Raw genomic sequence first — 48,005 nt, 5'->3', positions numbered from 1 at the left:
AGGCACGATCTACAAGCACTTCAAGTCCAAGGCCGAGATTTATCTGCGCCTGATGCTCGATTACGAGCGCGATTTGAACGAGCTGCTGCATTCGGCCGATGTCGACAAGGACAAAGAAGCGCTGTCCCGTGCCTACTTCGAATTCCGCATGCGCGACCCGCAGCGCTATCGTCTGTTCGATCGCCTCGAAGAGAAGGTGGTCAAGGGCAATCAGGTGCCGGAGATGGTCGAGGAACTGCACAAGATCCGGGCCTCGAACTTCGAGCGCCTGACCCTGCTGATCAAGGGCCGTATCAGCGAAGGCAAGCTCGAAGACGTGCCGCCGTACTTCCACTACTGCGCGTCCTGGGCGCTGGTGCATGGCGCAGTCGCGCTGTATCACTCGCCGTTCTGGAGCAATGTGCTGGAAGATCAGGAAGGTTTCTTCCAGTTCCTGATGGACATCGGCGTGCGCATGGGTAACAAGCGCAAGCGCGATCCGGAAATCCCTCCAGGCAATTGAGCCATTCAGTTGCCTTATTGCGTCATGTTTTCGCTACATGACGCAGTACCGCAGGAATATACTCAGGCATAGGGCTTGCTAAAACTTGATTTGTGAGTCAAGTTTTAGCGGCTCGATTTTCTATCGCCGGAGTGATCATGATCGTTGACCGTCAAGGCAGGCGTTTTCGCAATTTGCGGATCAGTCTGACTTCAGCCTGCAATTACGCTTGCACCTACTGCGTGCCTAACGGCAAGCGGTTAGTGGCTGCGCAGGATGAACTGTCGGCCGAAGCCATGGCCAAAGGCGTGGCGTATCTGATCGAAGCCGCGGGTATCGAGCGGCTGCGCATCACCGGTGGCGAACCGCTGGTCAGCCCCAAACTCGAATCGTTCATGACGGCTGTCGGCAAGATGGGCCTGGAAGACATCAGCCTGACGACCAACGGTCAACTCCTCGCGAAAAAACTTCCTTTGTTGGTGGATGCCGGTCTGCGGCGCATCAACGTGTCCCTTGATACCCTCGACGCCAGTGCGTTCCGTAGCATCGCTCGTGGCGGCGATCTCGCTACCGTGCTTGATGGGATGAATCAGGCTGCAGCGGCGGGAATGAAGATCAAGGTCAACATGGTGCCGTTGCGAGGGCAGAACCTCGATCAGGTGATGCCGTTGCTTGATTACTGCCTGGAACGCGGATTTGAGCTGCGTTTCATCGAGCTGATGCGAATGGGCCACCTGGCCAAAGATTCCAATGCCTTCCTGCAACAGTTTGTCAGTCTGCAGCAACTGCTGAACCTGATTGGCGAACGCTATGAATACGCGCAAACCGACGCGCCTGTGGACGCCACGGCTGTGCGTTATGCGATTCCCGGGGTGGGCAACTTCGGTGTGATCGCCAACGAAAGCGTGCCGTTCTGCCGCACCTGTTCGCGTCTGCGTTTGTCCTCCACCGGTTGGCTGCATGGCTGCCTGTCATCGAGCAACCGCCACTATGTCGGCGACCTGCTCGACAAGCCGCGACACCAGGCATTGCCGGCGTTGCAGCGCTTACTGGTCAAGGCGTTGGGCGACAAGCAGGAAGTCGCGTTTTCTGGCGGCGCGACTGTCATGAAGATTATCGGCGGCTGAAGTACCGCATTCGCGAGCAAGCCCGCTCCCGCATTTGGAATGCCTTCCACTTGTGGGAGCGGGCTTGCTCGCGAATGCGTTGTATAACTGGACAAAGATCGTGAGCTGGCGCAAAAGCTGCATCCAACGGCCATTCGCCGGTTTTCCGTCACCGGCTTCTGGAGGATTAGGATGCGTAGCCTGGTTTTGCTGCTGGCCGTTTTGGCGCTTGGCGGCTGTATGACTGTCAGCGATATGGCCGAGGGCACTCGCTATCAGATGAGTGACGCGGGGCTGCTGGATCACAGTGACAGTCGCCGTGTGAACAACTTCCGCATTCAGCCGGACTCGTTCATCTACATCGCTCAGGGCGCGTTTGCGCCGCCGGGCGGTTCTTATCCGCGGCCGAACGTGGTGGCTGAAGAAGCCTTCAAGGGCTTTGTCGAATACTTTCCGATGGTACGCCGCGCGCGTGCGCCTGAAGGCCTCGATCAGGCGATGGGCGAAGCCCGCGATGCCGGCGCTCACTACTTGCTGTACACACGTTTCGCCAAGTCTGATGACCGTATCGGCAACTCTGATGAGTGGCTCGATCAGGAGGCGGTGGATCGCCTTGGCATCGACGGTGGCGTGATTCAGATCATGTTGATCGAGACCAGCACCCAGTATTTGATTGATACTGCACGGATCAAGAGTCGTGGCGGTTTACTGACGTTCCACGACAACAAACCCGAAGACCTGATCGGCCCGCCACTGGCGCAATATGCGCGTAGCCTGCTGGGGATCAGCGACCAGTAAATTCGAGGAGTACGCCATGAGTGGCCCGCAAAAAGCCAATGACCTGTTGGGACAGATTCCCAAAACCAAAGGCCTGCCGCCCGTGCACTTGTGGGACCCGGACTTTTGCGGCGACATCGACATGCGCATCGCCCGGGACGGCACCTGGTACTACCTGGGCACGCCGATCGGGCGCAAGCCGATGGTCAAGTTGTTCTCCACGATCATCCGCCGCGATGGCGATGATTATTTCCTGATTACTCCGGTTGAGAAGGTCGGGATCAAGGTCGACGATGCACCGTTTGTGGCGATTGCCGTGGAGGTTGAAGGTGAGGGCGAGGCGCAGGTGCTTCGCTTTACCACCAATGTCGACGAGACCGCCGAGGCGGGGCCAGAGCATGCGATCCGCGTCGAGATCGACCCCCTCACGCAAGAACCTGCGCCGTATGTGCATGTGCGCACCAACCTTGAAGCGTTGATTCACCGCAACGTGTTTTATCAATTGGTAGAACTGGCGGTTAGCCGCGACATTGACGGCCAGCGCTGGCTTGGGGTTTGGAGCGGCGGCGAGTTCTTTCGCATTGGTCTTGAGCCTTAACAAAAATCCTGATGTGGGGCTTGCTCGCGAAGGCGGTGTGTCACTCGGCAACGTTGTTGGCTGACACACCGCTTCGCGAGCAAGCCCGCTCCCACACTGGTTTTCGTGTTAACTGACAAAATCTGATTTGACACCCAATCATATGATGATTAGCGTAGGCACCCATCGCGAACCGCTTTGAGGTGTCCATGTCCAGCAGCTTTCATGCGTCCACGGTTGACTGGTTGGGCAGTTGGATCGCCGCCGGCCAGGTGAAGCCGGGGCAGTCCATCAAGGTCGAGGCCGATCTCGGCGAGCAACTCGGCGTCAGTCGTACGGTCATCCGCGAAGCCATCAAAACCCTCGTCGCCAAAGGCATGCTCGAAGTCGGGCCAAAGGTCGGCACGCGGGTATTGCCGGTGCGGCGCTGGAACCTGTTCGATCCGCAAGTCGTTGGTTGGCTGTCGCGCAACGGGCTGCCGGAAAACTTCGTCGATGACTTGCTCGACCTGCGCCGCACCATTGAGCCCATGGCCGTGCGCTGGGCTTGCGAACGGGCGACCCTTGATCAGATCCAAGCCGTGCAAATGGCCTATAACGCACTCGAGCGCGCGGTCGACAGTGGCACGGATTACAACCGCGCCGACCAGTCCTTCCACGAATGCATTCTTGCCGCCAGCCATAACCAGTTCATCGAACAAATGGTGCCGGCCCTCGGCGCATTGCTGGCGGTATCGTTTGAAGTGTCCGCCGCCGACCCCGATGAACTGCGCCGCACCTTGCCGATCCACAAAGACATGGCCGACGCCATCGCCGCTCGCGATTCCGCGCGCGGTGTGTGGGCCTGCATGACCCTGATTGATAACGCGGATCTGGCGATCAAACGCTTTTATCCGCAAGTCATGGCCGACAAAAAAGCCAGCTGAAACCCACACATTCCCCTGTGGGGGCTAGCCCACCCCCACATTGAAAACAAGAATGACCAAAGGAATTGCCATGACGTGGACTGCCGTTACCCAACACCGCGCCCAACTCGGTGAAGGCCCATTCTGGGATGCCCCGACCCAGGCGCTGTACTGGGTTGATATTGGCGGCAAGCAAGCCCTGCGCCTGATCGGCCAGAATGTGCAGATCTGGCAGATGCCAGAACACATTTCCGCGTTCATCCCGTGCAACAGCGGCGATGCCCTGGTGACCCTTAGCAGTGGCGTCTATCGACTCGATCTCGACTCCCCCGGCCTTGAACCGCGCCTGACCTTGTTCTGCATTGCCGACCCGCAACCCGGCAATCGCCCCAACGAAGCGCGCTGCGATGCTCAGGGCCGCTTGTGGCTCGGCACGATGCAAAACAACATCGGCGAACAAGGCGAGGATCTGCCGATCATCCGCCGCTCCGGTGGCCTGTTTCGTATCGATCCGGATAAACGCGTCACGCCGCTGTTACGCGGATTGGGCATTCCCAACACGTTGCTGTGGAGCAACGACGGCACAACGCTGCTGTTTGGCGACAGCCTCGACAGCACCCTCTATCGCTATTTCATCCACACCGACGGCAACCTCGACACCGCTTACATCTGGTACGGCCCCGATGAACAGGGCGGCCCGGACGGTTCGGCAATGGACGCAGAGGGTTACGTATGGAATGCGCGTTGGGACGGCAGCTGCCTCTTGCGACTGACGCCTGAAGGCAAGGTTGATCGAAAAATCGATCTGCCGGTCAGCCGCCCGACCAGTTGTGTATTCGGTGGTGAAGACCTGAAAACGCTTTACATCACCAGCGCCAAGGGACCGCACAACCATCCGCTGGACGGTGCTGTGCTATCGATGCGGGTTGATGTTGCAGGAAAGCTCTGTACGCGATTTGCAGGCTAAATCCCAAAATATGGGATGAGAAATTATATATTGAGATTGTTTGGCGGTCGGGTTTATAGTCGGCTCCAGCAGTAACACGCACTCACACTTAAAAAGAACAAAACAGGTGAAGTGATGCAGCGAATGTCTATTGCACTCCCATGTGGAGTCCGCGTCTCGCAACGGCCCGATACCGTTGCCTGCGCCTGCCTGTTTTGTTCCAAACGCCTTCCAGACCGGACATCGTCAGATGCCCGGTTTTTTTGCGCTTGCGAACAGGAGTCCTGATCCATGGCTGAACCACTTACCCTGCCGCCGGTGCCCGCGCCGCCGAAGGGCGAGCGTCTGAAAAACAAAGTTGTGCTGCTGACCGGTGCCGCCCAAGGCATTGGCGAAGCCATCGTCGCGACCTTCGCTGCGCAGCAAGCGAAACTGCTGATCAGCGATATTCAGGGTGAGAAGGTCGAGCAGGTTGCAGCCCATTGGCGCGAACAGGGCTATGACGTACAGGCGATCAGGGCTGATGTGTCGCGCCAGCAGGACCTGCACGCCATGGCCAAACGCGCTGTCGAGTTGCACGGCCGCATCGACGTGCTGGTCAACTGCGCCGGGGTCAATGTGTTCCGGGATCCACTGGAAATGACCGAAGAGGACTGGCGCCGTTGCTTTGCCATCGACCTCGACGGCGCCTGGTATGGCTGCAAAGCAGTACTGGCGCAGATGATCGAGCAGGGCATCGGCAGCATCATCAACATCGCCTCGACCCATTCGAGCCACATCATTCCCGGCTGTTTCCCGTACCCGGTGGCCAAGCACGGCTTGCTCGGGCTGACGCGTGCGCTGGGCATCGAGTACGCGGCGAAGGGTATTCGCGTCAACGCCATTGCTCCGGGCTACATCGAGACTCAATTGAACGTCGATTACTGGAACGGTTTCGCCGATCCGCACGCCGAGCGTCAGCGTGCTTTCGATCTGCACCCGCCGAAACGCATCGGTCAGCCAATTGAAGTGGCAATGACGGCGGTGTTTCTGGCAAGCGATGAAGCACCCTTTATCAACGCTTCGTGCATCACCGTCGATGGTGGTCGCTCGGTGATGTACCACGACTGATTGATTGGGTTTTCGCGCGGATAAATCCGTCTGAAATCCAATCATCATACGATATGACTATTTTCTACAGGCTTTGCAGGAACCCGCTTCAACCGCTTTAACGCTTTTCAAATATTGCTCAAAAAAAATAACAAGGAGTCAGCTTATGAAACGTCGTTTCGGGATTCGTACCCTGTGCAGTGCCGCCCTGGCGGTCACCGCGTTCAGTCTGAGCAGTTCGCTGCTCGCTGCCGATACCGTGAAGATCGGTTTTCTGGTCAAACAGGCCGAAGAGCCGTGGTTCCAGACCGAATGGGCCTTCGCCGAGAAAGCCGCCAAGGACAAAGGGTTTGAACTGATCAAGATTGCCGTGCCGGATGGCGAAAAAACCCTGTCGGCCATCGACAGCCTCGCGGCCAACGGCGCCAAGGGCTTCGTGATCTGCCCGCCTGACGTGTCCCTGGGCCCGGCGATCATGGCCAAAGCCAAAAGGAATGACCTCAAAGTGATTGCCGTGGACGACCGCTTCGTCGACGCCAACGGCAAGTTCATGGAAGACGTGCCGTACCTGGGCATGGCCGCGTTCGAAGTCGGCCAGAAGCAAGGCGCCGCCATGGCCGCCGAAGCCAAGAAACGTAACTGGGACTGGAAAGATACGTACGCGGTGGTCAACACCTACAACGAACTCGACACCGGTAAGAAGCGCACCGACGGCTCGGTCAAATCCCTCGAAGAGGCGGGCATGCCCAAAGACCACATTCTGTTCGCGGCCCTGAAGACCCTCGACGTACCGGGCAGCATGGACGCCACCAACTCGGCGCTGGTGAAACTGCCGAGCGCGGCGAAGAACCTGATCATCGGCGGCATGAACGACAACACCGTGCTCGGCGGCGTACGCGCTACCGAAGCCGCCGGTTTTGCTGCGGCTAACGTGATCGGTATCGGCATCAACGGCACCGACGCGATCGGCGAGCTGAAAAAGCCCAACAGTGGCTTCTTCGGTTCGATGCTGCCGAGCCCGCACATCGAAGGCTACAAGACCGCCGAGATGATGTACGAGTGGGTCACCACCGGCAAAGAACCGCCGAAGTACACCGCCATGGACGACGTCACCCTGATCACCCGCGAGAACTTCAAGCAAGAGCTGGAAAAAATCGGCTTGTGGAACTGACGTAGTAACGGCCCGGGTAGCCGGGCCGTTTGATCGGTGTGATGAGGTGGCTTTATGCACGCGCAAGTACAGACACAAGAACACAGCATGAGCGCCAGCCTGCGCTTCAACGGGATCGGCAAAACCTTTCCCGGCGTCAAAGCGCTGGATGGCATCAGTTTCGTCGCGCATCCGGGGCAGGTTCATGCCTTGATGGGCGAGAACGGCGCCGGTAAATCGACCCTGCTGAAAATCCTCGGTGGCGCTTATATCCCGAGCAGCGGCGAGTTGCAGATCGGCGACCGGACGATGGCTTTCAAATCGACTGCCGACAGTATCGGCAGCGGTGTCGCGGTGATTCACCAGGAGCTGCATCTGGTGCCGGAAATGACCGTCGCCGAGAACCTGTTTCTCGGGCATCTGCCGGCCAGTTTCGGTTTGATCAATCGCGGCGCACTGCGTCAGCAAGCGTTGAATTGCCTCAAAGGTCTGGCTGACGAAATCGATCCGCAGACCAAGGTCGGCCGCTTGTCACTCGGCCAGCGGCAACTGGTGGAAATTGCCAAGGCGTTGTCGCGCGGCGCCCATGTGATCGCGTTCGACGAACCCACCAGCAGCCTCTCGGCCCGTGAGATCGACCGTTTGATGGCGATCATCGGCCGTCTGCGCGACGAGGGCAAAGTCGTGCTTTACGTTTCCCATCGCATGGAGGAGGTGTTCCGCCTATGCGACGCGGTGACGGTGTTCAAGGACGGCCGCTACGTGCGCACTTTTGACGACATGAGCCAGTTGACCCACGATCAACTGGTGACCTGCATGGTCGGGCGCGACATTCAGGACATCTACGATTACCGCAATCGTCCACGCGGTGCCGTGGCGCTGAAAGTCGACGGTTTGCTCGGCCCGGGCCTGCGTGAGCCGATCAGTTTCGAGGCGCACAAGGGCGAGATTCTTGGCTTGTTCGGGCTGGTCGGGGCAGGGCGCACCGAGCTGTTTCGCCTGCTCAGTGGACTTGAGCGCCACACTGCCGGACGCCTCGAACTGCGCGGCCATGAACTGAAATTGCGCTCACCGCGCGACGCGATTGCCGCCGGGATTCTGCTGTGTCCAGAGGACCGCAAAAAGGAGGGCATCATCCCGCTGGCCAGCGTCGCCGAGAACATCAACATCAGCGCGCGCGGCGCCCATTCGGGTCTCGGTTGCCTATTGCGCGGGATGTGGGAGAAGGGCAACGCCGACAAGCAGATCAAAGCGTTGAAAGTCAAAACGCCCCACGCCGGCCAGCAGATCAAATTCCTCTCCGGCGGCAATCAGCAGAAGGCCATCCTCGGCCGCTGGTTGTCGATGCCGATGAAGGTTTTGCTGCTCGATGAACCGACTCGCGGCATCGACATCGGTGCCAAAGCGGAGATCTACCAGATCATCCATAACCTTGCCGCCGACGGTATTTCGGTGATCGTGGTGTCCAGCGACCTGATGGAAGTGATGGGGATTTCCGACCGCATCCTGGTGCTGTGCGAAGGCGCCCTGCGCGGCGAAGTCAGCCGCGAACAGGCCAATGAATCCAACCTGCTGCAACTGGCTTTGCCGCGCCACCGCGCTGACGGCGTGGCGAACTGAGAGGTGACTATGATGACAACCCAAAACGAAACCCTGCCGACCGAGCGCAAACCTTTGGATATGCGGCGCTTCCTCGATGACTGGGTCATGTTGCTGGCGGCGGTGGCTATCTTCGTCGCCTGCGCCTTGCTGATCGACAACTTCCTTTCGCCGCTGAACATGCGGGGGCTGGGCCTGGCGATTTCCACTACCGGTATCGCCGCCTGCACCATGCTCTATTGCCTGGCGTCGGGGCATTTCGATTTGTCGGTGGGTTCGGTGATTGCCTGCGCCGGGGTGGTGGCGGCAGTGGTGATGCGTGACACCGACAGCGTGTTCCTCGGTGTCTGCGCGGCGTTGTTGATGGGCCTGATTGTCGGCCTGATCAACGGGATCGTGATTGCCAAGCTGCGGGTCAACGCGTTGATCACCACGCTGGCGACCATGCAGATCGTGCGGGGCCTGGCGTACATTTTTGCCAACGGCAAAGCAGTGGGCGTGTCGCAGGAATCGTTCTTTGTTTTCGGTAACGGCCAGTTGTTCGGCGTGCCTGTGCCGATTGTGATCACCGTCGTTTGTTTTGTGTTTTTCGGCTGGCTGCTCAACTACACCACCTACGGTCGCAACACCATGGCCATCGGTGGCAACCAGGAAGCGGCATTGCTGGCCGGGGTGAACGTTGATCGCACCAAGATCATCATCTTCGCCGTGCACGGTTTGATCGGTGCGTTGGCCGGGGTGATTCTGGCGTCGCGTATGACCTCCGGGCAACCGATGATTGGTCAGGGTTTCGAGCTGACAGTGATCTCGGCGTGTGTGCTGGGCGGGGTATCGCTGAGCGGCGGGATCGGCATGATTCGGCATGTGATTGCCGGGGTGTTGATTCTGGCGATTATCGAGAATGCGATGAACCTGAAGAACATCGATACGTTTTATCAGTACGTGATTCGTGGATCGATTCTGCTCTTGGCTGTGGTCATCGACCGCCTGAAGCAACGCTGACCCCCCTCATCCTTGTGGGCGAGAGCCTGCTCGCGAAAGCGTTGAACCAGTCGCCGGAAATGTTGACTGACCCGACGTCTTCGCGAGCAGGCTCGCTCCCACAATGGACCGTAACTGTCCCCGCCTTCTATCTAATCTCCTAAATTCTCCTTGCTTGTCCGAGCCCGTTTCGGTTATCACTTTGTACATGATTAGACAGGTACGATTTGACAAGAAACAACGGGTGGTCGACGAACTCGTCCGGCGCATCGAAAGCGGCCTCATGGAGGACGGCTTTCTGTTGCCCGGCGAACATCAGTTGGCTCAAGAATTCAAAGTCAGCCGTGGCACCTTGCGCGAAGCGCTCGCCGAACTGAAGCGGCGCAAGTACATCGCCACGCAAAGCGGTGTCGGCTCCATCGTCACGTTTGACGGCGTGGCGCTTGACCAGCGCAGCGGCTGGGCGCAGGCACTGGCCGACAGCGGTGCGCTGATCAACACTGAAGTGCTGCGTCTGGAAGCCGTGACCCGGCCCGACTTGCTGGCGCGTTTCGGTACCGACCAGTTCATCACCCTCGACCGCCGTCGTCGCTCCAACGATGGCACGCTGGTGTCCCTCGAACGCTCATTGATGCCGGCCACCGGCGGCCTGGAAAGCCTGCCGCGCGTCGGTCTGATCGACAACTCCCTGACCATCACTCTGGCTGCCTACGGCTATATCGGCGAGCGCGGCGATCAGTGGATCGGTGCCGAACCGTTGAATGCCGAAGATGCCGAGTTGCTTGGTCGCCCGGTGGGCACGGTATTCCTTAAGGCCCTGCGCACCACCTACGACCGGCAGAACCGTTTCATGGAATTGGTCGAAAGCCTGCTCGATCCGGTGCATTTTCGTCTGCACCTGCAGTTTGGAGAGTCGAAATGACCACGCTCAACCGTGCCCTCGGTGCTTTTTATGGCCTGGCCCTTGGTGATGCGCTGGGCATGCCGACGCAATCGCTGAACCGCGAAACGATCAAGGCCCGCTTCGGCCAGATCACTGATCTGCAGGATGCCGGCCCGCTGCAACCAATTGCCGCGAACATGCCCAAGGGGTCAATCACCGACGACACCGAACAGGCGATTCTGGTCGGCCAGTTGCTGGTCGAAGGCAACGGCCGGATCGAGCCTGCGCTACTGGCGCAACGGCTGATCGAGTGGGAAGCCGAGATGCAGGCCAAGGGCTCGCAGGACTTGCTCGGCCCATCGACCAAGCGCGCCATCGAAATGATCCTCGCCGGCCATTCGCCGGAAGAAGCCGGGCGTTACGGCACGACCAATGGCGCGGCGATGCGCATTACCCCGGTGGGGATCGCGGCGGATGTCGCCGACCCTGAACGCTTTATCGCGGCGGTGGTGCAGGCCTGTCAGGTCACCCACAACACCACGCTGGGCATCTCCAGTGCGGCGGCGGTGGCCGCGGTGGTGTCAGCCGGGATCAACGGCATGGATCTGGGCGCGGCGTTGAACCTCGGCCAGCAGATCGCTCAGCAAGCGCAATCTCACGGCCACTGGGTGGCCGGTGGGCGCATGGCTTCGCGTATCAGTTGGGCGCGCACCATCAGTGTTGACAGCGACAAGGTGCTGCTAGCCGATCTGCTCTACGACGTGATCGGCACTTCGGTGGCCTCGCAAGAATCAGTGGTGGTGTCGTTTGCGCTGGCGCAGCAAGTGGCTGTCGGTGAGATGAGCGCGTTTGATGCGCTGTGCATGGCGGCCAGTCTGGGCGGCGACACTGACACCATCGCCGCGATTCTTGGGGCAATGCTCGGGGCCTGCCTGGGCCTTGAGGTTTGGCCTGCACCGATGATCGAGACGGTGAAAACCGTCAATGATCTGGAGCTGGAACCGTTGGTGCAAGGTCTGTTGGCCTTGCGCTGATTGGGCTGGCGTCTTCGCGAGCAGGCTCGCTCCCACAAGGATCACGCTGTACCTGTGGGAGCGAGCTTGCTCGCGAATGGCGCACCGCATTCTTGAATTTTCAACCCGCAATGGATCGCACAGACAGGCCCAGGACGGCCGGGGATGTCTTGTTGTTCTGCGTCATTGCCACAACCACAAAAAAGGCAAACAGGAGCACTTTCATGAGTTCATCAAACGTCGGGCAAAGCGCCGGGCAACTGGAAACACGCGGCATCGAGCCGGTGCCGGAAGCCGAGTGCAACGGCCACCCGCTGCAATTGTTCTGGGTCTGGTTCGCGGCCAACATTTCCATTCTCGGCTTGCCGCTGGGCGCGACGCTGGTCGCGTTTCGCGGGTTGGCGATCTGGCAGGCGATCATCGTCGCGATCATCGGCGCCGCTGGCTCGTTTGCGGTGGTCGGGATCATCTCCATCGCCGGTCGTCGTGGCCGCGCGCCGAGCCTGACCTTGTCGCGGGCGATCTTCGGTGTGCGCGGCAACATCGGCCCGACCCTGGTCTCGCTGATGTCGCGTCTGGGTTGGGAAACCGTCAACACCACCACCGCCGCATTCGTGCTGCTGTCGCTGTGTTCGATCCTGTTCGGCTCGCCGGTCGAGGCAAAAAGTGCCCCGCTGCTGACGCTGATTTTTATCGCGATTTTCGTGCTGCTGACCCTGTCGGTCTCCGGCCTCGGCCATGCGACTTTGCTGGTCATCCAGAAGTGGGCGACTTACGTGTTCGGCGCGCTGAATATTCTGGTCGGCGGTTTCCTTTGCGCCACCATCGACTGGAGCGCGGTGTTCAACGCCACGCCAGCGCCGATGAGCGCCATGATGATCGGTATCGGTACCATGGCCGCCGGCACCGGGATCGGCTGGGCCAATGCCGGCGCCGACATGTCGCGTTATCAGCATCGCAGTGTCAAAGCCGTGCGTCTGGTGGCGTCGGCGGCGTTCGGTGCGGGGATTCCGCTGGTGTTGCTGATCACCCTCGGCGGGCTGTTGTCGGTGGGCAATAACGACCTGGCATCGGCGACTGACCCGATCGTGGCGATACGCGACATGCTGCCGACGTGGATGGCCGTGCCGTACCTGATCACCGCATTCGGTGGCCTGCTGCTGTCGAACAACCTGTCGGTGTACTCCGCCGGATTGACCACGCTGACCCTGGGCCTGAAGGTCAAACGCGTCTACGCAGTGGTGGTCGACATCGTCGCAATCTTCGCCGGTTCGATTTACTTCATGCTGATCGCCGACAGTTTCTACGGCCCGTTCATCACCTTCATTTCCCTGCTGGCGGTGCCGATCACCGCGTGGGTCGGGATCTTTGTGGTCGACCTGATTCATCGTCATTACTACAGCCCCAAAGACCTGCTCGACGTCAGCCCGAGCAGCGCCTACTGGTATCACGGTGGGATCGAGTGGCGCGCATTCGGGGCGTGGGCGATGGCCATCGTGCTGGGTTTCAGTTTCACCACCATTGGCACCACCGCCGAAAACGTCTGGTTCAAGGGCTTCCTGTCTGATTCGTGGCTGGGCCACAACGGTCTCGGCTGGATCGTGACGTTCGTGGTGGCCGGTGGCATTTACTTCCTACTCGGCGGGGCGAAAGATCGCCGCGCCGCGCAAGTCGAGAATGCTCATGCCTAAGATGTTGCACACCGGCCAGGTCATCATCGACCTAGTCATGGCCGTGGAAAAACTGCCGCAAGTCGGCGGTGACGTGCTGGCGCAGTCTGCCGGTTTCGAGGCGGGCGGTGGCTTCAATGTGATGGCGGCGGCCGTGCGTAATGGTCTGCCGGTTGTCTATCTCGGTCGTCACGGCACGGGGCGTTTCGGCGATCTGGCGCGCCAGGCGATGAACGCTGAAGGCATTCATATCGGCATCAACACACCCGCGCAACGCGACACCGGTTTGTGTGTGGCGCTGACCGATGCTTCGGCCGAGCGCAGTTTCATTTCCTACATCGGTGCCGAAGGTGAGGTGACCGAGGCCGATTTGAACAGCGTGGCGGCCGAGGCGGGCGATTATGTCTATCTCAGCGGCTACAGCCTGCTGCACGAAGGCAAGGCCCAAGCCTTGCTCGACTGGACGCTGGCATTGCCGGCGTCGATCAGTGTGGTGTTCGATCCGGGGCCGCTCGTCGAAGCGCCGGACTCGCCGCTGATGCAGGCGTTGTTGCCACGCATCGACGTGTGGACCAGCAACAACGTCGAAGCGCGGCGCTTTACCGGGGCTGAAGAGATTTCTGTTGCGCTTGATCGCCTCGCAGAATACCTGCCCAGTGATGTACTGATGGTGGTGCGCGACGGGCCGCAAGGGTGCTGGGTTCAGCAGGCTGACGAGCGTCGGCATGTCCCTGGGTTTGCCGTGAAAGCGGTGGACAGCAATGGTGCCGGTGATGCCCATGCGGGGGTATTTGTGGCCGGGTTGGCGCAGGGGCTTTCGGCATTTGACGCTGCACGGCGGGCGAATGCGGCCGCAGCATTGGCGGTGACTCGCTGGGGGCCGGCAACCGCGCCGCCGAGTACTGAGGTGGATGCGCTGATCAGCGCAGGCTGATTCGGCCGTCCGCCGCACGTGCAGCGAACGGCCCGGCGACTACTACAGATCCAGCTTGCGCGCCGCTTCAACCCCGGCTGCACTGAGCTTGATCGGCAGGTGCAACGAATGTTCGCCAGCCTCGTTGCACGTCACATGACCATGGTGAATCAGCCCGCGATCCTGCAAAGCGGCGAGGGCGCTGGCCACGACTTTCTCCCCGCGATAATTGTCCAGCACCTCTTTGCCCAAGCCACTTGGGTGGGCGTGCAACAGGCGAGTGAGGACTTCTTTTTCCAGGTTTTTATCGACGTTCATGGTTACCTCTTCATGGATGTGAATAGGACGCTCGCGTCGGCGAACTACTGACTGGAACCCTCGGAACCCGAACCACCGGTGGTGGTTTTCGAACTCGCGCCGGCACCTGAGTTCACAGGTGGCACCGGGTTGCCGGACGTGCCGCCCTGACGTCCAGGATCGTTACCCTGGGTGCGCGGGTCGGTGCCGGTGGCTGGCGGCGGAGCAACGTCGACACCCGACCCATCGGTGTTCATGCCGGGGGTGCTCTGGATGGCGGGGGCTTTGGGGTGTTCGACCGGATCGGTCGGGCCGGTTCCTGTAGCGGTGGCGGCGAATGCCGCGGGGCAGAGCAGTGCGGTGAATACGAGGGCGGTCAACCTTGACGGGATCATAGGGCTTCTCCAGTGATTGAAATCCTTACCTGTCGTTGGTCTGCCCTCGAATCGGATTGGTGCCTGATGAGCGACGAACGGTCGAGCGCGATTGCACTCAGGCGACCCCGATTTCTTCCTTCAATTGCTCCATGAAACCCTTAAGGCGTTGATGACGGATCAGCGCCAGGCGCTGACCGGCGGCGGTCTGGAAACCGTCGGCGAGGTGCAGCAGTTTGGTCTGGAAATGATCGAGGCAGAAACGTGTGTCGTCGTAGTCGCGTTCTTTCGCTTCGGGATCTTGCGGGTCGTAAAGCGCCGAGCCCATACGCCCGGCAACATAGAACGTGCGGGCGACGCCGAGCATGCCCAGTGAGTCGAGACGGTCGGCGTCCTGGACGATTTTTGCTTCGAGGGTAAGCGCGGCGATGTTGGCGGAAAAACTGTGCGCCTCAATGGCGTGGGCAACGGCGGCGATTTTTGCTGACGGCCAGTTCAGTTCTGCCAGCACCGTTGACGCTTTTTCCGCCGCCAGACGCGAGGCCTGCGAGCGCTGCGGCGAGTTCTTTTCGATGGCCACGCAATCGTGCAACAGCACCGCGGCTAGCATCATTTCAAGATCCCCGCCTTCCTCGGCCTGCAACGTACGCACGTTGTGCCAGACCCGCTGCAGGTGCGCGAGGTCGTGAGCACCGTCGTCTGAAGGCTCAAGGGCGTGGGGCAGTAGATCCGTTGCCAACGTCGCCAGTGGTACAAAAGCGTTAGGGTTCATTAGCATCCTTTGAGGTGAGCGCCATTGCTCTGGGCGCGGCGTTAAAACATCAGCTGTCCGGCCCTGCCAAGGTTAAGCGTTGAATTGCCATGTGACGAGCGCTCCGTCGCGCCTTAGTATGGCGCTTTCCATTTTCCAACAAGGCCCGTCCATGACGATCGAAATCCGCCCGGCGACCCCCAGCGATGCACCGCAGATCCTCGCCTTCATCACCGAACTGGCAGATTTCGAAAAGGCTCGCCACGAAGTCATCGCCAGCGTCGTCGACATCGAACGCAGCCTGTTCGGCGAAGGCGCCACCGCCCATGGCCTGATTTGCCTGCGCGACGGCCTGCCCATCGGTTTTGCAGTGTTCTTCTTCAGCTATTCGACCTGGCTGGGCAGCAATTGCCTGTACCTCGAAGACCTCTATATCACCCCGGAACAACGCGGTGGCGGCGCCGGCAAAACCCTGTTGCGCCATCTGGCAAAAATCGCCTGCGACAACGACTGCGGCCGCTTCGAATGGAGCGTGCTCGACTGGAACACCCCGGCCATCGACTTCTACAAATCCCTCGGCGCCCAACCACAGGAAGAATGGGTGAGGTATCGCATGGATGGCAAGGTGCTGCGCGAGTTCGCCGAAGGCTGAACACCGATGGGTGCGTGACAGGCGAATGGCCAATCGAAAGCAGGCGGGTGTGCTATCACCTAATGCTTATAGTGATGCCCTGACCACCAATGGACAATCAACTGGCTGGGCTCCCGATTCGTCGAGGGACTCGATCAGGTGCCGGGCAGCCTTGCGACCGATCTCGTAGTACGGCAGTTGCACTGTGGTCAGCGGCGGGATGAACAGCTCAGCAATACCGATCATGTTGTCGTAGCCGAGAACGGCGACATCGTCGGGAATTTTCAGGCCACGGCCCAACAGTAACTGATAGGCACAAAAGGCAATGCGGTCGTTGCCACAGATCAGAATGTCGAATTGGGGACGACCATCAATGATGTGCCGGTCGAGGATGGCGGCGGCTTCACCATAGGCATCATGATCGCAAAGGTCGTATTGCAGGACTGCGTCAGGCGCAAGGCCAAATGCCTGGCAGGCACGCTGCAAGCCTTTTTGTCGCAGGTCCCAGGCCAGACTCTGTTTTGGCAGATTGATACACAGAGGGCGCCGATAGCCTTGGCTCAATGCGTGATGTACAGCGCGATACTGCCCCGTTTCGTCGTCGGGCACATAACTCACCAGGCGACTGTCATCCGCCAGGCAATTGGCAAGTACCAGGGGTTTGCTCTTCAAACGCTCGGGAATGCACACCTGGCGAAAGCCCATGGCGCTGAAAATCAGCCCGTCGGGACGGTGCGACAACATCAGGTCGATGTTTTGGTCGGTGGGTGGGTTGCTCAACAGGTTGAGGATGAACACATTCCAGCCCGCCTGCTGCGCGGTCTGTTCAATGGACAGCAGCAACTCGACGGCAAACGGTGTAGTCGCGGTGTCCAGCGCGAACACACCGATGGTTCGCGACTGGAGGTTGTCGCCGCGCATTTTGCGCGCCGACAAGCTCGGTACGAATTGCAGTTCATCGATGGCGCGACGCACCCGCAGAAGGGTTTCGGGGCTCAGTTTTTCCGGGTTGTTGAGCGCTCGAGAAACCGTCATCAGGGACACGCCGGCCAGCAGTGCAACGTCTTTCACTGAAGTCATGTCAGGCGAAACCGATCAGATTGACGCAGAATCATGACACATCGCCCGCGCTTCTCGCGACTCGAGTGACGCTGCTCATAGCCATCCCGAGGCGAGAGGCCATGCCCTGGGAATCGAGACGCGCCCGCCACTGCCGCTTGCAAGAAGCTTCACACCCAGACTGCCGGGCTGTGGGTAGAGGCGACTGCTGAGGCTGAAGCGCCCGTTTTCGTCGAACACCTCAATGGACGAGCGATCCAGGAACACCCGCAGTTCCAGTCGCTCTTGTGTCGGGTCTATCGACACGCTGCGTTGACCTGTGACTTGCGCACCCGAGCGGCTACGGTCAAGCACCAGACGCTGTAGTGCCGCATCGTAGTAGAGCCGCGTTTCTTCCTGGCCATCGACGCTGCAGCGCAAGGCGATGCCCAGGTGGCCGTCGGTACAGCCGAGCAAGTCCAGATGCACATGGATTTCGAGCATATCGCCACTCACTTCTGGCACCCACCGGGCTCCCGACTCCTCCCACCACGGCGTGCTAGGCAATAGCGTCTTGCGCAGAGCGGTGAGCTCCCGTGCCGGAAACACGCAAAGGCGATCGGCGCACAGTTCAAGTTCGCGTGGCAAACCGAGCATGCCGCACCAGTGATGGGCCTGGCTCGGCATCGGGCTTTCCCACATGTCGAGCCATGCCCACACGAGGCGCCGACCATCGGCGGCCAATAGCGTTTGCGCGGCATAGAAATCGTGGCCGTTATCCAGCTCGATAAAAGGCCCGCCAGTGAAGTGCCAGTCGCTGTCGAGTCGGCCCACTCGGTAACCGGTCTGGTATTTGTTGAGCCGCTCGTAACCCTCGGATTGCATGCCCTGGGGGGAGTAGAGCAGCACATCGCGCCCGTTCAGCCGGAACAGATCCGGGCACTCCCACATATAGCCATCGCCCTCGCTGCCGCCGGAAACATAGTCAAGGAACTCCCAAACGTGCAGATCCGTGGAACGGTACAGCGGGAGCAGCGGCCTATCGCCCACACGTGCGCCGGCAATGAGGTACCAATAGTCATCCTCCTTCCATACCTTGGGGTCACGAAAGTGCATGATCGTGTCTTGCGGCGCGGTCTCGATGACGGCGCCATGCTTGACGAACCGGATGCCATCGGTGCTGGTTGCCAGGCACTGCACTTGACGGATCAAGCGCTCGTCACCCACTTCTCCCAGCCAGGTGTGTCCGGTGTAGATCAGTGCCAGGGTATCTGCGCACACCACAGCGCTACCGGAAAAACATCCGTCACGGTCGAAGTCATCGCCGGGTGCCAGCGCTATGGGTAGGTGCTGCCAATGAACGAGATCGGCACTCTTGGCGTGCCCCCAATACATAGGGCCCCATTTCGCTTCGAAAGGGTAGTGTTGATAGAAAACGTGATATTCGCCCCGAAAGTACACGACCCCGTTAGGGTCGTTCATCCAGCCTGCCGGCGGAGAAATGTGATAACCGGGTCGATAATCCTGGATGACGCGGGACAGGCCATCACTCAGCGCACGCTGCGCAAGGTCAAGGGTGCAAGGCATTGGATCGCTCAGAGGCTTCAAAGAAAAGGTCATAGGGCACGTGCCCGTATCGGGCGCAGAGGGACGCCATCCGGCAGGGTTTCAATGGCTTGTGGATGGCGCTTCAAGGCTGCGCCGTCGGCGTCGAACAGGTGCAGGTTGTCGATGTCCAGTTGCAGTTCGACCCGATCGCCCGCCTGCCATCCGGCGCTGACCTCACAACGACAGATCAGTGGCTCGTCCTGACCTGTTTCGAGGTGCACATATGTTTCGCTGCCCAGGTATTCGACACCTGTCACGAGGATGCCGGCGGTTCCATCCGCCGCCTTGAGCGAGACGTGCTCCGGACGAATTCCGAGGCTCAACTGCGTGCCCGCCGCGAGGTTCGAGCTGTCGAAGGGCAGGGTGGTCATACCCAAAACGGCGGTGTCGATCAGGCTGGTTTCGCCCGGCGCATGCAGGCGCGCCGCAAGGAAGTTCATTTTTGGCGAACCGAGAAAACCGGCAACAAAGCGACTGGCCGGGCGCTCATAGAGTTCGCGCGGTGAGCCGACCTGTTCTACGCGACCGCCATTGAGCACCACAATTTTGTCAGCCAGGGTCATCGCTTCCACTTGATCGTGGGTGACGTAGATCATGGTCGAGGCCAGTCGATCATGCAGCCGTGCGATTTCGTTGCGCATCTGCACCCGCAAGGATGCATCCAGATTCGAAAGCGGCTCATCGAACAACAAAATGTCCGGTTCACGCGCCATGGCTCTGCCCATGGCCACACGCTGACGCTGTCCTCCGGACAGTTCTTTTGGTTTGCGTTGCAGCAGTTTGTCCAATTGCAGGATTTGCGCTGTTTTCAGCACGCGCTCGCGCAGGCTGCTCTTTTCAGTCTTGGCCAGTTTGAGACCAAAGCTGATGTTGTCGTAGACGCTCATGTGCGGGTACAGCGCATAAGACTGAAACACCATGCCGACGCCACGCTCGCGCGGTTCCAGGTCGTTGACCCGTCGCCCGTCGATCAGCAGGTCGCCGCCGCAGATCGAATCCAGTCCGGCGATCAGTCGCAGCAGGGTCGACTTTCCGCAGCCCGAAGGGCCGACGAATACCACGAATTCACCCGCAGCGATCTCCAGGCTGACGTCGCGAAGAATCCGTGCGCCGCCCAGTTGTTTGTTCACGTTGTCCAGTTTCAATTTGATCACGATGCTGTTCCTTGTCTTTGTTGGGCATCAACCCTTTAACGCGCCGGCAGTGAGACCGGAAACGATTCGGCGCTGGAAGATCAGCACCAGAATCACCAGTGGGACGGTGACCACCACCGAGGCGGCCATCAACAATCCCCAAGGCAACTCATGGGGGCTGCCGCCGGAAATCAAGGCGATGGCGACTGGCACGGTGCGTTGGGTGTCGGTGAGGGTGAAGGTCAGGGCAAACAGGAACTCGTTCCACGCGGCGATGAACGCCAACAAACCCGTGGTGACCAGTGCGGGCCATAGCAACGGCAACAGCACTCGGGTAAGCGTGACCCAGGGCGAGGCGCCATCCATGATTGCCGCTTCCTCCAGTTCATGGGGCAGTTGGCCCATGAACGTGGTGAGCACCCAGACGGTGAAGGGCAGGGTGAAAATCGTGTAGCTCAGGATCAACGCCAAAGACGTGTTGTACAGACCCAGGGCGCGGATCACTTCGAACAGCCCGGACAGTACAGCGACTTGGGGAAACATCGACACGCCGAGAACCATCATCAAAACCGTGCCACGCCCACGGAATTTCACCCTTCCCAAGGCATAGGCCGCGGTCACACTGAGGAACAGCGCCAGCGTCACCACGCACAGCGCAACCACTAATGAGTTACCGATAGCCCGCAGGAAAGAGGCTTGGTGGAGTACCGCCGCGTAATTGGAGAAGTCGGGAGTTTCTATCCAGTAGCTCACCTCGAACAAGGCGCTGGATGGCTTCAGCGAAGTCACGATGGCGTAGTAGAAAGGGAAGACCGCATACAGCAGCAAAACCCCGATCAGACACCAGAATCCGAGGCGCAGCAGCGCTTTTTTCAGTAGGCGTGGGCTCATGACCGAACCTCCATTTGACGGCGTCCGAGGTAGAGATAAAGCATGGCGATTACCGCTACGACCAGAAACAGCAGCGTCGAGGCCGCGCTGCCATAGCCAACATCCTGGAACTCCACCAGGTGTTGGCGGGCATAGACAGACATACTCATGGTGCTCGAAGAGTTCGAGGTCAGCACATAGATGACGTCGAATACGCGCAGAGAGTCGAGAATGCGGAAGATCGCCGCCACCAGCAGTGCGGGCATCAACAGTGGCAGCGTGACACGCCAGAACACTTTCAGCGGATGAATGCCATCGACCCTGGCGGCTTCGTAGCAATCGCTCGGTAACATCTGCAAGGCCGCGAGCATCAGCAGCGTGACAAAAGGGACGGTCTTCCAGACGTCGACGATGATCACCGCCCACATCGACAGATCCGCATCTGCCGTCCAGGCCAGGGGCGCGTCAATCAGGCCGAGGCTCAGCATCATATGATTGATGATGCCGAACTGGTCGTTAAGCATCCATGACCAGATCTTCGCCGAGACAATGGTAGGAATCGCCCAGGGAATCAGAATCAACGCACGCACCAACGAACGGCCGGTGAACTTGATGTTCAACAGCAACGCCACCAGCAGCCCCAGTACGACTTCCAGTCCCACTGACACCACAGTGAAATGCAAGGTGTTACGCACCGCATTCCACCATTGCGGATCGACCAGGATCCCCGACCAGCCGGTGCTGCTGTGGAACAGATAATTGCTCAAGCCAATGAAGGTTCCGCCACCCGTGTCCGCCAGGTTGGCGTCGGTCAGGCTGAACCAGAATGTGCGCAGTAGCGGCCAGGCCGCCACCAGGGCCAGGCACAGCAACATCGGCGTCAGAAACAGCCAGGCAGCGCGTACTCGGCGACGTTGCACGGGCGTTTCCCTGGTGACCAGCAACTCGTCACAAGGGGCATGGGTAGTAGAGACAGACATGGTGATTTCCTTCCTTGTGGCTTACCAGTTCCGGCGTTTGATGCGCGTGAGTTCGCTTTCCAGTTCGGCCAGCGCCTGATCGACAGGCGACTCGCCCGCCAGTACGCCATGCACTCGATCGAAGAACGCATTGGAGACCCGTGGATAGCGATCGGCAGTGATGGAGGCGGGGCGCATCACCCCATCGTTGAGAATGCTGTGCAACTGAGCGTAATAAGGCATGGCCGCGAGCAATTCGGGGTCTTGATACAGCGATTCGATAACCGGGTTATAGCCGCCCGTCAGGGCTCGATGTTTTTGCGCTTGCTCGCGGGTCAGGTAACTCACCAGTTCTGCGGCAAGCTTTGGATGGGCGCTGTAACGCGATACCGCCAGGCCCCAGCCACCGAGGGTGGAGGCATGTGTGCCAGCTTCGCCGCCACGGGGCAGGGGAGCGACCCCAACCTTGTCTTTTACGGCACTGTCCTGACTTTGAACCAGGGCCCAGACATACGGCCAGTTACGCATGAACAGCGCATTTCCCGATTGGAATACGCCACGCCCTTCTTCCTCGGTGTAATTGAGCACGCCCCTCGGGGAGATGTCTCCGACCCAGCTTTTCGCCAGGGTCAAAGCGGTTCTGGAGGCCTGATTGTTGACCACGATGTCGCCTCGTGAATTGACCAGTCCGCCTTCCGGTTGGCTGCTGATCCACTCCAGCGCATTGCACGTCAGGCCCTCGTAGGCACGCCCTTGAAAAATGTAACCCCACGCATTGGGGTTCCCGGCAGTGCGCTCGGCCTGTTGAATACTTCTGGCGGTCGCGGTCATTTCTTCCCAGGTCCGGGGAACCGGCTGGTGGTACTTCTCGAGCAAGTCCTTGCGGTAATACAACAGGCCCGAGTCAGTGAACCACGGCATCGTTACCAGCCGTCCGTTCACCGTGGCGTTGTCCACCTGTGCCTGGAAGTAGCCCTGGGTCGCATTAGCAGGAAGCACCTCGCGCAGATCCAGCAGATGTTTGGCCAGCATTCCCGGCCACACCATATCGATTTGAATGATGTCGATGTCGCTGGACTGCGCACTGAGGATCTGCTGGTAGAACGACAACCGCTCGGTCGCCGAGTTAGGCGTGGAAACCACCTCGACATTGTTGCCGGTCTGTTTCGACCACGCCTCGACAGCCTCCTTGCAGAGCTGTAACTCGGCACCCACTGCACCGCACGAGATCGTCAAATCGGCGGCGCTCGAGACGGATGGAAGTGCGGCACAGAGAATGATTAATGCTGCTGGCAGGAGAGATTTCAGATGTTTCATTGAGCACCCTTTATTTTTGTTTTTAGAAAAGTTAACGTTAACATCGCCAAATGTAGCAGCGTATTTGCGATGGGGCATCCTTTTTTTCGTCGATTGCGACAATTCACAACTCACGAAAAATGGCCGGTCGCGGGAACAAAACAATAAAAACAAAACAGGGAAATCCACATGCAGAAAGCATCAGGCTGGCTACTCGCAGGCGTGCTTGGCACATCGGCGGCAACCTCTCAGGCCGCGACTCTGGAAGAGCGCATGGCCGCGTTTGAAGCCCGTGCCAGCGCAGCGGAACAGCGCGCAGCCGCAGCCGAACAGCAAACCCAAGCGCTCGCCAGGGAATTGCAGCAAATCAAACTCGCCACTCCCGCTTTGCAGCCCGCAGCGTCCACTGCCGCCGCCATTTCGACGCCTGCTTTGGATACCCGGCTGGCAAAACTCGAAGCCCGTCAGGAAAGCATTGAAAAAAAGGGCAGTGCTGGACACCTTACGGACGGGTTCAGCTTCAAAGGCTATGCCCGCTCCGGATTGCTGATTGACGAGGGGCTTGGTGGTGGCCGTGGCGGGCCTTATACAACGCCGGCCGGCTCAGTTGGTGGTGCTGTCGGGCGACTCGGCAACGAAGACGACACCTACATGCGTATAGACCTGTCGAAAGAAACCTATGCGCAGAACGGCACCCGCGCCAAATTCACGGTGTCCATCGCCGATGGTGTGGAAAGCTCCAATGACTGGACGGCCGACGAGAGCAACCTGAACGTGCGTCAGGTCTTTACCGAGCTCGATCATCTTGCCGCCTTCAAGGGCAACTCAGTGTTCGAGAACGCCACCTTGTGGGCAGGCAAACGATTCGACAGGGATAACTTCGATATCCATTGGCTGGACTCCGACGTGGTCTATCTGGCCGGTACCGGAGGTGGTATCTACGACGTGCAGATGAACAAGAACTGGCGCTCGAATTACTCTTTGATCGGGCGTAACTACGGGGATTTCAGTGAGGGCGGTGTCAATGCCGATGTGGAAAGCTACATCCTGACCTCCAACCAGTTCTTCGATAACGGTCAGTGGCAGTGGATGTTCAATGGCATTGGCTCAAAGAAAAACGACTTCGGCAATCGCAGCAATGAAGCGGGCCTGACGCCTGCGGATTCCGGCTTGCACAGCATGTTGGCCAACCATCAGAAAAACTTTTTCGGCCGGGAAGGCTTCTTCAAAACGGCGCTGCTCTATGGGCAAGGTCTGGGGGCAGAGGTCAAGAACATCGGTTCGGATGGCGAACTGATCGACGACGCCCGCGCTCTGCGGCTGGCGCTTTATGGTGAGACACCCATTGCTCCCGGCTGGCGTATCGGCCCCAGCTTGCTGGCCGAACAGAGCAAGGACAGATACGTCAAGGGTGACGACTACCGCTGGATGACCCTGAACGTGCGTTTGGCCAATGCAATCAACAGCAATTTCGAGATGGCCTACGAAATGAGCTGGCAAACCATGGACCTCGACCCCAAGGGCTACCTGCAGCGCAATGCGGTCGACGGTAACTTCTGGAAATTCACGGTCGCTCCGACCTTCAAGCCTGACGTTGGAGACCTTCTCACACGTCCTGAATTACGAGTGTTCGCAAGTTTCATGAACTGGTCTTCGGATCTGGACAGATACAGCTCCACAGACAACTTCGGCAAGACGGACTTCAATGCCGGAGGTGTTTGGCAATACGGGATACAAATGGAAACCTGGTTTTAATGTTCGAACGCACCGGCCAGCACGCCTTCAGCGCGCCGGCCGGCTGTTGTTGCAAACAGAGATGTCAGTTGCAGACATCTGCTTTGAGATCGGCCATGAAAGTTTCGCTAACTTCAACAGGCACTGTGGCATCGAAATGGAGAGACACCGAATATCGTCGTGGAACAGCAGTGGCGTTATTCAATCCGCAGGCTTGTCAAAGTAACGCCGTGCAAGGCGTCGATGCATTTAACCGCTTAGAACCAATAATGCAGGCCGAGCATTAATGACTGGGCGCTGTAGTCCGTGCGCACATCGCCTTGGGGCAGGCCCTGAATATCACCGAAGTGCGCATCGCGAGTCTTGAAGTATCGATAATCCAGGGACGTGGACCATTGATCGGTGAGCTCGAAACTTACCCCGGCTCCGAGTTGATAGGCCGATACGTTGTCGCGATGAGTATTGCCGAAATGGACGCCGCCGGCTTCCAGGCCACTGATTGACACGGTGCTGTAGCCCAGGCCGCCGCCAATGTAGGGAGTGAACCGACTGAAGGGCGCCGGGAGATTCAGGAAGTCATACCAGAGGTTGGCCATCAGGCTGGTGACTTCCTCTTTGCCTTTGCCCGGGATGCTCCCGCCGCCTTCGTAGACCCGGTTATTGAATTGGGTGAGAGTGTTTTTGCGGTAACTGAGCTCCACTTCGGGTCTGAGCCCGACGGGGAATCGCCAGCCCAATGCCAGTCCCGTGGCGTAGCCGGAGTTTAAGGGGTGATTGAACTGCATCTCGACAAAATCGAGGTTGTTCTGATTAAGGTTTTGCGGCGCAACCCAGTTCAGGCCGCCCATGACACTGATGTAGGGGCCGAGCGTGTCGGCGGAACTGGACGCTGGGCTGACAAAGCCCATGCCTATGACGCCCATCACGAGATACTGAGTGTTTTTTGGTAGGTTCATGCTCGGTCCGAAGTGTGCCGTTATCGATAAGTAGGCGAATCTTGCTCAGGCGTGAGCGTTCAACACGCCTGTTCCCGGTATTTTTTAGTGCTGTAAATGCGCGTCAGGTTTTTCGAACACGAGGTTGCTCATCGCTTTAGCTCGTTGTTCCGCCAGAGTGCGCAGGTTGGCCAGTGCGGTGGTCATGGCTGCCGTCAGCATTTTTCGTAACAGCCCGCGGTATAAAAAACTGAAGGGGCCGGAGATCTTCGCGCTGTGGGTGATCTGGGTTTCATGCGGGGAAAGTCTATGCATCCGGTGATCGAACTCGAGATCGATCCAAAGCAATCTTGCCGTGTTCCGATAGCTTTCATGCAGCCTCACCGCTTCCAGTTTCAGTGGCATGCTCAGGCCATTCTTGAGGACGCACTTGCCCCGCGTTCCAGGCTGGAACGGGCCATCGAGTTCACAATGTCTGACGTCGGTATCCCATAACGGCGCTTCTGAGAAGTTGCTCCAGATCTTCCAGATTTCAGAAGGCGGCGATTTGACTCGGACTTGCACATTTACATCGTTCACGGCGACACCTTTGTTGTGTGGGGGGGCTGTCACGCAGCCGGCGCGGATTGACTCAGCACTTGTGCGGTAATGCTCGCCTGACCGATTTTTTCGCCCCGGTTGAACAGGTCGATGTAGATACGGTTCGTTTTGAAGGGCTGATCCTGCGCGTCAAAACCGCCTTGCGGTGCCAACGACAGCGGGCTGTTCCTGGGGATTGGCCGATCGAGAGTGAAACTCAAGGCCAGCAGGTTCATCGGGGTATTGAGTGGGATTCGTAGATGGCTGTGGGCAATCTGCATGTAGCACTGACGGGCAACTTCGAGGAAATAGACCATCGAATAGTGCTCTGGGTCGCCCTCCTGGAAGATGTGCTCATCCGGCAGTTTGAGCGTGTCTACGCTCAATCCCTGGGCGATACCGCTTATGTCACTGACGATGATGTTTTCTTCCCTGGCCTTGTGCAGCAACGCCTTGTCGCGGCAGCGAACAGCCGTGAACTCGGCGGCGGGCGATGTTTCGAACGCCGAGTTGTAGGCCATGCCAAGGATGCATGTGCACATCAACTTTCCGGCCTGCATGACCTTGGCATTGAAGACCTGAGGGTCTTTGCCTTGTTCCAGATGAAGATCAATCGCACCCTGCTTCTGTACGTATTGCTGGAACTTGATACTCAGGTTTTTGACATAGGCCACTCGGCCGCTCAGTGGGGGCATGGCGAGTTCAATCAGTTGCAACACGCCTTCGAGCAATAAAATGCCGGGGATGTGATCAAGAGGATGGTCGAAGAAGTAAGGGTGCGCTTCATTCACCACGAGCTGGGCGTGCAGTGACTGAGGGCCACGCTGGACGTTGGCGATCACGATATTCTCCGGGCGACGTTGCCAGTGCGCGGGGCGCTGGGCTTCAGCGCCACGGTGCAGTGCGAAAAGGCCCTCCATGGCGCGAGTTCTGACACGTAGCCCTGAGAGCAGGGTGCTGGTCAGCAACTCGCTCAGTTCCAGCACGTCGACGCCGTCGTGTCGCGGCTCCCTGACCAGGCTGACAGGGCGTGCCGGCGAGATGACCTTCTGCAATTGCTGGGGCGCCGAGTGAGCGAAACGCAACGTGAAGGGATGCTTGACGGCAGCGGTGGGTTCGGCGGCGGTCGTGCGCCACTCCCGAAGTTTTTCAGTAAATAACCACATCACAGCCTTGCCGGCTTCGCGCACCTCGATCACCGTGTGTACCGAGGCACTCAACAGCACCGCCAACAGGGTTTCGATGCCACTGGCTTCAGCCAAAAAACCGGTCATTTCTTGCAGTGAACTGCTGGCATGCGTTGCATCAGGCTGCAGTTCGCAGACTTCAATGTTCTGGTATTGACTCAGCGCTTTGCCCTGCAGTTGGCAAGCCTCTTGCAGCGAGTTCGCGGCATGGGCCAAGACGGCTGCGCGGATCACCAGTAAAGGCTTGTCGATGGAGTCTGGTAGGTAGGGGCGCAGAGCAATCACCCCCACCCCTTCGCCTTGCAGTGTCGCTGAGTGCCGGGCGCGTTCGATCTCTATTTCGCCACTGATAAAACGCCCTGCACCGAGCAAGAGCGTCGTCACGCCTTCCTTGAACCATTGCTGCGATGCCAGCAAGGTTTGCCAGAACAAGCCAGGGGTACCGACCAGTGTTTGATGGAAACCTTTGAAGTCAAAAATTTTCGCCGGGTAGCCGGACAACATGTTCGGCAACATGGTTGCCACATCCGTCACCTCCACACCCGGTGGCATGCCTTGAGCCTGGGAATAGAACGTGTGGGCGCCGCTATACGCATTGCTGAAACGCTCCCCACCCATGTTGCAGCACATGACCATCGCCGTGTCGGGTGAGCCGGCCACGCCCGGCAGACGTTGCAGTAAATGATTGATGCGATCGGTGATCAACAGCTTGAACGGATCGACATGGGCCAGATGTTTGGGGCCCATGCCGAAACCGTCTATATCAATGACGCGATCCAGCGACAGGAATTTCCCCAGTAACGGCTGGCCCGCAGTGGCGGCGCAATCAACGAAGCGCCCATAAGGGAAACTGACTGACGGTGCTGCTGGCTGATCGAGTTGTTGCTTGAGCGCCTGCAATGAGAAGTGACTGCCGATCGCCGCTTCAGCCTCGACAATGGCAAGGTCCAGCATCAGCACGCCGGGGGCGACCCGGGGGACGGTAGGGCGGTTGTCGGGAATGTACTCATCCACCACCAGATGCGCATTGGCGCCGCCGAAACCAAAGCTGGATATGCCAACCCGAACCGCCGACTGACGATCGGCCAGGGGCTGTACCTGCGCTGTGGCCAACTTCAGGCAGGTCTCATCGACTTTTGCGCTGGGGCGGTAGTCGGGCTGAGGGGGAATACCTTTGTGACGCAATATCATCAGCGCCTTGGCGAGTGAAGCGCCTCCGGCGGCGGCCAATGGGTGACCAATCACGGATTTGATCGAACCGATCATTATCTTTTTGCCGTCCGCGCGATGAGGAGCGAAGAAGCTGTTCAACGAGTCCAGCTCTGTCGCATCACCCAGCGGTGTACCGGTGCCATGGGTCTCGATGTAGTCGACGTCGTTGGGGTCAAGACCGACATAGGCACGCTCGTAAGCCGTGCACTGAGCCTGTTTGCCTGGCGCAAATACCGAGCCTTCGGCGCCGTCGGCCGACAGTCCCAATGCGCGTAAAACACCCAGTGGGCGACGCTTCGCAATCAGGGCCTGCGAGACGGGCTCGACCAGAAAGGCGACCGCACATTCGCCCGGCACAATGCCGTCAGCGTCCTGGCCGAACGCCTGCATCTGGGCCCGGGAGGAAAAGGCAGTCAACTGCGAGAACCCCAGAAACAGCGCCGGCGGCAGCACGGTGTTCAGTGCCATGACAATCGCGTTATCTGCCTGTCCGCTGTTGACCAGCGCTTGAGCCATATCGATTGCATAGGGGAATGAACTGCAGGCGGTGTCTACTGATAACGCGGGGCCACCCAAGGCAAACGCCGCCGCCAGTTCAGCGACTTGTTCACCCGGCGTATAACCGCGTGGTGTATTGGCCGTTGCGCAGACGCCGGTGACGAAGTAACTCTCATCGCTCCAGGACGTCGCGACCACCAACGCTGTGCGCTCCTTGATCAATACCGAGCCTTGTGCGGCAAGCTGGGTGAGGAGTGTCTGGAGTACTTTCTTGCCGATGGCGACTTGCCGTCCTTCATGGCGTGAAGGGGTCGATGCGTCATCGGCCAGGCAAAAAGCACTGTCCAGATACGTACGATCCTTTTCCCCTTTCTTTGCTGAATAGATTGACGCCTTATCCAGCTCCCAGCGTGTCAGCATCGAATCGATGGGCGCTACCTGTCCCTGCGCGAGCAAGTGCCAAAGCGCATCCGTTGAGGGTGCCCCGGGAAACTCTCCAGCCATTGCACTGAAGCAAAAATCGTCCTCTGTCGTTACCGCACCACTCATACCCGTTCTCCTGGTTGTCAAAATGCTGGGTGATCTTTGCGATCACCCGGATTCCATTGCATTTTTTACAGCGGCTCAGCCCAGCCTTTTCAGCAACGACATGGCGTCTTGCGGCGTACGACGCGACATCAGCGCCTCGCCGGCGAATTCGCTGACAGGGCACTGTTGCGCCATTGATTGGCAGAGGGTTTCGCGGGCAAAACCGCTGAGCCCCAACTGCGCGAAAGGCGTCTCGATGTCGATCGACGTTGGCGCGTCGGGGATCAGGGGGGACAGGGCGTTTAAAAGCAGATTGCTTAGCGGCTCCTGGGGGGCTGTTGTGCTGGTTGGTTGCGTTTGGCTGGGTATGCCTGAGGTCGATTCGGGGGTGGCCAGGGCGGCTTTTATCAATGCGATTGTTTCCTGTGGACACTTGGCGTTGACCAACTCTGTGCTGTTGGCCTTGAGTGCCGGCCACAGAGCGACAACCGCTTCCTGGAAGTCCAGTTGCACCAGGGAATCCAGGCCCAGGCTTTCATAGCTTTGCTTCTGGTCGATCTGGTCAGCGGTAAAACCGGTGATATTCGCCAATTGCTCAAGTACCCATGTTTCGATATTCACGACAGGCGCCTGGGGGTTGGCTTCAAGTCGTGCCAGCAGGACGGTAGGCGAGGGCGCATCAAAGAGCGATGAAGTGAGTTCTTTCTTTTCCGGAAAGTGCTGAGCCAGGGATTCGAAAATATCGACCAGCCCCAGGGAGTCGATGCCCAAACTCTCGAAACTTTGATCGAAGTTGATTTGTTCCTTCTTGAATCCAGTAACCGAACTTATTTCGGCGCGCAACCATTGCGCGTAGCTGAGCGCAGGCGTTTGGTCGGCAACGGGTGCCGATGCCAGCACTACCGGGTTCGAGTGGACGGGCTCCAGGACGGGCAGGCTTCTATTGACGGGGGTTTCAACCCCATTGGCATAAACACCTTCCAGGACTTGTTGATGAGCGTTGAAGTAATGCGCAGTGACCGTTTCGGCCTGCTCTAGCAAACGCATCAATATGGATTCTTTTTCGATATTGGAATCGCAAAGCGAATCAATGATTTTTTCTGAAAGAGAGAAATAGCTATGCGCTATTTTTCCATTGGACACGATGAATTCCTGCACAACATCGTTGAGTTGGGCGCGCATGAGGTTCTCCTAACCAAAGTCGGTATATGTTTTCTATCAACAAGAAATCAAAAGTCATGGCCCAGGGTTGGGCCCTGTGTCACTCAATGAAGCAAACAGGCAGTAGCCATATAGAGACTTAAAGTTGGAGTTCCACTGCGTCGATCTCGGAAGATGTTGTTTTTCTGGCCCCTTTGAGCAGCCCGGATCTTACGTTCAGATAAGTGAAGAGCGTGATTGCATCAGCCCCCTGGAAAGCGATGTAGCCGTCAGGACGAATCAGCATCAATGTGCCTTCTTTGGCGTGGTAGCGCTTGTGCAGCCGCCAATCGGGGTCCAACAGCGTTGAGTGCCAGAAAGGCAGCTCGGAGCTACCCAATGCATCAATGACGCAATAAGCCTTGATGCCTGGGTAATCCTTCTCCACCGACTCGGCCAGCGAGTAATAGCCCGGTAGCAAGGGGGAAAACTGATCGGCTGCGCTGAAAATCAGCAGCGTGAAGGTTCCCTGGAACAGGTCGATCAAGCGTTTTGGCGGCAAACCTTGCCGTTGCCACAACTCGACATCGGGAGCCAGTTGACCTGCGCGAGGTGCAGTCGTCTGGAATTCGGGTTTCTTCCCTTTTTTGTCCCAATTCATGCGCTGCTTTTTCGTCAGCGATTCTTGAATGTAGTCACTTTTGCCGTAGTGGTACTGATGACCGGAAATCATCGTGGGCAACGTGCGCTGAACCTTGCGCCTGTTGCTCAGCAGTGGCAGAACATTGTCGCGCAGCCAAACGAGGGCGCGATGCCTGAGGGTTATCAATGCGGTCAGTCGGTGTGCCGTGTTCTCGACTTCCAGGGCAACCGGGTAGCGTTCTTCGTTGTAGCTTTCCAGCAGTGATTGATCCGCCAGGCCCTGATCGACATAGGCCATTTTCCACGCCAGGTTGTAAGCCTCGGAAACACCCAGGTTCATCCATTGCCCGCCGATCGGGCTGCCGATATGAGCCGAATCGCCCACCAGAAACACAGAGCCTTGTTGCAGCGACTGCACGCGACGATGTTGAAAAGAGGCGATGGTAGTCGATGAAATATTGGACAGCGTCATCTTTTGCCCGCGTCCTTCGCACAACCGCTGAAAGTTCTCCAGGCTCAAGGATGGGCGCTCACCTTCTGGCGGCAGGTCGTAGGGCATCTCGATGAACAGCCGATAACGTGATGGCGCGCTGATCGGTGCGACCGCCACATAACCGTCCTGCGCACCGAGGAAGAAAGCCCCTTCGTCCTTGCTACCAGACCACTCGATATCGGCATCGGCCAGCATGAAGAATCGGTCGTAGGACGATCCTTCGAAGGGCATCTCAAGACGTTTTCTAATGTTGCTGCGAGCACCGTCGCACGCGACCACCCACCGACTGCTGAAGGATTCGTCGTCACCGTCCGCATGATGAAGCGTCATTCGCACGGAACCCGGCTGGTTTTCTATATCGACCAGTTCGGTATTCCACTCGACCTCCACCCCCAACTTCTTAAGGCGCTCAAGCAGAATCTTTTCTGTTTGCGGCTGTGGCAGGCTGAGAAGCAGGGGATAGGTTGTATCCAGGTAGGAGAAGTTGTAGTTCAGTACCCGTTTGGCGTTCGACTGCACCGAAAACTGGTTGATCGTGAACCCGTCGCTGATGGCCTGATCGGCAACACCCAGATCGCGAAAAATTTCCAGGGTTCTGGAGTGAATGGCCATTGCCTTGGTGGCGGTGGAGGGGCCGGCATTCTTTTCAATAATGCGAAAAGTGACGCCCCACTTCTTCAGCATGATTGCCAGGGACAGCCCTATAGGGCCAGCACCGACGATCATGACGGTCGGGTTTCTACCGAGGCCCAGGTGCTTGGGTGCCAACGTGCTCAGAGTGTTCATCTGTTAGTACCAGTTTCTATAGAAGGGAGAGTTGGCAATGCCGAGCAGGGCATCGTCACCTGATGAATCTCCGTAGGCATAAATGTAAAAATCATCAAGGTTGCTCAAACAGCCTTTGAGCCGTGTGACTTTTTCTCTCTCAACACAGTTGGTACCTGATATCCCGCCAGTGAGTTTGTTCTTCGCCGTCGCCAGGCGGGTGCCACATACATAGTCAAAACCTGCTGCCTGCCCCCAGGGAATCAGATAGTTCTCCGGCGAGTTACTGACCAGCGCCGTGACATGGCCCATGGACTGATGCCATTGCAGCCGGCGCAAGGCTTCGGGCCTGAGCCAGAGCGGTAGCTGTTCGCTAATGAAATACTTGGCATGTTCGCGCTCTTGCTCAACTGACAGGCCGCCCAGGTAGCAGGCAATGAACGCCAGGCGCGCCTGCATCAACGGTGTGATGCCAAGGATCACACTGAGCATTTTGGGCAGCAGGGGAACGATCCTTAGCCAGAACGACTGGGTTCCCACGATAAAACGCATGTAGCGCCAGAACGTATGTCTGTCGGTCAGTGTGCCGTCAAAGTCGAAAACGGCCAGTACCGGTTGTGTGCTATTCGCTGGCATGGATCTCTTCCTTGAGAGAGACAATCTCGATGGTTCTAGGCAGTTTGAAGCTTGAGAGGTAGCGCGAGAGCAGGGTGGAGATAGCGTTCTGGGTCAGGTCACCGCTCCCTTCAACGCACAGGTGCAATACGTTGACCTCCTTGTTGTCAGGGACGATGTAAGCTTTCGCGCGCACCACGCAAGGATGCTTCAGGGCAATGGATTCGATTTCGGTCAGGTCGACCATTTGCGCTTTGATCTTCGAGATTCGCAGGCGTTGGCAATAGAAGAACACATGCCCATCATCGTCCCGCCAGACCAGATCCCCCGTGTGCAGCCAGCCTTCACGAAAGAACCGGGCATTGGCTTGCGCGGCATCGTTGTATCCGTCAATCACCATCGGGCCGCGTATCAACAGTTCGCCGATACGCCCCGTTGCGACGTCTTGACCCTGAGCATCGACGACCCGCAGTTCTACGTTGCGAATCGGCTGGCCCATGGCGCCACGATGGACCTTGTCGATCGAGCTCTGGACTATCACCGGCATGCTCTCGGTCAATCCATAGCCTTGCAGCACCGGATTGCACCCCAGCAGCCTTCCCAGTTTGTCGGCTTCGTCGGCGGGTAGATGGCTGCCACCTGAATAAATCATCAGTTTTGGGTGCATCGGCAATAGCGCGCCTTTGCGTTTGGCCAGTCGCGTATTGAAGTAGCGAATGACGTCAGGCACCAGGCAGGCAAAAGTGACCTGATGCTGGGACAAGACTTGCGCCAGATCCCTATTGAGCAGGGTGTTGGTCATTAGCAGGGTGGCGCCCACGCTCAATGGAAAGACCATCATCACGGACAGTCCGAAGATGGCATACAGCGGCAGCGTCACTAGATGAACGGATCCGACCCCTTGAAGATGAAAATGCTCATGCAGTCCATCGCTCGATTGCGTCAGGTCAAGGTAGCGGTGAGAAACCGCCAGAGGTTTACCGGTGCCCCTATACGTGAACTGTACCGAGACGATCGGATTGCCTTCGGGCAATAACAAAGGTTCGGTCTGTCGAGGAAGCTGTGATTCGGCCGTTGCGTTGTCGGGCAGGGGAGAGGATGGCTCGCTTGCGGTGTTCAACACCAAGGAGTGATGAACGCCATAGGCAGGCTGAAATGTCTCGCTATGTTGCTTGAATAGCGTTTCGGTCGTCACGACCAGCGTCGGTCGGGCAATACTGATGACGCTGCTCATTTCGAATGGCGTCAGTTTGTAGTTGAGGATAACCGGAGTCGCCCCGCGCCCGATGATCGCCAGGTAGTAAGCGATGAACTCCACCCCATTGGGTAGAACAACCGCCACTTTATCACCTGGTAATACACCTAGATTTTTGAGTGCGCCGTTGCACTCTTCAGCCTTTATTCGCAACCCACGGTAAGTGACAGTCTCTTCTTCCGCGTCCAGGTTCCTGATAGCAACGTGGTCCGGGAAAGATTCTGAAAAACCGACGAAACGATGCAGAAAACCTTCTTTATATGAAAGGCTTTTCATTTACCAACCTCTCTCAATCCTTGAAGTAATGGTTAGACAAAAAAAGTAATACAGAGGCAGGCTATAGATAAAGTGTTTCAGTTATGCATTTGTGTAGTTGTTTTTTCGATACCAGTCCAGGGTGTCGGTCAGTGTTTCACTTATGGGGCGAAACTTGCATTCCAACTCTTTCAGGCTTTTGTTATGGCTGAAATGAGTGCGCCCTTGCTCTTGCTCCATGAGTTTTACGGTGGAAGTGCTGATGAGCACCGGTTTTTTCGTCACTCGGTAATAACCTTCATACATCAAGGCAATTATTCGCAGCATGAACAGTGGGATTTTTCGTTCCGGCGCTTTTACGCCACTGACACTGGAGAGTGCCTGGAAAATGCTTTTCATGTTCATATGATTGCCGGCTGCCAGATAACGTTCTCCGGATCGGCCGCGTGTGATGGCCGCGAGTTGATGTTCCGCCACATCCCGGGCGTCGACTACGGAAAAACTGCCAGGCAGCACACCAGGCAATTTCATTCCGACAAAATCGAGCAGGAACTGTCCTGATGAGGTCGGGCCGATATCCCCGGGGCCAAACATCCAGCCCGGTAATACCATCGCGATAAACATGTCCGGGTGTTGTAACAAGAACGCCTGGACTTTTTGCTCGGACAGTATTTTGCTCAAGTAGTAATCATCAGCTTCCGATTCACTGCGAGACATCGTCTCATCGATCACTTCATCTTTGTTGCCCTTCAATACGGCAATGGATGAAGTATGGACTGCACGACGAATGCCGGCGGCGTAGGCGGCTTGCAATAATTGCTCGGTCCCGGTGACGTTGGTGTCATACAGTTTCTGCCAGTGTTTTCCACCTTTATAACTGTCGCGGAAGTAGGCCGCGGTATGAAACAAGGCATCACAGCCTTGTAGGGCATGGCTGAAGGCGTCGACATTGAGCATATCGCCTTCGACCAATTCGACAGGCAGACTGCCGAACTGCTTCCTGGCTTTCTCTACGGAACGAACCAGCGCTTTTACTTTGATGTTTCGCTTTAAAAGCGCATGAACCAAATTATTACCGAGCAGGCCAGTAGCGCCTGTAACAAAGGCATATTCCATTAAAATCCAGCTCCTGTGGGGTAACCTGCTGCTGCATTGAGATTGATGTCACGGGTCTCGATGCTCTGATCAGGTGTTGGCTGAACCAACGGCGCAAGTAAAAACCATTCGGTATCTGAAAATCAAGCGGTATTTCGTTTTGATTATAAGGTGGGAGGTCGTTGAGGCGGATTTAAATATAATAAAATCAGTACCTTATAGGTTTATTGACAGTGGATATTTCACCTGATTGGGGAGAATTAAGGTCATTGAAAGAAATTTTTTGCCGCTCGCCGCGTTCCTTTGGGGTGAGCCACAAGACAACCTTGATGATTCGATTGGGTGGGCCACGCGTCAGGCTGGATACCGAAGTGCCTGAGCGTGCTGCAGTTGCCACCTCTCTATGAGTTGCTAGCGCTTGCACTGTTGGGGCTGCATGTCGATGCAGTGCATCTCGCCGCCTCCGCTTCCATGCATGGCATTTACAGGGCACATTTTAAAAGCTTAAATGTAAATTGATTAAGGTGCTCTGGTATAAGGTATAGTCGTTAAATTCGTATTTTCAGTGAACAGCAAGTTCATTACATTTAGTTACAAATGGTTTTTTGTTTGGCCAGAGGAGCCGAAGGTGTGATTAAGAAGAGAATGGGTCGTGAAGAAAGCCAGCAAGTAACGAGGGATAAGTTGTTCGATACCGCCACTGATCTGATGGTTAGGAAAGGCTTTCATGCCGCGAGTGTCAATGCTATATCTGAGGAGGCCGGCTTTTCAAAGGGGGCTTTTTTTTCAAACTTTACAAGCAAGTCAGACTTGCTTCTGCAATTAACCCAGAGGTTCAAGCGGGTTGAGATCGATCGGTTGGGTGTCACATTGGCTGCTGGATATTCATCAGAAGAATTGGTGCATGGATTAAATTCTTACATCGATACGCTTAAAAATAATGCCAGTTGTGCCATTTTGGATGCGGAGTTACAACTGATTGCTTTGCGCGATGAGGAATTTTCAGCGCATTACTACGCTCTGCATCAGGAGAATAGTGAGGCGTTGGGCAAGTTGATCGCGATTATATTCGGTCATGCCGGCAAGAAGCCTCCGTTGGAGTGCGCCAATCTTGCAAAGACGTTCACCGCTCTGTCGGAAGGGTTGATACTGCAAGGTCATAAAGATCCAGCTTCAGAAATAAAATTGGTATTGAACTCGCTTATCCAGACTGCAGAGCCCTTGTAGGATATTTGCCAGTCTCATGCGTATACATTATTTACATGTCCGAGGCTCAGATCTCGGGCAGGTATGAGTGTTTTTTTCTGTGCTTCGATAACGTTCAGTTGCTATTTTTGCAAACTGGCAAGCCCTGTCGATGGTGCTGGTACGTTGCCGTTTTATAGTTTAAATGTGTGCTGGAACGTTCCGCGAAAAAGCCATGAAAGTCTCGAGCCAGGTGCGGGTCATATTCTGAATGTTCATCTCTTTCGGCCCTTTCAATTATTAAATCAGCACTTCATAGGTCATGCCGCTAATCAAGTGGTGTATCCATTAATCGCCAGGTATCAGGAATCTGAATGAATATGGTGAGCGGGTGATTGAGTCCGTGAAGCCTGCCAACGGGGTAGCCTTTAAAGCAGGCCTCATGTTTTATAGAGTGAAGGGCTCATCGAGTGAAACGCTAATGAATAGCAAGGATTTAAGCGCTGAATTTGCGGGTCGAAATTTAATCGCATGCAAAATCAGAATGAACGCCTACTTGTACAAATTTCTTCCTTGAACATGTCTCGTGCGCGGTGACCGCGTGGAAGCGGATCGGCATGTTAAAGACTTAGAAAAGAAATATTTGTCGCGCCTTCCAATCCCACAATATGGGATTGATATTTATATATTGAGATTTTCCTGCGCCAAGGTTTATAGTCCATCGCACTCACTGCCAAAAACAAAACAGGTGAAGCGATGCTGGCGCAATTGATCGCGCTCGATTGGGGGACGACCTCATTACGTGCTTACAAACTCGCGGCGGGCGGTGTGGTGCTGGAGCAGCGCTCGCTGTCGTCCGGGATCATGCAACTGCCGAAGACTCCGCGAGTCATCAACGGGCGCGAATGTGCCGATGGTTTTGAACTGGCCTTCGATGAGGCGTGTGGCGACTGGCTCAATGCGCAGCCGGATCTGCCGGTGATCGCTTGCGGTATGGTCGGTAGCGCGCAGGGCTGGCGCGAAGCGGCCTACTGCGAGACGCCGGCGAACGTCGCCAATCTCGGAAAATCCCTACAAACAGTTGTCAGTCTTCGCGGCACGCGAGTGCATATCGTGCCAGGCGTGATTCAGCGTTCGCGTCTGCCGAATGTGATGCGCGGCGAAGAGACGCAAGTTCTCGGCATTCTGCAAAATCTGCCGGTCGAGGCGGGCGATGAGTTGTTGATCGGCCTGCCGGGCAGTCACTCGAAATGGGTGGAGGTGGTCGATGGCTGCATCACGCATTTCGACACCTTCATGACCGGCGAAGTATTCGCTGTGCTCAGTGATCACAGCATCCTCGGCCGTACCCAACAGCAAGGTGCGGCGTTCGATGGTCAGGCGTTTGACCGGGGCATACAGGTTGCGCTGTCGGCGGACGGTGAACTCGGCGTGCTCTCGACGTTGTTTAGCGCCCGTACCTTGGGGCTGACCGGTGAACTGAGCCCGACGGCCCAAGCGGATTATCTGTCTGGCCTGATGATCGGTCATGAGTTGGCGGCGCTCGCCTCAGTGCAACGGCGTCGCCGCAACAACCCGAATCTTCCTTCGATCATCCTCATCGGCAACGCGCCACTCTGCGTGCGCTATAGCCGCGCTCTCGATGCCTGCGGTTTCGCTAAGGTCACGCTGGCCGAACAGGCCACCGAGCGTGGTTTGTGGCAATTGGCGCTGGCCGCCGGACTGATTGATTCCCCATCCCGTTAACCCTGACTGGAGGCCTGACATGCTCAAGCAAGCATTGGCACAAAACGGTCTGATCGCGATCCTGCGTGGCCTGCATCCGCAGGAAGCCGCCGCTGTCGGAGAAGTCCTGTATGCAGCCGGATTTCGCGTCATTGAAGTACCGCTTAATTCCCCGTCACCGTACGAAAGTATTCGCATCCTGCGCAGGACCTTGCCCGCCGATTGCCTGATTGGTGCCGGTACGGTGTTGACGCCGGAACAGGTCAACTTGGTGAAAGAGGCGGGCGGCCAGGTGATCGTCATGCCGCACAGCGATGCCAAGGTACTGCGTGCAGCGAAAGCGGCGGGGCTGTACCTGTCGCCGGGTGTGGCCACACCGACCGAAGCGTTCGCGGCGCTGGAGGAGGGGGCGGACATACTCAAGCTGTTTCCGGCCGAGCAGATGGGCCCTGCGGTCGTCAAAGCCTGGCTGGCGGTGTTGCCGGCGGGCACGGTGCTGGCACCGGTCGGGGGCATCACCCCGGACAACATGCAGGCGTTTATCGACGCCGGAGTGAAAGGCTTCGGCCTCGGTTCCGGGTTGTTCAAACCGGGCATGACGCCGGAGCAAGTGGCGGTCAATGCCACGGGCTACGTCACTGCCTGGAAGGCCCTTCGCTAAGAACTCTGGCGCATCCAACAAGAGAGACAAAAAGATGAAAATCACCAAACTCACCACCTTCATCGTCCCGCCGCGCTGGTGTTTCCTCAAGGTCGAAACCGACGAAGGCGTGACCGGTTGGGGCGAGCCTGTGGTTGAAGGTCGCGCACACACCGTGGCGGCCGCCGTAGAAGAATTGTCCGACTACCTGATCGGCAAAGACCCACGCAACATCGAAGACATCTGGACAGTGCTGTATCGCGGCGGCTTTTACCGTGGCGGCGCGATCCACATGAGTGCACTGGCCGGCATCGACCAGGCCCTGTGGGATATCAAGGGCAAGGCCCTCGGCGTGTCGGTCAGCGATTTGCTCGGCGGCCAGGTGCGCGACAAGATCCGTGTGTATTCGTGGATCGGTGGCGACCGTCCGGCCGATACAGCACGCGCCGCGAAAGAGGCCGTCAGTCGTGGGTTTACCGCGGTAAAAATGAACGGCACCGAAGAGCTGCAATTTCTCGATACCTTTGAAAAAGTCGACCTCGCGTTGGCCAACGTCGCCGCCGTGCGTGATGCGGTCGGGCCGAACGTCGGCATCGGTGTCGACTTCCATGGCCGGGTACACAAGCCCATGGCCAAGGTGCTGATGAAGGAACTCGATCCGTACAAACTGATGTTTATCGAGGAGCCTGTGCTCAGCGAAAACTACGAAGCGTTGAAAGAACTGGCGCCGCTGACCAGCACGCCGATTGCCCTCGGTGAGCGACTGTTCTCGCGGTGGGATTTTAAACGGGTGTTGAGCGAAGGTTACGTCGACATCATCCAGCCGGATGCTTCCCACGCGGGCGGCATCACTGAAACCCGCAAGATCGCCAACATGGCCGAAGCCTACGACGTGGCATTGGCGCTGCATTGCCCGTTGGGGCCGATTGCGCTGGCGGCGTGTTTGCAACTGGACGCGGTTTGTTACAACGCGTTTATCCAGGAGCAGAGCCTGGGCATCCATTACAACGAGAGCAACGATTTGCTCGATTACGTGAAAGATCCGCGGGTATTCGATTACGACAAAGGCTTCGTGAAGATCCCGAACGGGCCGGGCTTGGGGATCGAGATCAACGAGGAATACGTGATCGAGCGTGCGGCCGTCGGCCACCGCTGGCGTAACCCGATCTGGCGCCATGCCGATGGCAGTTTTGCCGAGTGGTGAGTCACCGACATCACTGATGTCCCCCTGTGGGAGAGGGCTTGCAGTCGATATTGCTGCAGATGACACATCCCATTCGCGAGCAAGCCCGCTCCCACCATTTAGATCTCCATGGATGGGGTATCTGCATTCAACGACCTCAATAAACATAACAAGAGGCACCCCCATGCAACCGCAAACCCTCACCGGGCAGGCGTCTTTAGTCGCGCCTAGCCGTAAGCGATTTTTCATCATGGTGTTGCTGTTCATCACCGTGGTGATCAACTACCTCGACCGCAGCAACCTGTCGATTGCCGCGCCGGCGCTGACCACTGAGCTGGGCATCGACCCGATTCACGTCGGCCTGATTTTCTCCGCGTTCGGCTGGACCTACGCCGCCATGCAGATCCCCGGCGGCTGGCTGGTGGATCGGGTGCCGCCGCGCATCCTGTACAGCGTCGCGCTGCTGCTGTGGTCGGTGGCCACGGTGATGCTTGGCTTCGCCGCCAGTTTCATTGCGCTGTTCGTCCTGCGCATGGCGGTCGGCGCGCTGGAGGCGCCGGCCTATCCGATCAATAGCCGCGTGGTCACCACCTGGTTTCCTGAGCGCGAGCGCGCCACGGCGATTGGTTTCTATACCTCCGGTCAGTTCGTTGGGTTGGCCTTTCTTACCCCGGTCCTGGCCTGGCTGCAACACGAGTTCGGCTGGCACATGGTGTTCGTCGCGACCGGTGCAGTGGGCATCATCTGGGCGGCGATCTGGTACGCGGTGTATCGCGAACCTCGCGACTTCAAAGGCGTCAATGAGGCAGAAATCGATCTGATTCGTGAGGGCGGCGGGTTGGTGGATATCCAGTCCGAGACTGCCAAGGTCAAAGCCAAATTCAGTTGGACAGATCTAGGCATCGTTCTCAGCCAGCGCAAGTTGTGGGGCATCTACCTCGGTCAGTTCTGCCTGAACTCGACGCTGTGGTTCTTCCTGACGTGGTTCCCGACTTATCTGGTGAAATATCGCGGCATGGACTTCATCAAGTCCGGCCTGTTGGCGTCGCTGCCGTTTCTCGCGGCGTTCATTGGCGTGCTGTGTTCAGGGTTCTTTTCCGATTTCCTGATTCGTCGCGGTTACACCGTAGGGTTTGCGCGCAAGTTGCCGATCATCGGCGGGTTGTTGATTTCCACTTCGATCATCGGTGCCAACTTCGTTGAATCGACGCCGCTGGTGATTGCCTTCCTGGCGCTGGCGTTTTTTGGCAACGGCCTGGCATCAATCACCTGGTCGCTGGTGTCGACCCTCGCGCCGGCGCGGCTGCTCGGCCTCACCGGTGGGGTGTTCAATTTCATCGGCAACCTGTCAGCGATTGCCACGCCGATCGTGATCGGGTTCCTCGCCAGTGGCGACTCGTTTGCCCCGGCGATCACCTATATCGCGGTTCTCGCGTTGATCGGCGCTTTGTCCTACGTGCTGCTGGTGGGCAAGGTCGAACGTATCAAGTTGTAGTGGTCAGCATCGGGCGACCATAATGCCGCCCGTTCCCTCGCTCAACGGTAAAGGCTGGATATGCAGGAAGACGCCCCGGAAAAAACCAAGGACGCCGCGCCCACCGGCACGCAAACGCTGCTGCGCGGCTTGGGTGTGGTGCAGGCTGTGGCCAGTGGCGCCCGCGATCTCAAGGAGATCGCGCGGCTGATCGGTACGACGCGCAGCACCACCCATCGACTGGCCAGTTGTCTGGTCGACGAGCGTTATCTGCGCGTGGTGCCGCAGGTCGGGTATTTGCTCGGGCCGAAGCTGATTGAGCTGGGGTTTCAGGCGCGCGAAGAGTTGCCGCTGGTGAGTCTGGCCGGGACGTATCTGGACGAGTTGTCGGCGCTGACGGGGGATACCGTTCACCTGGGGATTCGTGAAGGCGATGAAGTGCTGTATCTGCTGAAGAATCCGGGGCGCAATGGCCCGGAAATGCGTTCGCGGGTCGGCCATCGAATGCCGTTGGCGCGCACCGGGATCGGTAAGGCCTTGATGCTCGATGATTCGCCGCAGGATTGGCAGCGCCTGTACGACATCAGCCTGCCGGCGGGTGGGAAAAGTCAGTTCTGGCCGCAGCATCCCCAGCAATCGTGGGAACAGCTTGAGCAGCGAATGGCCGAATACGTCGCCGGTGGCTACGCGTTCGATCTGGAAGACAACGAACCGTCGATCCGTTGCGTGGCGGCGCCGATCCGCGATGCAAGCAAACGTATCGTCGCGGCAATCAGCATTGCCAGCACCGTGCCGTACATGCCGTTGGAAAAAATGGCCGAGCTGATTCCCCTGATCAAAGGGGTCACAGCCCGGTTGTCGGCAGAGCTTGGGCTTAAGATTTAAACTTTGAGCGTTGCCATGTCGATCACGAAACGGTATTTCACGTCACCAGCGATCATCCGGGCGTAGGCCTCGTTGATCTGGCGGATGTCGAGCATTTCGATGTCGCAGGTGATGTTGTGCTCGGCGCAGAAATCCAGCACTTCCTGGGTTTCGGCGACGCCGCCGATCAAGGAACCGGCCAGTACGCGACGACCCAATACCAGTTTGGCGGCGTGTACCGGTGGATCAACGGGCTCGATCAGACCGACCAGAATGTGTACGCCATCAAAACGCAAGGTGTCGAGGTACGGGTTCAGGTCGTGTTGCACCGGAATGGTGTCGAGCAGGAAGTCGAAGTAACCGGCGGCGGCTTTCATCTGCTCGGCGTCGGTGGAGACGATCACATGATCGGCGCCCTGACGACGGCCTTCTTCAGCCTTGCTCGCCGAACGGGTGAACAAGGTCACTTCAGCGCCCATGGCTTTGGCGAACTTGATGCCCATGTGGCCCAAGCCGCCCATGCCGAGAATCCCGACCTTGTCGCCAGCCTTGACGCCGTAGTGCTTGAGCGGCGAGTACGTGGTGATGCCGGCGCATAGGATCGGTGCGGCGCTGGCCAATGCCAGTTTTTCCGGAATGCGGACCACGAAGTGTTCGCTGACGACGATGCTGTCCGAATAACCGCCCATGGTGTTGCTGCCGTCGACCCGATCCGGGGTGGCGTAAGTCATGGTCGGGCCTTCGAGGCAGTATTGCTCAAGGTTCGATTGGCAGGCTTCGCAGGTGCGACAGGAGTCGACCATGCAGCCAACGCCGACCAGGTCGCCCACTTTATGCTTGGTGACATTCGTACCGATGGCGGTGACTTTTCCGACGATCTCGTGGCCGGGCATCAACGGGTAAACAGCAATGCCCCATTCGTTGCGTGCCTGGTGAATGTCGGAGTGGCAGACGCCGCAGTAAAGGATTTCGATGGCGACATCGTCGGCCCGTGGGCTGCGACGTTCGAACTTCATCGGGGCGAGGGGGGTGGTGGCCGATTGGGCCGCATAGCCGATGGCGGTGTACATGTGGAACCTCGCAAAAGCAGTGACAGGTGAGGCGGCGCATTTTGGGCGCCGTCCGCCGGTCCGGCCATGACGATTCCTCCGGGTCTCATGCCTAATCCTCCGGCATGCAGGTTTGATCGGTCGCATAGGCAAAAGGATCTGCGATGATGCTTTCATCCCTTTTTCCATGAATTTTGTGAAGACACTTTCGATGCAATTGACCCGTCACCTTGATGCCAATGCCAGGCTGGTTTCGCTGATTGAACCGCTGGCACTGCGCGACGGTTATTCCCAGACCGGGCTGCCGGGCGTGCGGGTGTTGCGCGCCAGTTGCGACGTCGCCCGTGGCCCGCACATTTATGAGCCGAGCCTGATGATCATCGCCCAGGGCAGCAAACTGGCGTTCCTTGGGCCTCGGACAATGGAATACGGTGCGGGGCATTATTTGATTCAGGCGCTGCCGGTGCCTTTTGAATGTGAAACCTTTGCCTTGCCGGATGCGCCGTTGCTAGGGGTGTCGGTGGCGATTGATCGGGTGTTGCTTGGCGAGTTGGTGCTGGCGATGGGACTCGCGCCGGGGCGGCATATTCCGGCGCAGACGCCAGAGTCGATGACTTCGGTGGTGCTCGACGATGGTATGCGCGGTTGTGTCGAACGGCTGCTGAGCTGTCTGCACGATCCGCTGGAATGCCAGATTCTCGGGCCGGCACGGGTGCGTGAATTGTTGTTCGTCGCATTGCGCGGGCCGCAGGCCGATGTGTTGCGGGCGTTGGTCGAGCAGCAGGGGCAGTTTGCGAGGGTGGCGGCGTCGATCAGCCATCTGCATGCGCATTACACGGAGCCGTTGAATGTCGAGACGCTGGCCAGTTGCGCGAACATGAGCGTTTCGACGTTTCACGAACACTTCAAACGCAGCACGTTGTTGTCGCCGGTGCAGTATCTCAAGCGCTTGCGGTTGCTCAAGGCGCAGACGTTGCTGGTGGCTGAAGGCTTGGGTGTGGCGCAGGTCGCGCATCGGGTGGGGTATCAGAGTACTTCGCAGTTCAGTCGCGAGTACAAACGTTACTTCGAGCGCAACCCCGGCGACGAGCGCTCAGCCTGAGTTGCCACAGTCCCTGTGGGAGCGCGCTTGCTCGCGAATGCGGTGTGTCAGTTGACAGATAGGTTGCCTGGCACGACGCCTTCGCGAGCAAGCCCCACATGGGTTTCGTGGTGATGCAAATATTGCGGGTAACAAAAAGGCCCCCATTTCGGGAGCCTCGATGTTCAGCGGTTCGGCTTACATATTCGGGTAAGTCGGGCCGCCAGCGCCTTCCGGCGTGACCCAGGTGATGTTTTGCGCAGGGTCCTTGATGTCACAGGTCTTGCAGTGCACGCAGTTCTGGGCGTTGATCTGGAAGCGTTTCTCGCCGTCTTCCTTGGTGATCACTTCGTATACGCCGGCCGGGCAGTAGCGCTGCGCCGGTTCGTCGTACAACGGCAGGTTTTTGCTGATCGGGATGCTCGGGTCGGTCAGCTTCAGGTGGCACGGCTGTTCTTCTTCGTGGTTGGTACCGGAGATGAACACCGAACTGAGTTTGTCGAAGCTGAGTTTGCCGTCGGGTTTCGGGTAGTCGATCTTCTTGCAGTCGGCGGCGAGCTTGAGGCAGGCGTAGTCCGGCTTGGTGTCGTGCAGAGTAAACGGCAGTTTGCCGCCGAAGATGTTCTGATCCAGCCAGTTGAAACCACCGCCGACAATGGCGCCGAACTTGTGAATCGCCGGGCCGAAGTTACGGCTGGCGAACAGTTCGTCGTACAGCCAGCTCTTCTTGAACGCGTCGACGTAAGTGGTCAGCTCTTCGGTGCCATCCTTCTCGGCGAACAGCGCGTCGGCCACCGATTCGGCGGCGAGCATGCCGGACTTCATCGCGGTGTGGCTGCCCTTGATCTTGGCGAAGTTCAGGGTGCCGAGGTCGCAGCCGATCAGCGCGCCGCCCTTGAAGACCATTTTCGGCAGCGAATTCAAGCCGCCCTTGCAAATGGCGCGAGCGCCGTAGCTGATGCGCTTGCCGCCTTCCAGGTACTGAGCCAGCACCGGGTGATGCTTGAGACGCTGGAACTCGTCGAACGGCGACAGGTAGGTGTTGCTGTAGGACAGGTCGACGATCAGACCGACTACAACCTGGTTGTTTTCCAGGTGATAAAGGAACGAGCCGCCGGTGTTCTCGGTGCCCATGATGTCCAGCGGCCAACCAGCGGTGTGTACCACCAGGCCTGGCTGATGTTTGGCCGGATCGATTTCCCAGATTTCTTTGAGGCCGATGCCGTAGTGCTGGGCGTCAGCATCGCTGTCAAGGTTGTAGCGTTTGATCAGTTGCTTGCCGATGTGGCCACGGCAACCTTCGGCGAACAGCGTGTATTTGCCACGCAGCTCCATACCCGGGGTGTACAGGCCTTCTTTCGGATTGCCTTCGCGGTCAACGCCCAGATCACCGGTGATGATCCCGCGGACCACGCCTTGCTCGTCGATCAGCGCTTCCTGAGCCGCGAAGCCCGGGTAGATTTCCACGCCCAGGTTCTCGGCCTGCTGAGCCAGCCAACGGCACAGGTTGCCGAGGGAAATAATATAGTTGCCTTCGTTGTGCATGGTCTTGGGCACAAAGAAGTCGGGGATTTTTTGCGCGCTTTCGGCGTTTTTCAGCACGAAAATGTCATCGCGGGTAACCGGCGTGTGCAGCGGGGCGCCGAGTTCTTTCCAGTCCGGGAACAATTCGTTCAGAGCGCGGGGTTCGAATACGGCACCGGAAAGGATGTGTGCGCCGACTTCAGAGCCTTTTTCGACCACGCAGACGCTGATTTCCTTACCGGCTTCGGCGGCCTTCTGCTTCAGACGGCAGGCGGCGGACAGGCCAGCGGGGCCGGCACCGACGATGACCACGTCGAATTCCATGTATTCGCGTTCCACAGGCTATCTCCTACTCAAGGCTCAACAGTTTTTTTTCTAATTTGGAGGTTCGATGTCGCATCCGCTATTGCCTTTACGTTAACGTCAAAGGGAATATTGGAAAACCCACCTTTCTCTCTAGGGGGCGCATTATATCTACACCACTCCGAGCGTCCAATACAAACGTTTGTTTGAATTGGCTCCAGCCCAGAGAAATCAAAGAAGCGCGGCTTATGAGTGACCATTTTGCCGTATTGACCGGAATAGGCGTTCCGGTCAATATACGGGCGGTTTTGCGCTCGCCGTAGGCAGACTGGCGGTTTCAAGAGCACCTCTAAAGACAGGGCGTAGGCAATACAAGGTGATGCGCAGCGCAGGTCTGGCGCGCAGTTTACACAGCGTGAAGATCAATGACTTATCGGTCACCACTGACGAACGGTCATCGCACTCCACTTCGTGAAATCACCCCGACACAAGCCGGCGTTTTTAGAGGTGCCCTTTTAGCCCGATGAGCATCAACCGCCAGGTTCGCCTAGGCGACTTTCTTTTCACCGGAGAGTAACGAGGAATCCATGAAGGTTCTTGTAGCTGTCAAACGCGTTGTGGATTACAACGTCAAGGTTCGCGTCAAGGCGGACAATTCCGGCGTAGACCTCGCCAACGTCAAGATGTCGATGAACCCGTTCTGCGAAATCGCAGTGGAAGAAGCCGTACGCCTGAAAGAGAAAGGTGTTGCGACTGAAATCGTCGTCGTCTCCATCGGCCCGACCACCGCTCAAGAGCAACTGCGCACTGCGTTGGCTCTGGGTGCTGACCGTGCCATCCTCGTCGAATCCGCTGAAGATCTGACCTCCCTCGCCGTGGCCAAGCTGCTCAAGGCCGTGGTTGACAAGGAACAGCCTCAACTGGTGATCCTGGGCAAACAGGCCATCGACAGCGACAACAACCAGACCGGCCAGATGCTCGCGGCACTGAGCGGCTA

At 57.9% G+C, this 48,005-nt stretch carries 42 protein-coding genes and 2 pseudogenes; 25 read left to right on the top strand and 19 right to left on the bottom strand.

Annotation, left to right across the window (positions count from 1 at the left end; all coding sequences use genetic code 11):
* The 14 genes from ACIOU6_RS09180 to ACIOU6_RS09115 form a co-directional block, all read left to right on the top strand.
* A partial coding sequence (locus ACIOU6_RS09180) for a TetR/AcrR family transcriptional regulator (RefSeq protein WP_401135575.1) occupies nt 1-502 on the top strand: 502 nt, incomplete at its 5' end.
* Nucleotides 503-639: 137 nt separating this feature from the next.
* Nucleotides 640-1,608, top strand: a complete 969-nt coding sequence (locus ACIOU6_RS09175) for a GTP 3',8-cyclase MoaA (protein WP_401135573.1) — start codon at nt 640-642, stop codon at nt 1,606-1,608.
* 171 nt (nt 1,609-1,779) lie between these two features.
* A complete protein-coding gene (locus ACIOU6_RS09170) occupies nt 1,780-2,385 on the top strand; it encodes a DUF4823 domain-containing protein (protein ID WP_221729337.1) in 606 nt (201 codons plus the stop codon).
* Nucleotides 2,386-2,401: 16 nt separating this feature from the next.
* The gene (locus tag ACIOU6_RS09165) at nt 2,402-2,962 is read left to right on the top strand and encodes a DUF1285 domain-containing protein (protein WP_401135570.1); all 561 of its coding nucleotides are present in this window, start codon (nt 2,402-2,404) and stop codon (nt 2,960-2,962) included.
* Between the two features lie 188 nt (nt 2,963-3,150).
* On the top strand, nt 3,151-3,867 hold the full coding sequence (locus ACIOU6_RS09160; RefSeq protein ID WP_221729335.1) for a FadR/GntR family transcriptional regulator: 717 nt from the start codon (nt 3,151-3,153) through the stop codon (nt 3,865-3,867).
* Between the two features lie 70 nt (nt 3,868-3,937).
* The gene (locus tag ACIOU6_RS09155; protein ID WP_401135566.1) at nt 3,938-4,813 is read left to right on the top strand and encodes an SMP-30/gluconolactonase/LRE family protein; all 876 of its coding nucleotides are present in this window, start codon (nt 3,938-3,940) and stop codon (nt 4,811-4,813) included.
* Between the two features lie 270 nt (nt 4,814-5,083).
* Nucleotides 5,084-5,902: an SDR family oxidoreductase gene (locus tag ACIOU6_RS09150; RefSeq protein WP_221729333.1), complete on the top strand. Its 819-nt coding sequence runs from the start codon at nt 5,084-5,086 to the stop codon at nt 5,900-5,902.
* A 145-nt stretch (nt 5,903-6,047) separates the two neighbouring features.
* Nucleotides 6,048-7,052, top strand: a complete 1,005-nt coding sequence (locus tag ACIOU6_RS09145; RefSeq protein WP_221729332.1) for a substrate-binding domain-containing protein — start codon at nt 6,048-6,050, stop codon at nt 7,050-7,052.
* Nucleotides 7,053-7,106: 54 nt separating this feature from the next.
* Nucleotides 7,107-8,651, top strand: a complete 1,545-nt coding sequence (gene araG, locus ACIOU6_RS09140; RefSeq protein ID WP_401135563.1) for an L-arabinose ABC transporter ATP-binding protein AraG — start codon at nt 7,107-7,109, stop codon at nt 8,649-8,651.
* A 12-nt stretch (nt 8,652-8,663) separates the two neighbouring features.
* The gene (araH, locus tag ACIOU6_RS09135) at nt 8,664-9,632 is read left to right on the top strand and encodes an L-arabinose ABC transporter permease AraH (protein WP_221729330.1); all 969 of its coding nucleotides are present in this window, start codon (nt 8,664-8,666) and stop codon (nt 9,630-9,632) included.
* Nucleotides 9,633-9,819: 187 nt separating this feature from the next.
* Nucleotides 9,820-10,533 (top strand): GntR family transcriptional regulator, encoded by a 714-nt coding sequence (locus tag ACIOU6_RS09130; protein ID WP_221729329.1) that lies wholly within the window; start codon nt 9,820-9,822, stop codon nt 10,531-10,533.
* A complete protein-coding gene (locus ACIOU6_RS09125) occupies nt 10,530-11,528 on the top strand; it encodes an ADP-ribosylglycohydrolase family protein (RefSeq protein ID WP_401135559.1) in 999 nt (332 codons plus the stop codon). The genes ACIOU6_RS09130 and ACIOU6_RS09125 overlap by 4 nt, the downstream gene beginning before the upstream one ends.
* A gap of 203 nt (nt 11,529-11,731) precedes the next feature.
* Nucleotides 11,732-13,198: a purine-cytosine permease family protein gene (locus ACIOU6_RS09120; RefSeq protein ID WP_401135557.1), complete on the top strand. Its 1,467-nt coding sequence runs from the start codon at nt 11,732-11,734 to the stop codon at nt 13,196-13,198.
* On the top strand, nt 13,191-14,111 hold the full coding sequence (locus ACIOU6_RS09115; protein WP_221729326.1) for a PfkB family carbohydrate kinase: 921 nt from the start codon (nt 13,191-13,193) through the stop codon (nt 14,109-14,111). The genes ACIOU6_RS09120 and ACIOU6_RS09115 overlap by 8 nt, the downstream gene beginning before the upstream one ends.
* A 42-nt stretch (nt 14,112-14,153) precedes the next feature.
* On the opposite strand, the gene ACIOU6_RS09110 is transcribed toward ACIOU6_RS09115, so the two are convergent.
* The 3 genes from ACIOU6_RS09110 to ACIOU6_RS09100 all read right to left on the bottom strand — a co-directional run bounded on the left by ACIOU6_RS09110 (nt 14,154) and on the right by ACIOU6_RS09100 (nt 15,533).
* Complete coding sequence (locus ACIOU6_RS09110) at nt 14,154-14,408, bottom strand: hypothetical protein (RefSeq protein WP_401135555.1); 255 nt, start codon at nt 14,406-14,408, stop codon at nt 14,154-14,156.
* 44 nt (nt 14,409-14,452) lie between these two features.
* Entirely contained in the window at nt 14,453-14,782 is a 330-nt protein-coding gene (locus tag ACIOU6_RS09105; protein ID WP_221729324.1) for a hypothetical protein, read from the bottom strand.
* A 97-nt stretch (nt 14,783-14,879) separates the two neighbouring features.
* Nucleotides 14,880-15,533, bottom strand: coding sequence for an HD domain-containing protein (locus ACIOU6_RS09100; RefSeq protein ID WP_221729323.1), 654 nt, complete (start codon nt 15,531-15,533; stop codon nt 14,880-14,882).
* A 151-nt stretch (nt 15,534-15,684) separates the two neighbouring features.
* Between ACIOU6_RS09100 and ACIOU6_RS09095 the strand changes: the two genes are divergently transcribed.
* Nucleotides 15,685-16,164: a GNAT family N-acetyltransferase gene (locus ACIOU6_RS09095; RefSeq protein ID WP_221729322.1), complete on the top strand. Its 480-nt coding sequence runs from the start codon at nt 15,685-15,687 to the stop codon at nt 16,162-16,164.
* Nucleotides 16,165-16,230: 66 nt separating this feature from the next.
* Here ACIOU6_RS09095 and ACIOU6_RS09090 read toward each other — a convergent pair whose 3' ends face one another.
* The 6 genes from ACIOU6_RS09090 to ACIOU6_RS09065 form a co-directional block, all read right to left on the bottom strand.
* On the bottom strand, nt 16,231-17,223 hold the full coding sequence (locus ACIOU6_RS09090; protein ID WP_221729321.1) for a LacI family DNA-binding transcriptional regulator: 993 nt from the start codon (nt 17,221-17,223) through the stop codon (nt 16,231-16,233).
* A 75-nt stretch (nt 17,224-17,298) separates the two neighbouring features.
* Nucleotides 17,299-18,768 (bottom strand): glycoside hydrolase family 32 protein, encoded by a 1,470-nt coding sequence (locus tag ACIOU6_RS09085; RefSeq protein WP_401135551.1) that lies wholly within the window; start codon nt 18,766-18,768, stop codon nt 17,299-17,301.
* 29 nt (nt 18,769-18,797) lie between these two features.
* On the bottom strand, nt 18,798-19,943 hold the full coding sequence (locus ACIOU6_RS09080) for an ABC transporter ATP-binding protein (protein WP_221729319.1): 1,146 nt from the start codon (nt 19,941-19,943) through the stop codon (nt 18,798-18,800).
* A 27-nt stretch (nt 19,944-19,970) separates the two neighbouring features.
* Complete coding sequence (locus ACIOU6_RS09075; RefSeq protein ID WP_221729318.1) at nt 19,971-20,813, bottom strand: carbohydrate ABC transporter permease; 843 nt, start codon at nt 20,811-20,813, stop codon at nt 19,971-19,973.
* Entirely contained in the window at nt 20,810-21,772 is a 963-nt protein-coding gene (locus ACIOU6_RS09070) for a carbohydrate ABC transporter permease (protein ID WP_221729317.1), read from the bottom strand. Before ACIOU6_RS09070 ends, ACIOU6_RS09075 begins: the two co-directional genes overlap by 4 nt.
* A gap of 21 nt (nt 21,773-21,793) precedes the next feature.
* Nucleotides 21,794-23,068, bottom strand: a complete 1,275-nt coding sequence (locus ACIOU6_RS09065; RefSeq protein WP_401135587.1) for an ABC transporter substrate-binding protein — start codon at nt 23,066-23,068, stop codon at nt 21,794-21,796.
* Between the two features lie 168 nt (nt 23,069-23,236).
* Here ACIOU6_RS09065 and ACIOU6_RS09060 point away from each other — a divergent pair, with 168 nt between their 5' ends.
* Complete coding sequence (locus tag ACIOU6_RS09060) at nt 23,237-24,802, top strand: carbohydrate porin (protein ID WP_401135548.1); 1,566 nt, start codon at nt 23,237-23,239, stop codon at nt 24,800-24,802.
* Nucleotides 24,803-24,815: 13 nt separating this feature from the next.
* Nucleotides 24,816-25,068 (top strand): annotated as a pseudogene (locus ACIOU6_RS09055) (hypothetical protein); the annotation flags it as partial.
* Here ACIOU6_RS09055 and ACIOU6_RS09050 read toward each other — a convergent pair.
* The 8 genes from ACIOU6_RS09050 to ACIOU6_RS09015 form a co-directional block, all read right to left on the bottom strand.
* Complete coding sequence (locus ACIOU6_RS09050) at nt 25,039-25,737, bottom strand: outer membrane protein (protein ID WP_401135545.1); 699 nt, start codon at nt 25,735-25,737, stop codon at nt 25,039-25,041. The pseudogene ACIOU6_RS09055 and the gene ACIOU6_RS09050 sit on opposite strands and share 30 nt — an antisense overlap.
* Nucleotides 25,738-25,821: 84 nt before the next feature.
* Nucleotides 25,822-26,295, bottom strand: coding sequence for an SRPBCC family protein (locus ACIOU6_RS09045; RefSeq protein ID WP_401135542.1), 474 nt, complete (start codon nt 26,293-26,295; stop codon nt 25,822-25,824).
* A 29-nt stretch (nt 26,296-26,324) separates the two neighbouring features.
* Nucleotides 26,325-29,741, bottom strand: coding sequence for a beta-ketoacyl synthase N-terminal-like domain-containing protein (locus tag ACIOU6_RS09040; RefSeq protein WP_401135540.1), 3,417 nt, complete (start codon nt 29,739-29,741; stop codon nt 26,325-26,327).
* Nucleotides 29,742-29,816: 75 nt separating this feature from the next.
* Complete coding sequence (locus tag ACIOU6_RS09035) at nt 29,817-30,902, bottom strand: acyl carrier protein (protein WP_401135538.1); 1,086 nt, start codon at nt 30,900-30,902, stop codon at nt 29,817-29,819.
* Nucleotides 30,903-31,020: 118 nt separating this feature from the next.
* Nucleotides 31,021-32,721 (bottom strand): FAD-dependent monooxygenase, encoded by a 1,701-nt coding sequence (locus tag ACIOU6_RS09030; protein WP_401135535.1) that lies wholly within the window; start codon nt 32,719-32,721, stop codon nt 31,021-31,023.
* 63 nt (nt 32,722-32,784) lie between these two features.
* The gene (locus ACIOU6_RS09025) at nt 32,785-33,396 is read right to left on the bottom strand and encodes an HAD-IB family hydrolase (protein WP_339431104.1); all 612 of its coding nucleotides are present in this window, start codon (nt 33,394-33,396) and stop codon (nt 32,785-32,787) included.
* The gene (locus ACIOU6_RS09020) at nt 33,383-34,906 is read right to left on the bottom strand and encodes a class I adenylate-forming enzyme family protein (RefSeq protein WP_401135532.1); all 1,524 of its coding nucleotides are present in this window, start codon (nt 34,904-34,906) and stop codon (nt 33,383-33,385) included. The genes ACIOU6_RS09025 and ACIOU6_RS09020 overlap by 14 nt, the downstream gene beginning before the upstream one ends.
* Before the next feature lie 81 nt (nt 34,907-34,987).
* Nucleotides 34,988-36,001, bottom strand: coding sequence for an SDR family oxidoreductase (locus tag ACIOU6_RS09015; RefSeq protein WP_401135530.1), 1,014 nt, complete (start codon nt 35,999-36,001; stop codon nt 34,988-34,990).
* 609 nt (nt 36,002-36,610) lie between these two features.
* Here ACIOU6_RS09015 and ACIOU6_RS09010 point away from each other — a divergent pair.
* The 6 genes from ACIOU6_RS09010 (at nt 36,611) to ACIOU6_RS08985 (ending at nt 43,072) form a co-directional block, all read left to right on the top strand.
* On the top strand, nt 36,611-37,207 hold the full coding sequence (locus ACIOU6_RS09010; protein ID WP_221729306.1) for a TetR/AcrR family transcriptional regulator: 597 nt from the start codon (nt 36,611-36,613) through the stop codon (nt 37,205-37,207).
* A gap of 714 nt (nt 37,208-37,921) precedes the next feature.
* On the top strand, nt 37,922-38,911 hold the full coding sequence (locus tag ACIOU6_RS09005; RefSeq protein WP_401135527.1) for a 2-dehydro-3-deoxygalactonokinase: 990 nt from the start codon (nt 37,922-37,924) through the stop codon (nt 38,909-38,911).
* Nucleotides 38,912-38,930: 19 nt separating this feature from the next.
* Complete coding sequence (locus tag ACIOU6_RS09000) at nt 38,931-39,551, top strand: 2-dehydro-3-deoxy-6-phosphogalactonate aldolase (protein WP_401135525.1); 621 nt, start codon at nt 38,931-38,933, stop codon at nt 39,549-39,551.
* 34 nt (nt 39,552-39,585) lie between these two features.
* Nucleotides 39,586-40,734 (top strand): galactonate dehydratase, encoded by a 1,149-nt coding sequence (dgoD, locus tag ACIOU6_RS08995; protein WP_008085519.1) that lies wholly within the window; start codon nt 39,586-39,588, stop codon nt 40,732-40,734.
* A gap of 163 nt (nt 40,735-40,897) precedes the next feature.
* Nucleotides 40,898-42,208, top strand: a complete 1,311-nt coding sequence (locus ACIOU6_RS08990; RefSeq protein WP_401135523.1) for an MFS transporter — start codon at nt 40,898-40,900, stop codon at nt 42,206-42,208.
* A gap of 60 nt (nt 42,209-42,268) precedes the next feature.
* Complete coding sequence (locus ACIOU6_RS08985) at nt 42,269-43,072, top strand: IclR family transcriptional regulator (protein ID WP_221729302.1); 804 nt, start codon at nt 42,269-42,271, stop codon at nt 43,070-43,072.
* Here ACIOU6_RS08985 and ACIOU6_RS08980 read toward each other — a convergent pair.
* Nucleotides 43,069-44,121: an NAD(P)-dependent alcohol dehydrogenase gene (locus ACIOU6_RS08980; protein ID WP_221729301.1), complete on the bottom strand. Its 1,053-nt coding sequence runs from the start codon at nt 44,119-44,121 to the stop codon at nt 43,069-43,071. The two genes, ACIOU6_RS08985 and ACIOU6_RS08980, sit on opposite strands and share 4 nt — an antisense overlap.
* A gap of 190 nt (nt 44,122-44,311) precedes the next feature.
* On the opposite strand from ACIOU6_RS08980, the gene ACIOU6_RS08975 reads away from it, so the two are divergent.
* Nucleotides 44,312-45,202, top strand: a complete 891-nt coding sequence (locus tag ACIOU6_RS08975; RefSeq protein ID WP_401135520.1) for an AraC family transcriptional regulator N-terminal domain-containing protein — start codon at nt 44,312-44,314, stop codon at nt 45,200-45,202.
* 177 nt (nt 45,203-45,379) lie between these two features.
* On the opposite strand, the gene ACIOU6_RS08970 is transcribed toward ACIOU6_RS08975, so the two are convergent.
* Nucleotides 45,380-47,044 (bottom strand): electron transfer flavoprotein-ubiquinone oxidoreductase, encoded by a 1,665-nt coding sequence (locus tag ACIOU6_RS08970; RefSeq protein WP_401135518.1) that lies wholly within the window; start codon nt 47,042-47,044, stop codon nt 45,380-45,382.
* Nucleotides 47,045-47,595: 551 nt separating this feature from the next.
* Between ACIOU6_RS08970 and ACIOU6_RS08965 the strand changes: the two are divergent.
* Nucleotides 47,596-48,005: pseudogene (locus ACIOU6_RS08965) on the top strand (electron transfer flavoprotein subunit beta/FixA family protein); the annotation flags it as partial.

Origin of the sequence: Pseudomonas sp. NPDC087615, from assembly GCF_044743445.1 — a bacterium.
Taxonomy (GTDB): domain Bacteria; phylum Pseudomonadota; class Gammaproteobacteria; order Pseudomonadales; family Pseudomonadaceae; genus Aquipseudomonas; species Aquipseudomonas baetica_A.
Note: the sequence above shows the minus strand (reverse complement) of the source record. Positions and strands in the feature narration are given on the sequence as shown.

Bases quoted from the DNA above. Each gene is read 5' to 3' on its own strand.
- ACIOU6_RS09070 (WP_221729317.1), bottom strand. From the start codon at position 21,772: ATGTCTGTCTCTACTACCCATGCCCCTTGTGACGAGTTGCTGGTCACC.
- ACIOU6_RS09155 (WP_401135566.1), top strand. From the start codon at position 3,938: ATGACGTGGACTGCCGTTACCCAACACCGCGCCCAACTCGGTGAAGGC.
- ACIOU6_RS09025 (WP_339431104.1), bottom strand. From the start codon at position 33,396: ATGCCAGCGAATAGCACACAACCGGTACTGGCCGTTTTCGACTTTGAC.
- ACIOU6_RS09100 (WP_221729323.1), bottom strand. From the start codon at position 15,533: ATGAACCCTAACGCTTTTGTACCACTGGCGACGTTGGCAACGGATCTA.
- ACIOU6_RS08975 (WP_401135520.1), top strand. From the start codon at position 44,312: ATGCAATTGACCCGTCACCTTGATGCCAATGCCAGGCTGGTTTCGCTG.
- ACIOU6_RS09125 (WP_401135559.1), top strand. From the start codon at position 10,530: ATGACCACGCTCAACCGTGCCCTCGGTGCTTTTTATGGCCTGGCCCTT.
- ACIOU6_RS09040 (WP_401135540.1), bottom strand. From the start codon at position 29,741: ATGAGTGGTGCGGTAACGACAGAGGACGATTTTTGCTTCAGTGCAATG.
- ACIOU6_RS09050 (WP_401135545.1), bottom strand. From the start codon at position 25,737: ATGAACCTACCAAAAAACACTCAGTATCTCGTGATGGGCGTCATAGGC.
- ACIOU6_RS09160 (WP_221729335.1), top strand. From the start codon at position 3,151: ATGTCCAGCAGCTTTCATGCGTCCACGGTTGACTGGTTGGGCAGTTGG.
- ACIOU6_RS09175 (WP_401135573.1), top strand. From the start codon at position 640: ATGATCGTTGACCGTCAAGGCAGGCGTTTTCGCAATTTGCGGATCAGT.
- ACIOU6_RS09015 (WP_401135530.1), bottom strand. From the start codon at position 36,001: ATGGAATATGCCTTTGTTACAGGCGCTACTGGCCTGCTCGGTAATAAT.
- ACIOU6_RS09090 (WP_221729321.1), bottom strand. From the start codon at position 17,223: ATGACTTCAGTGAAAGACGTTGCACTGCTGGCCGGCGTGTCCCTGATG.
- ACIOU6_RS09115 (WP_221729326.1), top strand. From the start codon at position 13,191: ATGCCTAAGATGTTGCACACCGGCCAGGTCATCATCGACCTAGTCATG.
- dgoD (WP_008085519.1), top strand. From the start codon at position 39,586: ATGAAAATCACCAAACTCACCACCTTCATCGTCCCGCCGCGCTGGTGT.
- ACIOU6_RS09130 (WP_221729329.1), top strand. From the start codon at position 9,820: ATGATTAGACAGGTACGATTTGACAAGAAACAACGGGTGGTCGACGAA.
- ACIOU6_RS09030 (WP_401135535.1), bottom strand. From the start codon at position 32,721: ATGATCGTCGGTGCTGGCCCTATAGGGCTGTCCCTGGCAATCATGCTG.
- araG (WP_401135563.1), top strand. From the start codon at position 7,107: ATGCACGCGCAAGTACAGACACAAGAACACAGCATGAGCGCCAGCCTG.
- ACIOU6_RS09000 (WP_401135525.1), top strand. From the start codon at position 38,931: ATGCTCAAGCAAGCATTGGCACAAAACGGTCTGATCGCGATCCTGCGT.
- ACIOU6_RS09035 (WP_401135538.1), bottom strand. From the start codon at position 30,902: ATGCGCGCCCAACTCAACGATGTTGTGCAGGAATTCATCGTGTCCAAT.
- ACIOU6_RS09105 (WP_221729324.1), bottom strand. From the start codon at position 14,782: ATGATCCCGTCAAGGTTGACCGCCCTCGTATTCACCGCACTGCTCTGC.
- ACIOU6_RS09020 (WP_401135532.1), bottom strand. From the start codon at position 34,906: ATGAAAAGCCTTTCATATAAAGAAGGTTTTCTGCATCGTTTCGTCGGT.
- ACIOU6_RS09165 (WP_401135570.1), top strand. From the start codon at position 2,402: ATGAGTGGCCCGCAAAAAGCCAATGACCTGTTGGGACAGATTCCCAAA.
- ACIOU6_RS09110 (WP_401135555.1), bottom strand. From the start codon at position 14,408: ATGAACGTCGATAAAAACCTGGAAAAAGAAGTCCTCACTCGCCTGTTG.
- ACIOU6_RS09005 (WP_401135527.1), top strand. From the start codon at position 37,922: ATGCTGGCGCAATTGATCGCGCTCGATTGGGGGACGACCTCATTACGT.
- ACIOU6_RS09145 (WP_221729332.1), top strand. From the start codon at position 6,048: ATGAAACGTCGTTTCGGGATTCGTACCCTGTGCAGTGCCGCCCTGGCG.
- ACIOU6_RS09170 (WP_221729337.1), top strand. From the start codon at position 1,780: ATGCGTAGCCTGGTTTTGCTGCTGGCCGTTTTGGCGCTTGGCGGCTGT.
- ACIOU6_RS09120 (WP_401135557.1), top strand. From the start codon at position 11,732: ATGAGTTCATCAAACGTCGGGCAAAGCGCCGGGCAACTGGAAACACGC.
- ACIOU6_RS09085 (WP_401135551.1), bottom strand. From the start codon at position 18,768: ATGCCTTGCACCCTTGACCTTGCGCAGCGTGCGCTGAGTGATGGCCTG.
- ACIOU6_RS09095 (WP_221729322.1), top strand. From the start codon at position 15,685: ATGACGATCGAAATCCGCCCGGCGACCCCCAGCGATGCACCGCAGATC.
- ACIOU6_RS09150 (WP_221729333.1), top strand. From the start codon at position 5,084: ATGGCTGAACCACTTACCCTGCCGCCGGTGCCCGCGCCGCCGAAGGGC.
- ACIOU6_RS09075 (WP_221729318.1), bottom strand. From the start codon at position 20,813: ATGAGCCCACGCCTACTGAAAAAAGCGCTGCTGCGCCTCGGATTCTGG.
- ACIOU6_RS08990 (WP_401135523.1), top strand. From the start codon at position 40,898: ATGCAACCGCAAACCCTCACCGGGCAGGCGTCTTTAGTCGCGCCTAGC.
- ACIOU6_RS09060 (WP_401135548.1), top strand. From the start codon at position 23,237: ATGCAGAAAGCATCAGGCTGGCTACTCGCAGGCGTGCTTGGCACATCG.
- ACIOU6_RS08980 (WP_221729301.1), bottom strand. From the start codon at position 44,121: ATGTACACCGCCATCGGCTATGCGGCCCAATCGGCCACCACCCCCCTC.
- ACIOU6_RS08985 (WP_221729302.1), top strand. From the start codon at position 42,269: ATGCAGGAAGACGCCCCGGAAAAAACCAAGGACGCCGCGCCCACCGGC.
- ACIOU6_RS09065 (WP_401135587.1), bottom strand. From the start codon at position 23,068: ATGAAACATCTGAAATCTCTCCTGCCAGCAGCATTAATCATTCTCTGT.
- araH (WP_221729330.1), top strand. From the start codon at position 8,664: ATGACAACCCAAAACGAAACCCTGCCGACCGAGCGCAAACCTTTGGAT.